Origin of the sequence: Enterobacter sp. ECC-219, assembly GCF_043966805.1 — a bacterium.
In the GTDB taxonomy this organism is placed as follows: domain Bacteria; phylum Pseudomonadota; class Gammaproteobacteria; order Enterobacterales; family Enterobacteriaceae; genus Enterobacter; species Enterobacter cloacae_N.
Genome location: NZ_CP143680.1, coordinates 4,175,158 through 4,232,218, shown reverse-complemented (window position 1 = coordinate 4,232,218; position 57,061 = coordinate 4,175,158). Strand labels below are relative to the sequence as shown.

Below are 57,061 nucleotides of genomic sequence, written 5' to 3'. Positions count from 1 at the left end.
CCGGTTCGTTCGGCAGACCTGCTATCTTTCACCATTAAGGCAATATCGCAACGTTTTATTAACATATTTAACGTCGAAGTTTTGACCAGACGGCAATGTGGCATAAGACCTGCAAGAGAAGCCTGCAACACAACACACAACACAATACATAATAAAATCACGGTACTTGAGGGTAAATGTATGAAGAAGACGGTTCTGGCTCTGTCTTTGCTGGTGGGGTTAAGTGCAGCAGCAGGTAGCTACGCAGCGCTTCCACAGACGGTTCGTATCGGTACAGACGCAACCTACGCGCCATTCTCTTCCAAGGATGCGAAGGGCGATTTCGTGGGGTTTGACATCGATCTGGGAAATGAAATGTGCAAACGTATGGAAGTGAAATGCACATGGGTGGGCAGCGACTTCGACGCGTTAATCCCGTCGCTGAAGGCAAAGAAAATCGACGCCATTATCTCGTCTCTCTCCATCACCGAAAAGCGTCAGCAGGAGATCGCGTTCTCTGACAAGCTCTACGCTGCGGATTCGCGTCTGATTGCCGCGAAAGGTTCCCCGATTCAACCGACCATCGACTCGCTGAAAGGCAAGCACGTTGGCGTACTCCAGGGCTCGACCCAGGAAGGTTACGCCAATGCCAACTGGCGCGAGAAGGGCGTCGACGTGGTGGCTTACCAGAACCAGGATCTGATCTACTCTGACCTGGCGGCGGGCCGTCTGGATGCCGCGTTCCAGGATGAAGTCGCCGCGAGCGAAGGGTTCCTGAAGCAGCCGGCAGGTAAAGACTACGCCTTTGCGGGCCCGTCTGTGAAAGACAAAAAATATTTTGGTGACGGCACCGGCATCGGCCTGCGCAAGGACGATAAAGAGCTGAAAGCCGCCTTTGACAAAGCGTTTGCCGAGCTGCGCAAAGACGGTACCTACGACAAACTGGCGAAGAAATACTTCGACTTCAACGTCTACGGTGACTAACGCATCACGGTGATGCACTGATGTGGTGCATTGCGGGTGCGGGTGATTCAATATGGTGCAGGCTGTGCACCATATTGGGTCGCTGTGTGCATACTTAAGCATTTATAATGCAAAAAATCCCGCCAGAAAGGCATTATTCTTTGCCTGACAGCGGGGATTAATGGCACATTAACCCCACCCCGTCGTCGTAAAAAAACCGTATGAAGACAGTTTGTTGAGGACAAATATGAAAAAACTCGTGTTGTCACTATCCCTCGTGCTGGCCTTTTCCAGCGCCACCGCGGCATTCGCAGCCATTCCGCAGAAAATCCGTATTGGTACCGATCCAACCTATGCGCCGTTTGAATCGAAGAATTCAAAGGGTGAACTGGTGGGTTTTGACATCGATCTGGCCAATGAGCTGTGCAAACGCATCAAAGCGCAGTGTACTTATGTAGAAAACCCGCTGGATGCGCTGATCCCTTCCCTCAAAGCCAAAAAAATCGACGTGATTATGTCCTCGCTTTCCATTACCGAGAAACGTCAGCAGGAGATTGCCTTCACCGACAAGCTCTATGCGGCCGATTCACGTCTGGTGGTGGCAAAGTCTTCTGACATTCAACCGACCCTCGAGTCGCTGAAGGGGAAACGCGTGGGCGTGCTGCAGGGCACCACGCAGGAAACCTACGGTAACGAACATTGGGCGCCGAAGGGGATTGAAATCGTCTCCTATCAGGGCCAGGAAAATATTTACGCAGACCTGACGGCAGGCCGTATTGATGCGGCATTCCAGGATGAAGTCGCGGCAAGCGAAGGCTTCCTGAAAACGCCGGTGGGTAAAGATTACAAGTTCGGCGGCCCGTCCATTAAGGATGTGAAGTTGTTTGGTGTAGGCACCGGAATGGGCCTGCGCAAAGAAGACAACGAGCTGCGTGAAGCGCTGAACAAAGCGTTTGCGGAAATGCGCGCTGACGGTACCTATGACAAGCTGGCGAAAAAGTACTTCGATTTCAATGTGTACGGCGGCTAATCGCTCCGTCAAATAACGTGCGGCCCCTCCCGCTGCGGGAGGGGATAAGACACGGTTTACCACTCACGATACGACAGGGCTCGCGGTATGCTGTACGGATTTTCTGGCGTTATTTTACAGGGCGCGCTTGTCACCCTTGAGCTGGCTATCAGCTCCGTGGTGCTGGCGGTGCTGATAGGTCTGGCGGGCGCAGGGGCGAAGCTTTCGGCTAACAAACCGCTGGCGCTCATTTTCGAAGGCTATACCACGCTCATTCGCGGCGTACCCGATCTGGTGCTGATGCTGCTTATCTTTTACGGTCTGCAGATTGCGCTGAACAGCGTGACGGATGCGATGGGGATGGGACAAATTGATATCGACCCGATGGTGGCCGGTATTATTACCCTCGGTTTTATCTACGGTGCCTACTTCACGGAAACCTTCCGTGGCGCTTACATGGCGGTCCCAAGAGGACACATTGAAGCGGCAACCGCATTTGGTTTTACCTCTTCACAAACGTTTCGCCGGATCATGTTCCCGGCCATGATGCGCTATGCGCTGCCGGGCATCGGCAACAACTGGCAGGTTATTCTCAAAGCGACGGCGCTGGTCTCGCTGCTCGGTCTGGAAGACGTTGTTAAAGCGACTCAGCTGGCGGGCAAGAGCACCTGGGAGCCGTTCTACTTTGCGGTGGTCTGCGGCGTGATCTATCTGGTCTTTACGACCGTCTCCAATGGTGTGCTGCTTCTGCTCGAACGTCGCTACTCCGTGGGTGTGAAGAGGGCTGACCTGTGATTGAGATTATTCAGGAATACTGGAAATCCCTGCTGTGGACGGATGGCTACCGCTTTACCGGCGTGGCGATTACGCTCTGGCTGCTGATTTCTTCCGTGGTGATGGGCGGCATTCTGGCGGTGTTTCTCGCCATCGGCCGCGTGTCGAACAACAAGTTTATCCAGTTCCCGATCTGGCTGTTTACCTATGTGTTTCGCGGCACGCCGCTGTACGTGCAGCTGCTGGTGTTCTATTCGGGGATGTATACGCTTGAGATCGTAAAAGGCACGGAAATGCTGAACGCGTTCTTCCGCAGTGGCCTGAACTGTACGGTGCTGGCGCTAACGCTCAACACCTGCGCCTATACCACCGAGATTTTCGCCGGGGCCATTCGTTCCGTGCCGCACGGTGAGATCGAGGCGGCGCGCGCGTACGGCTTCTCCTCCGTGAAGCTTTACCGCTGTATTATTCTGCCTTCGGCGCTGCGTATCGCGCTTCCGGCGTACAGCAACGAAGTGATTTTGATGCTGCACTCCACCGCGCTCGCTTTTACCGCGACGGTGCCGGATCTGCTCAAAATCGCGCGCGATATCAACTCCGCGACCTATCAGCCGTTTACCGCGTTTGGCATTGCGGCGGTGCTCTATTTAATTATCTCTTATGTTCTGATTAGCCTGTTCCGTAAGGCTGAAAAACGCTGGTTGCAGCATATAAAACCTTCTTCGACGCACTGAGAAAGATGATGGCTGAGAACAAATTAAACGTTATTGATTTGCACAAACGCTACGGCGAACATGAAGTGCTGAAAGGGGTGTCGCTGCAGGCGAATGCGGGCGATGTGATCAGTATCATCGGCTCATCCGGCTCGGGTAAAAGTACCTTCCTGCGCTGCATTAACTTCCTCGAAAAGCCGAGCGAAGGTTCGATTGTGGTGAGCGGGCAGACTATTAATCTGGTCCGTGACAAAGACGGCCAGCTGAAGGTGGCGGATAAGAATCAGCTGCGCCTGCTGCGCACGCGCCTGACGATGGTATTCCAGCACTTCAACCTCTGGAGCCACATGACGGTGCTGGAGAACGTGATGGAAGCGCCGGTTCAGGTCCTGGGCCTGAGCAAGCAGGAAGCCCGGGAACGCGCGGTGAAATACCTGGCGAAAGTGGGTATCGACGAGCGCCAGCAGATGAAGTACCCGGTACACCTCTCCGGCGGTCAGCAGCAGCGTGTCTCTATCGCCCGCGCGCTGGCGATGGAACCGGAGGTGCTGCTGTTCGACGAACCGACCTCCGCGCTGGACCCTGAACTCGTTGGCGAAGTGCTGCGCATCATGCAGAAGCTGGCCGAAGAGGGCAAAACTATGGTGGTGGTGACGCACGAGATGGGCTTCGCCCGTAACGTCTCGAACCACGTGATTTTCCTGCATCAGGGGAAAATTGAAGAGCAGGGCCACCCGGACGAAGTGCTGGCGAACCCGCAAAGCCCGCGGTTGCAGCAGTTCCTCAAAGGATCTCTGAAGTAAAGAAGGCATCAGCCCGCAGTGCAGCCCAACCGCCCGGTGGCGCTTCGCTTACCGGGCCTACGGGCCAGGTGTTCTCCCTCTCCCCGTGGGCTGAGGAATCCCCAGTAATTTATAAGCAGAAGCAATAAGGTTGTTTCAGAATGAGTTATAGCTTTCAGCGACGCCCTGGTCCGGCTGTAAATCGCCGAAGCGTTTCCGTAAGGCCGGGGCGAGGCGCACGGATGCGCCGAGAGGGCGTGGCCTGCAGGGATGCAGGCTCATGCCCGACCCGATAGCCTGAAGGAATAAGCTGAGGGCACCGCGAAGCGGCGATTTACCGCCGGGAGCCCGGGTCGCCAGGGCGGTGGCGATTGAGCCGCCCTGGCACGTTCACAGGTATTGTCGTTACAGAGTAGCAATGAACGTAAAGTGAACGGAATGACCACCGGAGCCGTATGTTCCCCCTCACCCCAGCCCTCTCCCCCAAGGGAGAGGGGGTCGTTCGTGCTGGCATTAATTTGTGGGGATTCCTCAACCCCGTGGGTGAGGGCCTCAGGCCGCACCACACTCCAGCCGATACACCCAGTCGTCATAACGCACGCCGTCAATCTCATACGCTTTTTCCAGCACCTGCGTGCGCACAAAACCGGCTTTCTCCAGCACCCGCAAGGACCCGCCGTTGTCCGCCAGCACGTACGCGTTAATCGCTCTCACGCCGGTCTGGTTAAACGCATAATCACACACCGCGCGCAGCGCCTCACTGGCGATACCTTTTCCCTGCGCCGCAGGCACAACCGTGTAGCCGATGTCCGCCTCTGCACGATTCTCCTGACTGATTTGCAGGCCGATATCCCCCAGCGGCGTATCTTCATTCAGAAAGCGGATCACGAAGACATGCTCCGCCATCAGGCGTGCGGCAAACACGCGTCGGGTCTCTTTTTCGGGAGCAATCGCGGCCATATAGCGCATGATGTCGCGGTTTTCGCGCAGCGAGCGGAAAAACGCCCAGTCTGAGGGTTCGAAAGGGGTGAGGTGAAGCCGGGGAGTGGTGATGGTTGCCATTGTTACGCCATTTCATCGGAACATGGCGTATCACTGTAACATATTCACCGCACCACATCCCCCAGCGCCTCTTCTAAATCATACCAGCGAAACGCAAACCCGGCCGCCTCCAGCCTTTTCGGCAGCGCTCGCTGGCCGCCCAACACCAGCACGGACGCTTCGCCCATCATCAGGCGAATCGCCGTCGCAGGTACGCGTAAAATCGCTGGGCGGTGCAGGGCATGCCCCAGCGCATGGGCAAACTGTTCATTGCGTACCGGATACGGCGCAACCATATTAAACGGCCCGCGCAGATCGTTATCCAGCAGCCAGATAATGCCGTTCACCATATCGTCGATATGGATCCAGGCCAGGTACTGACGGCCGTTGCCGATCGGCCCGCCGAGCCCCAGCCTAAAGGGCGGAAGCATTTTACCCAGAATGCCGCCTTTCGGCGCAAGCACCACGCCGGTACGCAGCAGGCAGACGCGGGTCTTATCGCTCTGCGCCGCGCAGGCGATGCGCTCCCACTGGGCGCAGAGTTTATGGGTAAACTCGTTGTGGGGCGGCTCCTCTTCGGTTACCACCACTTCGCCAAGATCGCCGTAATAGCCCGTCGCAGAACCTGAAATCAGCACCGACGGCGGCGTGTGGCTGTTGCGAATCAGCTCAACCAGCTTTTCGGTAATATTCCAGCGGCTGCTGCACAACCGCTGTTTCTGCTCTTCGGTCCAGCGCTTATCAGCGATGGGTTCGCCTGCAAGATTGATGACGGCGTCAAAACCGTCCAGATTCTGCCGATCGGCCAGCCCTTTCCAGATATCGACCCCTGCTCCCAGCACCTGACGCGCTTTTTCCGGGCTGCGCGTCACCACGGTGACATCATGATGCAGCGCCTGCAGGCGGGCAATGAGATGGCGACCAATCAGGCCTGTACCGCCGGTCAGCAAAATCTTCATACAACCTCCAGGTTTACCCCTGGCGTCGCCAGCTTAACGTCATGGAGACGGAGTCGGCATAGCGCAGGGCGTGAAGTTTATCGATCTCTACTTCAGCATAAGTGACCCAGTCATGGTCGCGTGCGATATCGAGCACATCCTGAGTTAATTTCTCCAGCAGCGAGAAGCGGTTGTTTTCCACGTACTGAATGATGTTTTTGGTTATCGTGCGATAGTTCAGCGCGTCATTGATGTCTTCGCTGGCCCGCGCTTTGTCTGCCGGGTAGTGGATAACCACATTAATAACAATATCCTGACGGTTGGCAATCTCTTCCTCTTTGATACCAATGAACGTGCGCAAGCGTAAATTTTTTATCCGAATAATAGCGTCTGGCTGTGACATTGCAGGTCATCTCCGTGTCAGTATTTCCGCCCATAATACATGAGAGCCTCGCAGGCACCCAGCTTCCTACAAGGTTAAATTTGCTGGATTTTTTGCATTGCGCGTTCGGTGGCCGGGCGGGTCCGGATACGCTCAAACCAGTTATTCACCGCCGGGTAAGACGCTAAGTCAATTCGGTGTTTATCATGCGTATTTACCCACGGCCAGCAGGCAATATCGGCAATGCTGTAATGGTCGCCCCCGAGCCACGGCGTTTTCTCCAGCCGCTGGTTCAGAACGCCGTAAAGACGCTGGGTTTCAACCTGATATCGCTCGATGGCGTAAGGAATGGTCTGTGGCGCGAAGGCGGTGAAGTGGTGGTTCTGCCCCAGCATCGGCCCAAAGCCGCTTGACTGCCAGAAAAGCCACTGCAGAGTGTGGTGACGCTCGCGCAATTCACCGCTCAGCAGCTTGCCGGTTTTCTCCGCCAGATAAAGCAAAATTTCGCCGGATTCAAACAGGCTCAGCGGCCTGCCTCCGTCCGCTGGCTGGCTATCAATAATGGCCGGAATTTTATTGTTCGGCGAGATAGCCAAAAACACAGGGTTGAACTGTTCGCCTTTGCTGATATCCACGCGAATGATTCTGTAATCCAGTTCGGCTTCTTCGAGAAAGAGGGTGATCTTATGGCCGTTTGGAGTAGGGGCGTAATAAAGGTCAATCATTCTCAACTCCTGTCAGTCGAATAGTGGTGCCATGACAAATGAGTATAGGTGGTGGTTGTAAATCGTGAGTTTTCATCAAGTGACAGAGACGCAAAGAGATTATATGTTGAGTAAAAACCGATCAGCCGATGAGGATGTTATGAACCAGCCCGTAATTACGTTGTGGTCCGATGCAAATTTCTTTTCTCCCTACGTCATGAGCGTATACGTTTCGCTGGCCGAAAAGGGACTCTCCTTTACGCTGAAGACCGTCGATCTCGACGGTGGTGAACATCTCAAACCCCAGTGGCAGGGTTACGACCTGACGCGACGCGTGCCGGTGCTGGAGATCGATGGCTTTGCGCTGAGCGAATCGTCGGCGATCGATGAATATCTGGAAGATCGTTTTGCGCCGCCTGAGTGGGAGCGCATCTATCCTTACGATCTGCAAAAGCGCGCCCGCGCGCGGCAGATCCAGGCGTGGCTGCGTAGCGACCTGGTGCCGATTCGCGTCGAGCGCTCCACGGATGTCGTGTTTGCCGGTGTGAAAAAGCCAGCGCTCAGCGCAGAAGGCGTCGACAGCGCGCAAAAGCTGATTGAAACCGCCACCTCGCTGCTCGCTCACGGTAATCCGAACCTGTTCGGTGAATGGTGCATTGCCGATACCGATCTGGCGCTGATGCTGAACCGTTTGATTCTCAACGGCGATGAGGTGCCTCAACTGCTGGTGGATTATGCGGCGTTCCAGTGGCAGCGCGCTTCCGTACAGCGCTATGTGGCACTCTCCGCTAAGCGCGCGGGCTGATAAGCCCTGACGCTTCAGGTATGATAAGGGCAGTTTTTTTACCTGGGAGTGACGGATGAAACTGATGTTTGCGTCGGATATCCATGGATCGCTACCCGCGACCGAGCGAGTGCTTTCTCTGTTTTCGCAAAGCGGGGCGCAATGGCTGGTGATTCTGGGGGATGTGTTAAATCATGGGCCACGCAATGCGCTGCCGGAAGGCTATGCCCCTGCGCAGGTGGCGGAGAAGCTCAACTCCTTTGCCTCGCGCATTATCGCCGTGCGCGGCAACTGCGACAGCGAAGTGGACCAGATGCTGCTCCATTTTCCTCTTACCGCGCCGTGGCAACAGGTGCTGCAGGAAAACTGCCGGCTGTTCCTGACGCATGGGCATCTTTTTAGCCCGGACAATCTCCCTGCGCTCGCGGCTGGCGATGTCCTGGTTTACGGTCATACTCATATTCCGGTTGCTGAAAAACGCGGTGAGATCTATCACTTTAACCCGGGGTCGGTCAGCATCCCGAAAGGCGGATATCCTGCGAGCTATGGCATGCTGGATGGAAATACCCTGAGCGTTATCGCACTTAATGATCAGCAAGTTATTGCGCAGGTAGCGATTAATCCGTAAGTTACACCACAACTGCAAACGCGCCGAAAGAGCGCTTAGACGAGAAGGTTTCCCGATGGTGGAGCAGAATCATTTGGCAAGTACTGAATGGGTTGACATTGTCAGCGAAGAAAATGAAGTGATCGCGCAGGCGAGCCGCGAACAAATGCGTGCAGAGCGCCTGCGTCACCGTGCAACGTACATCGTTGTGCATGACGGCATGGGCAAAATTCTGGTCCAGCGCCGCACGGACACTAAAGATTTTCTTCCGGGTATGCTGGATGCCACCGCGGGTGGCGTCGTGCAGGCCGATGAAGTGCTGCTGGATTCCGCGCGTCGTGAAGCGGAAGAAGAGTTAGGCATCGCCGGGGTGCCGTTTGCCGAGCACGGCCAGTTCTATTTCGAAGACGAGCATTGCCGCGTCTGGGGCGGACTGTTTAGCTGTGTGTCCCACGGGCCTTTCGCCCTGCAGGAAGAGGAAGTAAGCGAAGTCTGCTGGATGACGCCGGAAGAGATTACTGCCCGCTGCGACGAGTTCACGCCAGATTCATTAAAGGCGCTGGCGCTGTGGATGACCCGCAACGCCAAAAACGAATCCGCTAAGCCGGAAAACAAAGCGGAAAAAGAGGAAGAGGCTGAGTAAGCCTTAACAGCTTTCCCGCAGGCACAGGCTGGACGCGATGGGTTTTTGGTCGCGCCAGTCTCCGTCATTCAGACGTTCCAGTAGCGCTTTTCCTGCCTCAATCCCAATCTTACGATGCGGTACCGCCATCGTCGTCAGCGGCGGCTGGCAAACGCGGCTCACGTCGCTATCACCAAAGCCCACGACTGCCAGATCGTCCGGCACTTTAATGCGTCGACGCTGACACTCATACAGCGCGCCACAGGCCAGCTCGTCTGATACGCACACCAGCGCATCCAGTTCCGGCCACGCCAGCAGGAACTCTGGCAGCTGTGCCGCGCCGGTCGAGAAGCTCGGCGGCATCGCCGCGTTAATCACCCGGTTCGGCGACAGATGATGGCGCAGCATCGCTTTGTACCAGCCCTGCAAATGCTGCTGGAAAATCCACTGCTCCTGGTTGGCGCACAGCAGGCCAATATTTTGGTAGCCGCGCCTGATCACCATTTCCGTCAGCTCAAACATGGCCGCCACGTTATCGATCCCGATATTCATATCGATCGGATCGGCGCGCATAGCACCCATCTCCATCACCGGAATCGACGCATTTTTCAGCCAGTGGCGAACGGTGTCGGTGTGCTCGACGCTGAGTAAAATCGCGGCGGCGATATTCGACGCCAGCAGCGTTTCGAGCAGTTTTTCTTCCTGTTCAAGACGATGCTGGGACTCAGCCAGCATGATCTGGTATCCGGCCGGCTGCAGCACCTGCTGTAGCCCGGCAAACATCTCTGAACAACCGGCTTCGGAAAGGTTGGGAACAACCATCGCAATCGTCCATGACGACGCCGATGCCAGTGCGCTGGCGGCGAGATTGGGCATATAGCCCAGCTCCTGCACCGCAGCTTCAATTTTTTCACGCAGTTTATCGGAAACCTGTTCAGGCGTGCGGAGTGCACGGGAGACGGTCATCGTGCCGACTCCGGCAAGCTGTGCGACATCAGCGAGCGTGACTTTTCCGGTACTGCGCCGTTTTCGGGTTAAAGACATACACCTTCCTGCTGACCAGACGCGTTCTTTTTCCTTCATTTCAGGTGACAGGCAGTATACGCCTTAAATCCCTTTTTTTGCTGTGATTTCACACGATAATGACAATTTGATAGCGCTATCACACTTCTGCATGTTAGTTATTGGTAGCGCTATCTTTGTGATCGCGATCGCAGTCAATGATTGATGGGTTGAATAAAGTTTGCCCATCTTTAGCGTTTAGCGGGAGGGAAAAATGCTCAAAAAGTGGATATATGATACAACCATTACGCTGCAGGATAGCGTTGAAAGCTGGCCGCAGGCGCTGGAGATATGCGCGAAACCGCTGCTGGATCTGCAGGTGATTGCACCGGAATACGTGACGGCAATCATTCAGCAGCACCATACGTTAGGACCCTATTATGTGCTGGCACCAGGGCTGGCCATGCCGCATGCGCGGCCGGAGGAGGGCGCCAAAGGACTGGGCTTGTCATTACTAAAACTAAAACAGGGCGTCTCTTTTGGTGCCGGAGAGTTTGACCCTGTCGATCTGATTATTATGCTCGCGGCACCGGATAAACATAGCCATATTGAAATGATATCCGCACTCGCAGAACTATTTTCCAGCGACGAGGATATGGAGAAATTACATCAGGCGAATACCCTGGAGGATATTAAAACCATTATTGACCGCTTCTGATTTAATTCTTTAATCCGATTCTTCCCAACATTACGCGCCAGCGTGATGGGGCGTGCTCTACTCAAAATAAGGGGACAACAATGAAAATCATGGCTATTTGCGGTTCTGGCCTGGGCAGCAGTTTTATGGTCGAAATGAACATTAAAAAGGTGCTCAAAAAGCTGGACATTGACGCCGAGGTTGAACACTCCGATCTCTCCTCCGCCACGCCGGGCGCGGCGGACCTGTTCGTGATGGCGAAAGACATTGCGGCAAGCGCCAGCGTGCCGGAAAGCCAGCTGGTAGTGATCAACAACATCATTGATATCAACGAACTCGAAGCGCAGCTGCGCGCCTGGTTCGACAGACAATAACCCTGATAAGGCGAGGTGGATATGTTTATCCTTGAAACGCTGAATTTCGTTGTCGATATTTTAAAAGTCCCTTCGGTGCTGGTGGGGTTAATTGCGTTAATTGGTCTTGTTGCGCAGAAAAAATCTTTTTCAGATGTCGTAAAAGGCACAATTAAAACGATTCTCGGCTTTATTGTGCTGGGCGGCGGCGCCACGGTGCTGGTGGGGTCGCTAAATCCCTTAGGCGGCATGTTTGAGCACGCCTTTAATATCCAGGGCATTATTCCTAACAATGAAGCGATAGTGTCGATAGCCCTGGAAAAATACGGTGCCTCGACCGCGCTGATCATGGCCTTCGGCATGGTGGCGAATATTGTCGTCGCGCGCTTTACCCGCCTGAAGTACATATTCCTGACCGGACACCACACGTTTTATATGGCGTGCATGATTGGCGTGATCCTCACCGTGGCGGGCTTTGAGGGCGTGGGGCTGGTGTTTACCGGCTCACTGATCCTCGGCCTGATTATGGCGTTCTTCCCGGCCATTGCGCAGCGCTATATGAAGCGTATTACCGGCAATGATGAGATTGCATTTGGCCATTTCGGTACGCTGGGCTACGTGCTGTCCGGCTGGATTGGCAGCAAAGTCGGCAAAGGCTCCCGCTCCACCGAAGAGATGAACCTGCCGAAGAACCTGAGCTTCCTGCGCGACTCTTCGATCTCCATCTCCCTGACCATGATGATTATCTATCTGATCATGGCGGTGAGCGCCGGACGCGAGTATGTCGAGTCGACCTTCAGCGGCGGTCAGAACTACCTGGTATACGCCATCATCATGGCGATCACCTTCGCGGCGGGCGTGTTCATCATCCTGCAGGGTGTGCGCCTGATTCTGGCAGAAATCGTCCCGGCCTTTACCGGCTTCTCGGAAAAACTGGTCCCGAACGCGCGTCCCGCGCTGGACTGCCCGGTGGTCTATCCCTATGCGCCAAACGCGGTGCTGATTGGCTTCCTGTTCAGCTTCCTGGGGGGGATTGTGGGGTTAATCATCTGCGGCCAGTTCAACTGGGTGCTGATCCTGCCGGGCGTGGTGCCGCACTTCTTCACCGGCGCGACGGCGGGCGTGTTCGGTAACGCCACGGGCGGACGCCGCGGGGCAATGATAGGCGCCTTCGCCAACGGCCTGCTGATCACCTTCCTGCCGGTTCTGCTGCTGCCGGTACTGGGCGCGATTGGCTTTGCTAACACCACTTTCTCGGATGCCGATTTCGGCGCGGTCGGCATTGTGCTGGGTAACCTGGCGCGCTTCCTGTCGCCGCTCGCCATCACCGGGCTGGTTGTGGCGCTGTTCGCACTGCTGGTGGCGTACAACGTCTTCGCGAAAAACAAACCTGCTGGCGGTAACGCGCAGGAAAACACCGGAGCCAAATCATGAATGAGAACGAGATAACTGAACTGGCGCGCCAGATCCGCCTTGAGACGCTGAAATCGCTGACGCAGCTGGGCTTTGGGCACTACGGCGGCAGCATGTCGGTGGTCGAAACCCTGGCCGTGCTGTACGGCGCGGTGATGAAGATCGACCCGGCGGATCCGGACTGGCCGGAGCGCGACTATTTTGTGCTGTCGAAGGGCCATGCGGGCCCGGCGCTCTACAGCACCCTGGCGATTAAGGGCTACTTCCCGATGGAGGAGCTGAGCACCCTGAACCAGAACGGCACGCGTCTGCCAAGCCATCCGGACCGCCTGAAAACGCGCGGCGTGGACGCCACCACCGGCTCGCTCGGGCAGGGGATCTCCATCGCTGGCGGCATGGCGCTGTCGCACAAGCTCGCGGGGCGGCCGAATCGGGTCTTCTGCATCGTCGGTGACGGCGAGCTGAACGAGGGTCAGTGCTGGGAAGCCTTCCAGTTTATCGCCCACCATCGCCTCAACAACCTGACGGTGTTCGTCGACTGGAACAAACAGCAGCTCGACGGCGAGCTGGACGAGATCATCAGCGCGTTCGACCTGGAAGGGAAATTCCGCGCCTTTGGCTTTGACGTAGTAACGGTGAAGGGGGATGACGTTCCGGCGCTGCTGGAGGTGACCTCAAGGGTACCGGAGGCCGATGCGCGTCCGCGGGTGGTGATCCTCGACAGCATCAAAGGGCAGGGGGTGCCGTACCTGGAACAGCTCAGCAACTCGCACCACCTGCGGTTGACCGCGGAGAGCAAAGCGGCCCTCAACGAGACGATTCGCCAACTGGAGGCTTCACATGATTAAGGTTGCACCGGCAGGACAGAAAGACGCCGTTGAGATGCGTAAGGTCTACGCGGGCTTCGTAGCAAAGCAGATTGAGGCCGGCAGCGAGATTGTCGCCCTGGAAGCGGATCTGATGAGCTCGATGGCGATGGACGGCGTAGCGCGCGATTATCCGCAGCACGTGATTAACTGCGGCATTATGGAGGCCAACGTTATTGGCACCGCGGCGGGGCTGTCGCTCACCGGGCGTAAGCCGTTCGTTCATACCTTCACCGCGTTTGCCAGCCGCCGCTGCTTCGACCAGCTGTTTATGTCCCTGGACTACCAGCGTAACAACGTGAAGGTGATTGCTTCAGACGCGGGCGTGACGGCCTGCCACAACGGCGGGACGCACATGTCGTTCGAAGATATGGGCATCGTGCGCGGTCTGGCGCATTCGGTGGTGCTGGAGGTCACAGACGCGGTGATGTTCGAGGACGTGCTGCGTCAGCTTATCGACCTCGAAGGCTTTTACTGGGTGCGTACCATCCGCAAGCAGGCGCCGAGCGTCTATGCGCCGGGCTCGACCTTTACCATTGGCAAAGGCAACGTGCTGCGCGAAGGCAGCGATATCACGCTGATTGCCAACGGCATCATGGTGGCGGAGGCGCTGGAGGCGGCGCGCCAGCTAGAGCAGGAGGGGGTCAGCGCGGCGGTCATCGACATGTTTACCCTGAAGCCTATCGACCGAATGTTGGTGAAAAACTACGCCGAGAAAACCGGGCGCATCGTCACCTGCGAAAACCACAGCATTCACAACGGCCTGGGGTCGGCGGTGGCGGAGGTGCTGGTGGAAACCTGCCCGGTGCCGATGCGTCGGGTGGGCGTTAAGGAGCGCTACGGTCAGGTGGGGACGCAGGATTTCCTGCAGAAGGAATATGGTCTTACTGCGCATGACATTGTGTCGGCGGCGCGGGAGTTGCTGTAAATAAAAAAGGCGACCGGTTAAGTGGTCGCCTTTTTTGCCGGATGGCGCTTCGCTTATCCGGCCTACAAAACCATAGGCCCGGTAAGCGCTAGCGCCACCGGGCTTTTTAACATTACTGCTGCTGCGAAGACTGGATCGCCGTCAGCGCGATGGTGTAGACGATATCGTCAACCAGCGCACCGCGGGACAGGTCGTTCACAGGCTTGCGCATACCCTGCAGCATTGGCCCGATGGAGATCAGGTCTGCTGAACGCTGTACCGCTTTGTAGGTGGTGTTACCGGTGTTCAGATCCGGGAAGATGAACACGGTCGCGCGACCTGCAACCGGCGAGTTCGGCGCTTTGGATTTCGCAACGTCAGCCATTACTGCGGCGTCGTACTGCAGCGGGCCGTCGATCATCAGATCAGGACGTTTTTCCTGCGCAATGCGGGTCGCTTCACGCACTTTCTCTACGTCGCTACCTGCACCAGAGGTGCCGGTGGAGTAGGAGAGCATCGCTACGCGTGGTTCAATACCGAAGGCAGTCGCGGAGTCCGCAGACTGGATAGCGATCTCAGCCAGCTGTTCTGCGGTAGGATCCGGGTTGATCGCGCAGTCGCCGTAAACGTAAACCTGTTCAGGCAGCAGCATGAAGAACACGGAGGAGACCAGAGAGCTGCCCGGTGCCGTTTTGATCAGCTGCAGCGGTGGGCGGATAGTATTCGCGGTGGTGTGAACCGCACCGGAAACCAGACCGTCAACTTCGTCCTGCTCCAGCATCAGCGTGCCCAGCACCACGTTGTCTTCCAGCTGCTCGCGCGCAACGGCTTCGGTCATGCCTTTGCTCTTACGCAGCTCAACCAGACGGGCAACGTAGCTTTCGCGAACCACTTCAGGGTCAACGATTTCGATGCCAGTGCCCAGCTCAACGCCCTGAGACGCCGCTACGCGGTTGATCTCATCCGGGTTGCCCAGCAGCACGCAGGTCGCGATGCCGCGCTCTGCACAGATGGCAGCCGCTTTAACGGTACGTGGTTCGTCGCCTTCTGGCAGCACAACGCGTTTGCCCGCTTTACGCGCCAGCTCGGTCAGCTGGTAACGGAAGGCCGGTGGAGACAGGCGACGGCTGCGCTCAGAGGTGGCAGTCAGGGATTCGATCCAGTCTGCGTTGATGTAGCCAGCAACGTATTCCTGAACTTTCTCGATACGCTCGTGGTCATCAACCGGCACTTCAAGGTTGAAGCTCTGCAGGCTCAGGGAGGTCTGCCAGGTGTTGGTGTTCACCATGAAGACCGGCAGGCCAGTGGCGAAAGCGCGTTCGCAAAGCTTGCTCACGCGTGGGTCCATCTCGTAGGCACCGGTCAGCAGGATGGCGCCAATTTCCACGCCGTTCATCGCCGCCAGGCACGCTGCAACCAGCACGTCAGGACGGTCAGCGGAGGTCACCAGCAGGGAGCCTGCGCGGAAGTGTTCCAGCATGTGCGGAATGCTGCGCGCACAGAAGGTCACGGACTTCACGCGGCGAGTGTTGATATCGCCTTCGTTAACGATGGTAGCGTTCAGGTGACGCGCCATATCGATTGCACGGGTGGCAATCAGATCGAAGCTCCATGGCACCGCGCCCAGAACCGGAAGCGGGCTGGATTCCTGCAGCTTAGCCGGGTCAACTTTGATGACTTTCGCTTTGGAAGAGTCGTCGAAGATTTCAGACAGGTCAGGGCGAGTACGGCCCTGCTCATCCACTGGCGCGTTCAGTTTGTTGACGATCACGCCGGTGATGTTGGTGTTTTTCGCACCGCCGAAGCTGCTGCGCGTCAGTTCGATACGCTCGTTCAGCTGTTCCGGGGTGTCAGTGCCCTGAGACATTACGAAAACGATCTCTGCGTTCAGGGTTTTCGCGATTTCAAAGTTCAGAGACTGAGCAAACTGGTGTTTGCGGGTTGGAACCAGACCTTCTACCAGCACCACTTCTGCGTCTTGCGCGTTAGCGTGGTAGTTAGCGATGATCTCTTCCATCAGCACGTCTTTCTGGTTGCTGGAGAGCAGAGATTCAACGTGGCTCATCTTCAGCGGTTCAGCCGCTGGCAGATTGGAGTTTTTGCGAACGATGGTGGTCGTCTGGTCTGGCGCATCGCCACCGGCACGCGGCTGGGCGATTGGCTTAAAGACGCTCAGACGAACGCCTTTGCGTTCCATAGCACGGATCACGCCAAGGCTGACGCTGGTCAGGCCGACGCTGGTTCCGGTAGGGATCAGCATAATAGTACGGGACACGGTTTATCCTCTTTCGTTACCGCCGATATTGGGCGGGTTACAAAACAGCACCGCCAGCATTGCTGGCGGTGTGGAATCAGGCAGTCAGGCGATGCGCGTCTTGCGCGATGACCAGCTCTTCGTTAGTTGGAATAACGATTGCCGGACGGGTGCCTTCTTTGTTGATGAAACCAGACTTGCCGAAGCGAGCAGCCAGGTTACGCTCGTGATCAACGTCGAAGCCCAGAACGCCCAGTTTGCCCAGGGACAGTTCACGAACCATTGCCGCGTTCTCACCGATACCGCCGGTGAAGATCACCGCGTCCAGACGACCGTCCATCAGTGCAGTGTAAGAGCCGATGTACTTCGCCAGACGGTGGCAGTAAACGTCCATTGCACGTTTAGCGTCAGCTTTCTCAGCGTAGTTGTCTTCAACATAGCGGCAGTCGCTGGTGACTTCGGTCAGACCCAGCAGGCCAGACTCTTTGGTCAGCATTTTGTTGATGTCGTCAACGCTCATGCCCAGGGTGTCGTGCAGGTGGAAGATGATCGCCGGGTCGATGTCACCGGAACGGGTACCCATCACCAGACCTTCCAGCGGGGTCAGACCCATGGAGGTATCAACACATTTACCGTTGCGGATAGCAGAAACAGAACCACCGTTGCCCAGGTGGCAGGTGATGATGTTCACTTCTTCAACAGGTTTGTTCAGGATTTTTGCGGCTTCCTGAGTCACATAGAAGTGGCTGGTGCCGTGCGCGCCGTAGCGACGTACGCCGTGCTCTTTGTACAGGCTGTACGGCAGGGCATAGAGGTAAGACTCTTCCGGCATGGTCTGATGGAACGCGGTATCAAACACGGCCACGTTTTTGTCTTTCAGATTCGGGAAGGACTTCAGCGCTTCAGCGATACCAATCAGGTGCGCCGGGTTGTGCAGCGGAGCAAAAGAGGCGGAGTCTTTGATACCCTGGATAACAGAGTCGTCGATCACGACGGAGCTGGTGTATTTTTCGCCGCCGTGGACGATACGGTGACCAATCGCAGTCAGCTGAGCAGACAGTTCTGGTTTTTGTGCCAGAATAGTGTTAACGATAAAGTTCAGCGCTTCACTGTGAGCGGCGCCTGCACCTAAAGCCGCTTCTTGTTTGCTGCCGTCCATCTTCCACTTGATACGTGCTTCAGGCAGATGGAAACATTCGGCCAAACCAGAGAGGTACTCGTCACCGTTGAGCGCATCGATGATGGCGAATTTCAGTGAGGAGCTACCGCAGTTCAGAACCAGTACTAACTTACTCGACATGGAAGTACCTATTATTGATACGTGGCTAAAAAAACGTCAGTGAGTCTAACAGCGTAACGCATGATGACTCAGACATTTATGATTAACATCATGGCAAACGAACATTCTGGCATGATGAAAGAAATAACTATGATTTTATGCCATTTTGCACAATTTTCAGCCAATGGCATAATATGCGATAATTTGACGAGTTAATGCTTCTCGTCTATGGCCCTATCAGGCTGGCACAGGATACCCGATACGGGGTAGCGATGACAAAATATTTTGAACGTTGTCATAGCCTGTTGTGGTTTTGCACAAAAATTTTAATTTTTATATGTGAAGTTGAGGTACAGCCATGTCGACACCCGAAATCCCGTCCGTGAACTTTTTCAGTCTGTTTCGTCGGGGACAGCATTACGCAAAGACGTGGCCAATGGAAAAGCGCCTTGCGCCAATGTTTATTGAGAATCGCACCATCCGCGCTACGCGCTATGCGATTCGCTTTATGCCTCCGGTTGCCATCTTTACCCTGTGCTGGCAAATCGCCCTCGGTGGACAGCTTGGCCCTGCCGTCGCGACGGCGCTCTTCGCGTTAAGCCTGCCGATGCAGGGGCTGTGGTGGTTAGGTAAACGCTCCATCACGCCGCTTCCGCCTTCTATTTTACACTGGTTTTATGAAGTGCGTGGAAAACTGGAGGAGGCCGGGCAGGCGCTGGCCCCGGTTGAAGGCAAGCCGGATTACCAGGCGCTGGCGGACACGTTAAAGCGTGCTTTTAAGCAGTTGGATAAAACATTCCTCGATGACTTGTGATTGATCATCGAAACGACTAACAAAAGAAGGCACAGTAACAAACCGTTACCGTGTCTTTTTTTTACAGTGCAATGCGCTACAGGAGTCGAAAGATGGAAATGACCCATGCTCAACGTCTGATTTTGTCTAACCAGTACAAGATGATGACTATGCTTGATCCCGATAACGCTGCGCGCTACAGCCGCCTGCAGACCATCGTCGAACGAGGGTTCGGTTTGCAAATGCGTGAACTGGACCGCGAATTTGGCGAGCTGAAAGAAGAAACCTGCCGCGTCGTGATCGACATTATGGAGATGTACCACGCCCTGCATGTGTCCTGGACGAATCTCAAAGACCAGCAGTCCATTGACGAACGCCGCGTCACCTTCTTAGGCTTTGATGCAGCGACGGAAGCGCGCTATCTGAGCTACGTGCGCTTTATGGTTAACACCGAAGGGCGTTACACCCACTTTGATGCGGGTACGCACGGTTTCAACGCCCAGACCCCTATGTGGGATAAATACCAGCGTATGCTGAGCGCGTGGCACGCCTGCCCGCGCCAGTACCATTTAAGCAGCAACGAAATTCAACAAATTATTAATGCCTGACGGAGGTGCGTGTGCAGTGTAAAGGTTTTCTGTTTGATTTGGACGGTACGCTGGTGGATTCGCTGCCGGTTGTGGAGCGCTCGTGGTGCCACTGGGCCGACCGGCACGGCATCGATCATCAGGACGTGCTGAATTTTATCCATGGCAAACAGGCCATTACCTCATTGCGGCACTTCTTAGCGGGGCGTTCTGAGGAGGAGATCCAGGCGGAGTTCAAATACCTGGAGCAGATTGAGGCCACCGATACCGAGGGCATTACCGCGTTGCCCGGGGCGCGCGAACTGCTTGAGCATCTGAATGAAGCGCAGATCCCGTGGGCGATTGTTACCTCCGGCTCTGTTCCGGTCGCTCATGCCCGCCATAAGGCGGCCGGCTTACCGAAGCCAGAGGTGTTCATTACGGCAGAGCGCGTCAAACGCGGCAAGCCGGAGCCGGATGCGTTTCTGCTTGGTGCAGAAATGCTGGGCTTCGCGCCTGCAGAATGCGTGGTGGTGGAAGATGCGGCCGCTGGCGTGCTGGCCGGGCTGAACGCCGGTAGCCACGTCATTGCCGTAAACGTTCCGGCGGGGTCCCCACGCCTGGACGAGGCGGACTTTGTGATTAATTCCCTGACGGCGCTGGCGGTGTCAAGAGCACCCGATGGAGTTGTAACCGTCTCGCTAAAAATGTAATCCCATGATATAGCCCCACGCTGCTGGGGCTTTTTTATGGCAGAATTTCTCATCTTCCACTGACAAGGATAGGTTGTGAACGGTGAACTGATCTGGGTTCTGAGCCTGCTTTTAATCGCCATTATTCTCTTCGCCACAGGCAAGGTGCGCATGGATGCCGTTGCCCTGTTTGTCATTGTCGCGTTTGTGCTGAGCGGCACGCTCACGCTACCGGAAGCCTTCTCCGGGTTCAGCGACCCCAACGTTATCCTGATTGCTGCTCTGTTTATCATCGGCGACGGCCTTGTGCGCACCGGTGTGGCGACCATCATGGGCGCGTGGCTGGTCAAGGTGGCCGGCAGCAGTGAAACCAAAATGCTGATCTATCTGATGCTGACGGTCGCCGGGCTGGGGGCATTTATGAGCTCAACGGGCGTGGTCGCCATTTTTATCCCGGTGGTGCTGAGCGTCTCCATGCGGATGCAGAGCTCGCCGTCGCGCCTGATGATGCCCCTGAGCTTTGCCGGTTTGATCAGCGGTATGATGACGCTGGTGGCGACGCCGCCGAACCTGGTCGTCAACAGCGAGCTGCTTCGGGAAGGATTTCAGGGCTTCAGCTTTTTCAGCGTCACCCCGCTTGGGCTGGTGATTCTGGCGATGGGCGTGATCTACATGCTGCTGACCCGTTTTGCCCTGAAAGGCGACAAACAGGATAAGAACAAAGAGGGGTGGAAGCGACGTACCTTCCGCGATCTGATCAGGGAGTACCGTCTCTCCGGGCGGGCGCGCCGTCTGGCCATTCGCCCCGGCTCGCCGATGGTTGGCCAGCGGCTCGACGACCTTAAGCTGCGCGAGCGTTATGGCGCGAACGTAATTGGCGTAGAGCGCTGGCGCCGTTTTCGCCGGGTGATCGTCAACGTTAACGGGGTGTCGGAATTTCGGGCGCGAGACGTTCTGCTGATCGATATGTCTACCGCGGAGGTGGATCTGCGTGAGTTTTGCAGCGAACAGCTGCTGGAGCCGATGGTGCTGCGCGGCGAGTATTTTTCCGATCAGGCGCTGGATGTGGGCATGGCCGAAGTGTCGCTGATACCGGAATCGGAACTGTTGGGTAAAACCGTGCGTGAAATGGGGTTCCGTACCCGCTATGGCCTGAACGTCGTGGGGCTGAAGCGCGATGGCGTGGCGATGGAGGGGGCCGTCGTCGATGAGCCGATCCTGCTGGGCGATATCTTTCTCGTCGTCGGCAACTGGAAGCTGATAAGCCAGCTCGGACAAAAAGGACGTGATTTTGTAGTGCTCAACATGCCGGTCGAAGAGAGCGATGCGTCACCGGCGCACAGCCAGGCACCGCATGCGATTTTCTGTCTGGTGCTGATGGTGGCGCTGATGCTGACCGATGAAATCCCTAATCCGGTCGCGGCCATTATCGCCTGCCTGCTGATGGGGAAATTCCGCTGTATTGACGCCGAAAGCGCGTATAAAGCCATTCACTGGCCGAGCATTATTCTTATCGTTGGGATGATGCCTTTTGCCCTCGCACTGCAAAAAACCGGCGGGGTGGATCTGATCGTAAAAGGCTTGATGGACGTGGGCGGCGGGTATGGTCCGTACATGATGATGGTTTGTCTGTTTGTCATGTGTGCCACGATAGGGTTGTTTATCTCCAACACCGCGACGGCGGTGCTGATGGCGCCCATTGCGCTGGCGATGGCGAAATCCATGGGCGTGTCGCCGTATCCGTTTGCGATGATGGTCGCGATGGCCGCGTCCGCGGCGTTTATGACGCCGGTTTCATCGCCGGTGAACACGCTGGTGCTGGGGCCGGGGAATTATAAGTTCAGCGATTTCGTGAAGCTGGGCGTGCCGTTCACCGTACTGGTGATGGTGGTGTGCGTGGTGTTAATTCCGGTTTTATTCCCGTTCTGAGAACATCGCCGGGTGGCGGCTGCGCCTTACCCGGCCTACATGACGCGTAGGCCCTGCAAGCGCAGCGCCGCTGGGCAAATAGTTAAAGCGGTGAATCCTGGCTAATCTCGTCCAGCGACAGATGGAAGCTTGGTACAAATACCTGCATGAAATAGTCCATCTCTTCGCTGCGGCGGGATTCCAGCGTTTTTTCCAGACGCGTTTTCGCCAGTAAAAACTCATTATTGCCCGCAGACAGCTCTTCCAGACACTTCAGATAGGCGCACAGCGCGTCGGCCTGCTTGACCAGCGACTTTTCCTCTTCCGTATACTGATGCTCGTCGATGAGCGGTTCAAAGATATCGCGCAGCTCTTCGGGCACCATCTCGATAAGCTTGTGCTGGGCAATCTTCTCGATAGCCTTATATTCCTGTGCAATCTGCGAGTTGAAATATTTCACTGGCGTAGGCAGGTCGCCGGTCAGCACCTCTGATGCGTCGTGGTACATCGCCAGCAGAGCGATGCGCTCGGCATTCACCTGCCCGTTAAATTTGCGGTTTTTAATGGCAGCCAGCGCATGAGCGACCATAGCAACCTGCAGGCTGTGCTCAGACACGTTCTCTGTACGTACGTTGCGCATTAGCGGCCAGCGGTTGATCAGTTTCAGGCGGGAGAGATGGGCAAAGAAATGGCTCTGACTCATAGGTTACCTTTTGTCTTCACTGCGACAGGACTTCATTGTGCGGGGAGGGGAGGGAAGATGCAAATCAGGCTACCGAAGTAGCCTGATTTTAAGATTACTGATGGTACCCAGAGAGGAATCGCCCGAAGCGGCTGATGGCCATTTCGAGATCGTCTTCGCGCGGCAAGGTTACGATACGCACGTGGTCCGGCCACGGCCAGTTAAACGCCGTCCCCTGTACCAGCAGCACTTTTTCCTGCAGCAGGAAATCGAGCACCATTTTCTGATCGTCATGAATATTGAAGCGCTTCGCGTCGATTTTAGGGAACATATACAGCGCCCCGTTCGGCTTCACGCAGGAGACGCCCGGAATATCGTTGATCAGTTCCCATGCGCGGTTGCGCTGTTCGTACAGGCGACCGCCAGGGACGATGAACTCGCTGATGCTCTGGTATCCGCCCAGCGCCGTCTGGATCGCGTGCTGCGCAGGCACGTTAGCGCAAAGACGCATCGACGCCAGCATCTCAAGCCCTTCAATATAGCCTTTAGCGTGTTTTTTCGGGCCGTTCAGCACCATCCAGCCCTGACGGAAACCGGCCACGCGGTAGGTTTTAGACAGGCCGTTGAAGGTGACGGTCAGCAGGTCCGGGGCCAGCGCGGCGATAGAGTGGTGTTGTGCCGCGTCATAGAGGATCTTGTCGTAGATTTCGTCAGCGAAGATGATCAGGTTGTGCTGGCGGGCGATCTCCACGATCTCCATCAGCAGCTCTTTTGAATAGACCGCGCCCGTAGGGTTGTTCGGGTTGATGATCACAATCCCACGCGTGCGGGGCGTGATTTTCGCGCGAATGTCATCCAGATCCGGGAACCAGTCAGAAGATTCGTCGCAAAGATAATGTACCGCTTTACCGCTGGAGAGTGATACGGCAGCCGTCCATAGCGGATAGTCCGGCGCGGGAACCAGCATTTCGTCGCCGCTGTTCAGCAGCGCCTGCATGGCCTGAACGATCAGTTCGGAGACGCCGTTGCCAATGTAAATATCTTCGACGGTAACGTCACGCATACCGCGCGCCTGGTAGTGCTGCATAATGGCTTTACGTGCCGAGTAAAGTCCCTTTGAATCGCAATAGCCTTGTGCCGTAGGCAGGTTGCGGATCACATCAACCAGAATCTCATCCGGCGCGTCAAAACCAAATGGCGCGGGGTTACCAATGTTGAGCTTCAGAACCTTATTGCCTTCTTCTTCAAGGCGTTTTGCCTCTTTCAGAACCGGGCCACGGATGTCATAACAGACGTTATCTAGCTTGCTGGATTTTTCGATAGGGGACATGAACCTTTAACCTTTTCGCTATTATTGCCACTCCCTGCCGTGGAAGTCAGCACGGAATAATGTACTCCCCCCTCGCTCCGTTTTGAAGGGTGTACAGGAGAAGATTTTGTGCACGATGCGAATTTCTGATGAATCTATTTGGCTGGTCGTTGACGATTTTACGGACTTAACGTATTGATCTGGTCGCTGGTTAAGGTTGTTTATGCTGTATAATTCTATTAATTATGTATATTGTTCTGATGTAAAATAAATGACGCGCAGGAAGGAGACAGAAGTCACGCTAAGTGACTTTTCGTAAAACCTGAGTGTTGGAAAAATCTTGCAGTAATAGCCTGAAGCGGCTAAAAGTTAATCATGTGAAATTAATGTTAAGTGTTATTAATGAATGGCTTTAATCAAAATTAAAATTTATTTATTATTAGCGAACAAAATGCAACTTTAGTTAATTTTAATAAAATTAGTTGAGAAGCTTAACAAACCTCCTTAATCCTGAATATTGCAATAAGACTTATAAATAAAGTGGATTTGGGTTAAGATGTCTTTAAGGAAAGCAGAAGAAAGATGCACAAGCTTTGTATATCTCAAACTGGCTTTCTGATTTAATTGATTGTTATTGTTGGAGTTATCTCTGGCTGGAATGTGTCAAACATCTCCTGCTACGTTGACAGCGCTGCGATAAAGATGGCAGAAAAAGTGTTACGCCTTTAATGTAATTTACATAAACCTGCGAACATCTAAATATCCTGAACGTTTAAGAGAATAAAAATAACGTCATGAAACGTGCTTTCTGACTGTTGATATAAAGCAGCACAATAACTATCTGTCAGGCAGTCTGCCGGGCCGGGATGCGAGGGAAAACCTTCAGAAGGAATTGCTTAACTGTTACACACAGCTTCAACCCGGGCAGCTCCGCACGAGCAACCTGAAAGTGAATAGATATGATAAATGCAAATCGTCCGATAATGAATCTCGACCTCGATCTGCTGAGAACGTTTGTTGCGGTCGCCGATCTCAACACTTTTGCAGCAGCTGCTGCCGCCGTCTGCCGAACTCAGTCCGCCGTTAGCCAGCAAATGCAGCGGCTGGAGCAACTGGTTGGGAAAGAGCTTTTTGCCCGTCACGGGCGTAATAAGCTCTTAACGGAACACGGTATTCAGCTACTGGGTTATGCCAGGAAAATTCTTCGCTTTAATGATGAAGCATGTATGTCATTAATGTTTAGCAACCTTCAGGGGGTGTTAACTTTAGGGGCATCTGATGAGTCAGCGGATACTATTTTGCCGTTTCTTCTCAATCGAATTAGCTCGGTTTATCCGAAGCTTGCGCTGGATGTTAGCGTAAAACGTAATGCCTTTATGGTTGAGATGTTAAATGAGAATAAGGTCGACCTGGTGGTCACGACGCATCGTCCCGGGCAGTTTGATTGTCTGACGTTGCGCACATCGCCAACGCACTGGTATTGCGCGGCTGAATATGTGCTGCAAAAAGGGGAGCCGGTACCGCTGGTTTTACTGGACGATCCGAGTCCCTTCCGCGATATGGTGCTAACGGCGTTAAATGAAGCGAACATTCCGTGGCGTCTGGCCTATGTGGCATCTACATTGCCCGCGGTGCGTGCCGCGGTGAAAGCCGGTCTTGGCGTCACGGCCCGTCCGGTGGAGATGATGAGCCCCGATCTGCGCGTTCTTGGTAAATCAGACGGGCTCCCTGCGCTGCCGGATACCGAGTACCTGCTTTGCCATAACGCGGCCAGTCACAACGAGTTGGCAAAGGTGGTGTTTGAGGCGATGCAAAACTACCACAACCCGTGGCAGTTCGAGCATGTTACCTCCGAAGGGGGGGATGATTCCCTGATCGTAGAAGGTGACTTTGAGTGATCAAAAGCTCAAAATTCTGGTAACAAATTGTAAGTGTAAAAAAAAGCCACTCGTGTCGTTTTCGCACGCAGTGGCTTTTTTTTGACAATATTATCCCCATTCGTCACCAGGTTTTCATAAAGAGATTATATATATCAAAGAGGTAAATGCTTTCGCTTAAATATTGTTCGTTTTGCGTTCTAACTTCGTCCATAACCCCTCGATGTTAAAAAAGCAGCAAATATGTTGCCGGTTTTTTGGTTGAATTAACAAAAGCGTGTCTCAGATCAAGAAAATACTCCTATTTGGGGGGAGGAATCGTTGGCAAATCCTGTCAAAATAGGAGGGTTATTTTTTTTACTTCCAAAACGGACACGATTCAACAACACACATTTGACGAAAAGTCCGGTAACCACCAGGGTTAAAGGGCACCAAATGTTAATGAGAATCGCTCGATGTAATTTAATGTGAAGAAACCTTTGTTAAAGTTGACAATAGGTTATAGAAAGGAGTAAAAAACCCCATCATTTTGCTGTCTACGTCTCATTTCAGACAGTTAGTGTAAGGTTATTTGTTCCTCCCCATGAATCGATGTGATGCCCATCTGCCAGCAAGAGCAGTGTCGTTGGTATCACTTTTGATGAGTAAGCAATGAGTATGTCAACATCCACAGAAGTCATCGCTCATCACTGGGCATTCGCAATCTTTCTTATTGTAGCCATTGGCCTGTGCTGCCTGATGTTAGTCGGCGGCTGGTTCCTGGGCGGTCGCGCCCGTGCAAGGCACAAAAACACACCTTTCGAATCAGGTATTGATTCAGTAGGTTCCGCTCGCTTACGCCTGTCTGCCAAGTTCTATCTGGTAGCGATGTTCTTCGTCATCTTCGACGTGGAAGCGCTCTACCTGTTCGCATGGTCGACCTCCATTCGCGAAAGTGGTTGGGTGGGCTTTGTCGAGGCCGCAATTTTCATTTTAGTGTTACTGGCCGGTCTGGTTTATCTGGTGCGTATTGGCGCGCTTGACTGGACGCCTGCGCGTTCACGTCGTGAACACATCAACCCGGAAAACAGTATCTCTAATCGTCAGCAGTAACAGCGAGGCAATAAGATGGATTATACGCTCACCCGCATAGATCCTAACGGTGAGAATGACCGTTACCCCCTGCAAAAACAGGAGATCGTAACCGACCCCCTGGAGCAAGAAGTCAATAAAAGCGTGTACATGGGCAAACTCGAACATGCCATGCACGATATGGTCAACTGGGGTCGTAAGAACTCTATCTGGCCATACAACTTTGGTCTTTCTTGCTGCTACGTTGAAATGGTGACGTCATTCACTGCGGTGCATGACGTTGCGCGTTTTGGGGCCGAGGTACTGCGTGCTTCCCCGCGTCAGGCTGACCTGATGGTGGTAGCCGGTACCTGCTTTACCAAGATGGCACCTGTTATTCAGCGTCTGTATGACCAGATGCTGGAGCCAAAATGGGTTATTTCCATGGGCGCATGTGCAAACTCTGGCGGTATGTACGACATTTATTCCGTCGTGCAGGGCGTTGATAAGTTCATTCCGGTGGATGTTTACATTCCGGGCTGTCCGCCGCGTCCAGAAGCCTATATGCAGGCGCTGATGCTGCTGCAGGAGTCTATCGGTAAAGAACGTCGCCCGCTTTCATGGGTTGTTGGCGATCAGGGTGTCTATCGCGCGAACATGCAGTCTGAGCGCGAGCGTAAACGTGGTGAACGTATTGCCGTCACCAACCTGCGTACGCCTGACGAAATTTAATTTGCGCCTGTAGGCCTGGAGAAAACCTTCGCATATCACTACTCAAATAGCGCGAAGCCAGGCTTAACAGTCACCACGGACCATTTGCAATGGTGAACAATATGACCGACTTAACCGCGCAAGAAGCCGCCTGGCAGACCCGGGATCATCTTGATGACCCCGTCATTGGCGAACTGCGCAACCGTTTTGGGCCGGATGCCTTTACCGTTCAGGCGACCCGCACCGGGGTACCCGTTGTTTGGGTGAAGCGTGAGCAATTGCTGGAAGTTGTCGATTTCCTCAAGAAATTGCCAAAACCTTACGTCATGCTGTTTGACTTACACGGCATGGACGAACGTCTGCGTACGCACCGCCAGGGTCTCCCTGCTGCGGATTTTTCCGTTTTCTACCACCTGATCTCAATAGACCGCAACACGGATATCATGCTCAAGGTGGCATTGTCTGAAAACGACATGCATCTGCCGACGATCACCAAACTTTTCCCGAACGCCAACTGGTACGAGCGTGAAACCTGGGAAATGTTCGGCATGACCTTCGACGGCCACCCGCATCTGACGCGCATCATGATGCCGCAGACCTGGACCGGCCACCCGCTGCGTAAAGACTACCCGGCACGTGCGACTGAATTCGATCCGTTTGAGCTGACCAAAGCCAAGCAGGATCTGGAGATGGAAGCGCTGACCTTCAAACCTGAAGACTGGGGCATGAAGCGCGGTACCGAAAACGAGGACTTCATGTTCCTCAACCTCGGTCCAAACCACCCGTCTGCGCACGGTGCATTCCGTATTATTCTTCAGCTTGATGGCGAAGAGATTGTCGACTGCGTGCCTGACATCGGCTACCACCACCGTGGTGCTGAGAAGATGGGCGAGCGTCAGTCCTGGCACAGCTACATTCCGTATACCGACCGTATCGAGTACCTCGGCGGCTGCGTCAACGAGATGCCATACGTGCTGGCCGTTGAGAAACTGGCAGGCATCACCGTACCGGATCGCGTTAACGTGATTCGCGTGATGTTGTCAGAACTGTTCCGCATCAACAGCCACCTGCTATACATCTCCACCTTCATTCAGGACGTCGGCGCGATGACTCCGGTCTTCTTTGCCTTTACCGATCGTCAGAAAATCTACGATCTGGTGGAAGCGATTACCGGTTTCCGTATGCACCCGGCCTGGTTCCGTATCGGCGGCGTGGCACACGATCTGCCGCGCGGCTGGGACCGCCTGCTGCGTGAATTCCTCGACTGGATGCCGAAGCGTCTGGCCTCCTACGAGAAAGCCGCGCTGCGCAACACCATCCTGAAAGGCCGTTCCCAGGGCGTTGCCGCCTACGGCGCGAAAGAAGCGCTGGAGTGGGGTACCACAGGTGCTGGCCTGCGCGCGACCGGTATTGATTTCGACGTGCGTAAAGCCCGTCCTTACTCTGGCTACGAGAACTTCGACTTTGAAGTCCCGGTGGGCGGCGGAGTGTCCGACTGCTACACCCGCGTGATGCTGAAAGTGGAAGAGTTGCGCCAGAGTCTGCGCATCCTTGAGCAGTGCCTCAACAACATGCCGGAAGGCCCGTTCAAGGCGGATCACCCGCTCACGACGCCGCCACCGAAAGAGCGCACGCTGCAGCATATCGAAACCCTGATCACCCACTTCCTGCAGGTTTCCTGGGGTCCGGTCATGCCGGCGCAAGAATCCTTCCAGATGATTGAAGCGACCAAGGGTATTAACAGTTACTACCTGACCAGTGACGGCAGCACCATGAGCTACCGTACCCGCGTGCGTACGCCGAGCTTTGCGCACCTGCAGCAGATTCCGTCCGCCATCCGCGGCAGTCTGGTCTCCGACCTGATTGTGTATCTGGGTAGTATCGATTTTGTTATGTCAGATGTGGACCGCTAATTATGCACGAGAATCAACAACCACAAACCGAGGCTTTTGAGCTGAGTGAAGCAGAGCGTGCCGCCATTGAGCACGAGATGCACCACTACGAAGACCCGCGTGCGGCGTCCATTGAAGCGCTGAAAATCGTACAGAAACAGCGTGGTTGGGTGCCGGATGGGGCGATCTATGAAATCGCGAAAGTGCTGGGTATTCCGGCCAGTGACGTAGAAGGCGTAGCCACGTTCTACAGCCAGATCTTCCGTCAGCCGGTAGGCCGCCATGTGATCCGCTACTGTGACAGCGTTGTCTGCCACATCACCGGCTATCAGGGCATTCAGGCTGCGATTGAAAAGAAGCTCAATATCAAGCCGGGCCAGACCACGTTCGATGGACGCTTTACTCTGCTGCCAACCTGCTGCCTGGGTAACTGCGACAAGGGGCCGACCATGATGATTGATGAGGACACTCACAGCCATCTGACGCCGGAAGCGATTCCTGACCTGCTGGAGCAGTACAAATGAAAACTGTAATTCGTACTGCTGAGACGCATCCGCTGACCTGGCGTCTGCGCGATGACAAACAGCCGGTATGGCTCGACGAATACCAGAGCAAAAACGGCTATGCCGGCGCGCGTAAAGCCCTTGGCGGCATGGCGCCGGACGACATCGTTAACGCGGTAAAAGATTCCGGCCTGAAAGGCCGCGGCGGCGCGGGTTTCTCCACCGGCCTGAAGTGGAGCCTGATGCCAAAAGACGAATCCATGAACATCCGTTACCTGCTGTGTAACGCCGATGAAATGGAGCCGGGCACCTATAAAGACCGCCTGCTGATGGAGCAGCTGCCGCACCTGCTGGTGGAAGGCATGCTGATCTCCGCGTTCGCGCTGAAAGCGTACCGTGGCTACATCTTCCTGCGCGGTGAGTACATCGAAGCGGCAGAAAACCTGCGTCGCGCGATTGCCGAAGCGACAGAAGCGGGTCTGCTGGGTAAAAACATCCTGGGTACCGGGTTTGACTTCGAACTGTTCGTGCACACCGGTGCCGGGCGTTATATCTGCGGTGAAGAAACCGCGCTGATTAACTCCCTCGAAGGCCGCCGCGCGAACCCGCGTTCCAAGCCACCGTTCCCGGCAAGCTCCGGCGTATGGGGTAAACCGACCTGCGTAAACAACGTTGAAACCCTGTGTAACGTTCCGGCGATCCTCGCCAACGGCGTGGAGTGGTATCAGGGCATCTCCTCAAGCAAAGATGCCGGTACCAAGCTGATGGGCTTCTCCGGCCGCGTGAAGAATCCTGGCGTCTGGGAACTGCCGTTCGGTACCACCGCACGTGAAATTCTTGAAGACTACGCGGGCGGCATGCGCGATGGCCTGAAATTTAAAGCCTGGCAGCCGGGTGGGGCAGGGACAGACTTCCTGACCGAAGCCCACCTTGACCTGCCGATGGAATTCGAAAGCATTGGTAAAGCAGGCAGCCGTCTGGGTACGGCGCTGGCGATGGCCGTCGACCACGAGATCGGCATGGTCTCGCTGGTGCGTAACCTGGAAGAGTTCTTTGCCCGCGAGTCCTGCGGCTGGTGTACACCGTGCCGTGACGGACTGCCGTGGAGCGTGAAGATCCTGCGCGCCATTGAGCGTGGCGAAGGCCAGCCGGGCGATATCGAGACGCTTGAGCAACTGTGTCGATTCTTAGGGCCAGGTAAAACCTTCTGCGCCCACGCACCGGGTGCCGTCGAGCCGCTGCAGAGCGCGATTAAATATTTCCGCGACGAATTCGAAGCAGGCATCAAGCAGCCGTTCAGCAATACCCATTCAATCAATGGTATTCAGCCGAACCTGCTGAAAGCGCGCTGGTAAAAACAGAATTTTGATTAACGCTCGGTTTCGGCCGAGCCAACTGGAAGCATGCTAATGGCTACGATTCATGTAGACGGCAAAGAATACGAAGTCAACGGGGCGGACAACCTGCTGGAAGCTTGTCTGTCTCTTGGCCTCGATATTCCGTACTTTTGCTGGCATCCGGCGCTGGGCAGCGTCGGTGCTTGCCGCCAGTGTGCGGTGAAGCAATATCAAAACGCGGAAGACACGCGTGGTCGCCTGGTGATGTCCTGTATGACGCCAGCCACCGAAGGCACCTTTATTTCGATTGATGACGAAGAAGCCAAACAGTTCCGCGAAAGCGTGGTGGAGTGGTTGATGACCAACCACCCGCACGACTGTCCGGTTTGTGAAGAGGGCGGTAACTGCCACCTTCAGGATATGACCGTGATGACCGGTCACAGCTTCCGTCGCTATCGCTTTACTAAGCGTACCCACCGTAACCAGGACCTTGGGCCGTTCATCTCTCACGAAATGAACCGCTGCATCGCCTGCTACCGCTGCGTGCGTTACTACAAAGACTATGCAGACGGTCAGGATCTGGGCGTGTATGGCGCACATGACAACGTCTACTTCGGTCGTCCAGAAGACGGCGTACTGGAAAGCGAATTCTCCGGTAACCTGGTAGAAATCTGCCCGACCGGCGTCTTCACGGATAAAACCCACTCCGAGCGTTACAACCGTAAATGGGACATGCAGTTTGCGCCAAGCATCTGCCAGCAGTGTTCCCTCGGCTGTAACACCAGCCCGGGTGAGCGTTACGGCGAGCTGCGTCGTATCGAAAACCGCTACAACGGTACCGTTAACCACTATTTCCTGTGCGACCGCGGTCGTTTCGGCTATGGCTATGTGAACCTGAAAGACCGTCCGCGTCAGCCGGTTCAGCGCCGTGGCGACGATTTCATCACCCTGAACGCCGAGCAGGCGATGCAGGGCGCGGCAGATATTCTGCGCCAGTCGAAGAAAGTGATCGGTATCGGCTCCCCGCGCGCCAGCATCGAAAGCAACTTCGCGCTGCGCGAGCTGGTTGGGGCAGAAAACTTCTATACCGGTATCGCCCAGGGCGAGCAGGAACGTCTGCAGCTGGTACTGAAAGTGCTGCGTGAAGGTGGTATCCATACCCCTGCGCTGCGCGAAATTGAATCCTATGATGCGGTTCTGGTGCTGGGTGAAGACCTGACGCAGACCGGCGCACGCGCGGCTCTGGCGGTTCGTCAGGCGGTGAAGGGCAAAGCGCGTGAAATGGCAGCGGCGCAGAAAGTGGCCGACTGGCAGATTGCGGCAATCCTCAACATTGGCCAGCGCGCGAAGCATCCTCTGTTTGTGACCAACGTCGACAGCACCCGTCTGGACGATATCGCCGCGTGGACCTACTGCGCGCCGGTTGAAGATCAGGCGCGTCTTGGCTTTGCTATTGCCCACGCGCTGGACAGCAACTCCCCAGCCGTTGAGCTGGATCGCGACCTGCAAAACAAGGTCGACGTGATTGTTCAGGCCCTGGCGGGTGCGAAGAAACCGCTGATTATTTCCGGTACCAACGCCGGCAGCGCGGAGATCGTTCAGGCGGCAGCAAACGTTGCCAAAGCTCTGAAAGGCCGCGGTGCGGACGTTGGCGTGACCATGATTGCCCGTGCGGTGAACAGCATCGGTCTGGGTATGATTGGCGGCGGTTCGCTGGAAGAAGCATTAAGCGAACTGGAGTCCGGTTCCGCTGACGCCGTTGTGGTGCTGGAAAACGACCTGCATCGTCATGCGTCTGCCGCTCGCGTTGACGCAGCGCTCTCCAAAGCGCCGCTGGTGATGGTGATTGACCATCAGCGCACCGCGATCATGGACAAAGCACACCTGGTGCTCTCTGCGGCAAGCTTCGCAGAAAGCGACGGTACGGTTATTAACAACGAAGGCCGCGCCCAGCGTTTCTTCCAGGTTTACGACCCGGCGTACTACGACAGCAACACCGTGATGCTGGAAAGCTGGCGCTGGCTGCACTCCCTGCACAGCACCGTGCAGAGCCGTGAAGTGGACTGGACGCAGCTCGACCACGTTATCGACGCGGTAGTCGAAAAACTGCCTCAGCTGGCAGGCATTAAAGATGCCGCGCCTGAAGCAAGCTTCCGCATTCGCGGCCAGAAACTGGCGCGTGAACCGCACCGCTACAGCGGTCGTACCGCGATGCGCGCCAACATCAGCGTGCACGAACCGCGCCAGCCGCAGGATAAAGACACCATGTTCGCCTTCTCCATGGAAGGGAACAACCAGCCGTCTGCGCCGCGTTCGCAAATCCCGTTCGCATGGGCTCCGGGCTGGAACTCCCCGCAGGCGTGGAACAAGTTCCAGGCTGAAGTGGGCGGCTCCCTGCGCCACGGCGATCCGGGCGTGCGTCTGATTGAAGCCTCCGAAACCGGTCTGGATTTCTTCACGACCGTACCGGCGAGCTTCCAGGCTCAGGATGGTCAGTGGCGTATTGCGCCGTACTACCATCTGTTCGGTAGCGACGAGCTGTCCCAGCGTTCACCGGTCTTCCAGACCCGTATGCCGCAGCCTTACATCAAGCTCAACCCGGCGGATGCCGCGAAGCTTGGCGTTAACGCGGGCGCGAAGATCGCCTTTAGCTATGAAGGCCAGACAATCAGCCTGCCGCTGATTATCTCTGAAGGTCTGACAGCAGGGCAGGTGGGTCTGCCGATGGGTATGCCTGGCATCGCCCCGGTTCTGGCGGGCGCGCGTCTTGATAATCTGCAGGAGGCAAAAGCATGAGTTGGTTAACGCCGGATCTTATCGACATCCTGCTGAGCATTCTGAAAGCGATCGTTATCCTGCTGGTGGTGGTCACCTGCGGCGCGTTCATGAGCTTTGGTGAACGTCGTCTGCTCGGTCTGTTCCAGAACCGTTACGGACCGAACCGCGTGGGCTGGGGTGGTTCACTTCAGCTGGTCGCGGACATGATCAAGATGTTCTTTAAAGAGGACTGGATCCCACGCTTCTCGGACCGCGTGATCTTTACTCTGGCACCGATGATCGCCTTCACCTCGCTGCTGCTGGCGTTTGCTATCGTTCCGGTCAGTCCGACCTGGGTGGTCGCTGACCTGAACATCGGCATTCTGTTCTTCCTGATGATGGCAGGCCTCGCGGTTTACGCGGTGCTGTTCGCAGGCTGGTCCAGTAACAACAAATACTCGCTGCTGGGTGCGATGCGTGCTTCCGCGCAGACGCTGAGCTACGAAGTGTTCCTGGGGCTCTCCCTGATGGGCGTGGTGGCGCAGGCCGGTTCATTCAACATGACCGACATCGTCAATAACCAGGCCGACATCTGGAACGTTATCCCGCAGTTCTTTGGGTTTATTACCTTTGCTATCGCGGGCGTGGCCGTGTGTCACCGTCACCCGTTTGACCAGCCAGAAGCCGAACAGGAACTGGCCGACGGTTACCACATTGAATATTCCGGTATGAAATTCGGTCTGTTCTTCGTGGGCGAGTACATCGGTATCGTCACCATTTCCGCGTTGATGGTAACGCTGTTCTTTGGTGGCTGGCATGGCCCGTTCTTACCGCCGTTCATCTGGTTCGCGCTGAAAACCGCGTTCTTCATGATGATGTTCATTTTGATTCGCGCAGCGTTACCGCGTCCGCGTTATGACCAGGTAATGTCCTTCGGCTGGAAAGTGTGCCTGCCGCTGACGCTCGTCAACTTGTTGGTAACGGCAGCTGTCATTCTCTGGCAGCAGCCATAAGGGGCTATAGACCATGACCTTAAAAGAATTACTGGTAGGCTTCGGTACCCAGGTACGCAGTATCTGGATGATCGGCCTGCACGCGTTTGCCAAACGCGAAACCCGGATGTACCCGGAAGAGCCGGTATATCTGCCGCCGCGCTACCGTGGCCGTATCGTGCTGACGCGCGACCCGGACGGTTCCGAGCGCTGCGTTGCCTGTAACCTGTGTGCGGTAGCGTGTCCGGTCGGCTGTATCTCTCTGCAGAAAGCAGAGACGGTAGACGGCCGCTGGTACCCTGAGTTCTTCCGCATCAACTTCTCACGCTGCATCTTCTGCGGTCTGTGTGAAGAAGCGTGCCCAACCACGGCGATTCAGCTGACTCCGGACTTTGAGCTGGGTGAGTACAAGCGTCAGGACCTGGTGTACGAGAAAGAGGATCTGCTGATTTCCGGTCCGGGCAAATACCCGGAATATAACTTCTACCGGATGGCGGGTATGGCAATCGACGGCAAAGATAAGGGCGAAGCAGAGAACGAAGCTAAGCCTATCGACGTCAAGAGCCTGTTACCGTAAGGAGAGGGCAATGGAATTCGCTTTTTATATCTGTGGCCTTATCGCCATCCTGGCCACGCTGCGAGTGATTACGCACACCAATCCGGTGCATGCGCTGCTGTACTTAATCATCTCGCTGCTGGCCATTTCCGGGGTGTTCTTCGCGCTGGGCGCGCACTTTGCCGGTGCGCTGGAAATCATCGTCTACGCCGGGGCCATCATGGTGCTGTTCGTATTCGTGGTGATGATGCTGAACCTGGGCGGCTCTGAAATTGAGCAGGAACGTCAGTGGTTAAAACCGCAGGTGTGGATTGGCCCGGCAATTTTGTCGGCCATCATGCTGGTGGTGATCGTTTACGCCATCCTGGGTGTTAACGATCAGGGCATCGACGGCACGCCGATTGGTGCGAAAGAGGTGGGTATCACGCTCTTTGGCCCATACGTTCTGGCGGTGGAACTGGCCTCTATGCTGTTGCTGGCAGGCCTGGTTGTGGCTTTCCACGTTGGCCGTGAAGAGCGTGCTGGCGAGGTGCTGAGCAACCGCACTGACGACCGCGCGAAAAGAAAAACGGAGGAGCGCGCATGATCCCCTTAACACATGGACTGATCCTCGCTGCGATTTTATTCGTTCTGGGTCTGACCGGTCTGGTTATCCGCCGCAATCTGCTGTTTATGCTGATCGGTCTGGAAATCATGATTAACGCCTCCGCGCTGGCCTTCGTGGTCGCCGGAAGCTACTGGGGCCAGACCGATGGTCAGGTGATGTACATTCTCGCTATCAGCCTCGCGGCTGCCGAAGCGAGTATTGGCCTGGCGCTGTTGCTGCAGCTCCATCGTCGCCGCCAGAATCTGAACATCGATTCAGTAAGTGAGTTGCGTGGATGAACATGCTTGCCTTAACCATTATTTTTCCGCTGATTGGCTTCGTGCTGCTGGCGTTTTCTCGCGGCCGCTGGTCTGAGAATCTGTCTGCAACCGTCGGCATGGGCTCTGTTGGCCTGGCCGCGCTGGTCACAGCGTATGCGGGTATCGACTTCTTTAACAACGGGCGTCAGCCTTTCAGCGTGCCGCTGTGGACGTGGATGTCGGTCGGTGATTTCAACATCGGTTTCAACCTGGTGCTGGACGGCCTCTCGCTGACCATGCTCTCCGTGGTCACCGGCGTCGGCTTCCTGATCCACATGTTTGCCTCCTGGTACATGCGCGGTGAAGAGGGATACTCCCGCTTCTTCGCCTACACCAACCTGTTTATCGCCAGCATGGTCGTTCTGGTGCTGGCCGATAACCTGCTGCTGATGTATCTGGGCTGGGAAGGCGTGGGTCTGTGTTCTTACCTGCTGATCGGTTTCTACTATACCGATCCGAAGAATGGCGCAGCGGCCATGAAAGCGTTCGTCGTGACCCGCGTGGGTGACGTCTTCCTCGCGTTCGCGTTGTTCATTCTCTACAACGAACTGGGCACGCTGAACTTCCGCGAAATGGTGGAACTGGCGCCGGCGCACTTCGAAGCAGGCAACAACATGCTGTGGTGGGCAACGCTGATGCTGCTGGGTGGTGCCGTGGGTAAATCCGCACAGCTGCCGTTGCAGACCTGGCTGGCCGACGCGATGGCGGGTCCAACCCCTGTCTCCGCGCTGATCCACGCCGCGACCATGGTAACCGCTGGTGTTTATCTGATTGCGCGTACCCATGGCCTGTTCCTGATGACCCCGGAAATTCTGCATCTGGTGGGTATTGTCGGTGCAGTTACGCTGGTGCTGGCGGGCTTTGCTGCGCTGGTGCAGACCGACATCAAGCGTGTTCTCGCATACTCCACCATGAGCCAGATTGGTTACATGTTCCTGGCGCTGGGCGTTCAGGCGTGGGACGCGGCCATTTTCCACCTGATGACGCACGCGTTCTTTAAAGCGCTGCTGTTCCTCTCGTCCGGTTCCGTCATCCTGGCCTGCCATCACGAACAGAACATCTTCAAGATGGGCGGACTGCGTAAGTCCATCCCGCTGGTGTATGTTTGCTTCCTGGTGGGCGGCGCGGCGCTGGCGGCACTGCCGCTGATCACCGCGGGCTTCTTCAGTAAGGACGAAATCCTTGCGGGCGCCATGGCGAATGGTCATATCAATCTTATGGTTGCGGGTCTGGTCGGTGCGTTTATGACCTCCCTGTATACCTTCCGTATGATTTTCATCGTATTCCACGGTAAAGAACAAATTCACGCTCACGCAGGTAAGGGGATCACCCACCACCTGCCGCTGATTGTGCTGCTGGTACTCTCCACCTTCGTTGGCGCGATGATTGTGCCTCCGCTGCAGGGCGTACTGCCAGACACTACCGAGCTTGAGCACGGTCGCGTTCTGACGCTTGAAATCACCTCCGGTGTGGTCGCTATCGCGGGTATTCTGATTGCAGCATGGCTGTGGCTGGGTAAACGCACGCTGGTCACTGCCGTTGCCAACAGCGCGCCGGGCCGTCTGCTGGGCACCTGGTGGTACAACGCGTGGGGCTTCGACTGGCTGTACGACATGATCTTCGTTAAGCCGTTCCTGGGCATTGCGTGGCTGCTGAAGCGCGACCCACTGAACAGCCTGATGAATATCCCGGCGATCCTCTCCCGCTTTGCAGGTAAAGGCCTGCTGTACAGCGAGAACGGTTACCTGCGCTGGTATGTGGCGTCCATGAGCATCGGTGCGGTTGTCGTGCTGGCGCTGCTGATGGTGTTGCGTTGATCGTTAAGTGAATTTTATTCGAATTCGTTGAAAATCAGGCCCCTGCTGGGGGCCTTAAAAAGGAATGTAAATCGCCATGTTACTACCCTGGCTAATATTAATTCCCTTCATCGGCGGCTTCCTGTGCTGGCAGACTGAACGCTTTGGCGTGAAGATGCCGCGCTGGATCGCGCTGATCACCATGGGATTGACGCTCGCGCTTGGCCTGCAACTGTGGTTGCAGGGCGGTTACTCACTGACCCAGTCTGCGGGCATTCCGCAGTGGCAGTCTGAGTTTATCCTGCCGTGGATCCCGCGTTTCGGTATCACCATCCACCTGGCGATTGACGGTCTGTCGCTGCTGATGGTAGTGCTGACCGGTCTGCTCGGCGTTCTGGCGGTACTCTGCTCCTGGCGAGAAATCGAAAAATACCAGGGCTTCTTCCACCTGAACCTGATGTGGATCCTGGGCGGCGTGATCGGCGTGTTCCTTGCCATCGACATGTTCCTGTTCTTCTTCTTCTGGGAGATGATGCTGGTGCCGATGTACTTCCTGATCGCGCTGTGGGGCCACAAGGCGTCCGACGGTAAAACGCGTATCACGGCGGCAACCAAATTCTTCATCTATACCCAGGCGAGTGGTCTGGTGATGCTGATTGCGATTCTGGCGCTGGTGTTTGTTCACCACAACGCGACCGGCACCTGGACCTTCAACTACGAAGATCTGCTGAAGACGCCAATGTCCCACGGCGTTGAATACCTGCTGATGCTGGGCTTCTTCATCGCCTTCGCGGTGAAAATGCCGGTGGTTCCGCTGCACGGCTGGCTGCCAGACGCGCACTCTCAGGCACCAACGGCGGGTTCCGTTGACCTGGCGGGCATCTTGCTGAAAACGGCGGCCTACGGTCTGCTGCGCTTCGCACTGCCGCTGTTCCCGAATGCTTCCGCAGAGTTCGCGCCAATCGCCATGTGGCTGGGCGTAATCGGTATCTTCTACGGCGCGTGGATGGCTTTCACGCAGTACGACATCAAGCGTCTGATTGCCTACACCTCCGTTTCCCACATGGGCTTCGTGCTGATTGCTATCTACACCGGCAGCCAGCTGGCGTACCAGGGCGCGGTGATCCAGATGATTGCGCACGGTCTGTCCGCAGCCGGCCTCTTCATCCTGTGCGGCCAGTTGTACGAACGTCTGCATACCCGCGACATGCGCATGATGGGCGGCCTGTGGAGCAAAATTAAGTGGCTGCCAGCGCTGTCCATGTTCTTCGCGGTGGCTACCCTGGGGATGCCAGGTACCGGTAACTTCGTCGGCGAATTTATGATTCTGTTCGGCAGCTTCAAAGTGGTACCGGTGATTACCGTGATCTCCACCTTTGGTCTGGTTTTCGCTTCCGTGTACTCGCTGGCGATGCTGCACCGCGCTTACTTCGGTAAAGCGAAGAGCGAAATTGCTGCTCAAGAACTGCCGGGGATGTCGCTGCGCGAGCTGTTCATCATCCTGCTGCTGGTCGTACTGCTGGTGCTGCTGGGCTTCTTCCCGCAGCCGATTCTGGATACCTCGCACAGCGCGATGGGTAACATCCAGCAGTGGTTTGTTAATTCTGCTTCTACTACAAGGCCGTAATTCGCCATGACAATAACTCCACAACAACTGATCGCGCTGCTACCGCTGCTGATCGTCGGATTGACGGTGGTGGTTGTGATGCTCTCCATTGCGTGGCGACGCAATCACTTCCTGAATGCCACGCTGTCGGTCATCGGACTGAACGCCGCGTTAGTCTCTCTCTGGTTTGTTGGCCAGGGCGGGGCGATGGACGTCACCCCGCTGATGCGCGTTGACGGCTATGCCATGCTTTACACCGGTCTGGTGCTGCTGGCGAGCCTGGCGACCTGTACCTTTGCGTACCCGTGGCTTGAAGGCTACAACGACAACAAAGAAGAGTTTTACCTGCTGGTTCTGATTGCCGCGCTGGGCGGCATTCTGCTGGCGAATGCCAACCACCTGGCCGCGCTGTTCCTCGGTATTGAGCTGATCTCTCTGCCGCTGTTCGGCCTGATTGGTTACGCCTTCCGCCAGAAGCGTTCTCTGGAAGCGAGCATCAAGTACACCATTCTGTCTGCTGCTGCGTCCTCGTTCCTGCTGTTTGGCATTGCGCTGCTGTACGCACAATCCGGTAACCTCTCCTTCATGGCGCTCGGCAAGAGCCTCGGTGACGGCATGCTGCATGAGCCGCTGCTGCTGGCGGGTCTGGGCATGATGATCGTTGGCCTCGGCTTCAAGCTCTCTCTGGTTCCGTTCCACCTGTGGACGCCAGACGTCTACCAGGGCGCTCCGGCGCCTGTGTCGACCTTCCTGGCGACGGCGAGCAAAATCGCTATCTTCGGTGTGGTCATGCGTCTGTTCCTGTACGCGCCGGTCGGTGACAGCGAAGCGGTTCGCGTGGTGCTGGGCATTATCGCGTTCGTCTCCATCATCTTCGGTAACCTGATGGCGCTGAGCCAGACCAACATCAAGCGTCTGCTGGGCTACTCGTCCATCTCTCATCTGGGCTACCTGCTGGTGGCGCTGATTGCGCTGCAGAGCGGTGAGATGTCAATGGAAGCCGTGGGCGTGTATCTGGCAGGTTACCTGTTCAGCAGCCTCGGCGCCTTCGGCGTGGTGAGCCTGATGTCCAGCCCGTACCGTGGCCCGGATGCCGATTCACTGTTCTCCTACCGTGGTCTGTTCTGGCACCGTCCGATCCTGTCCGCGGTGATGACAGTGATGATGCTCTCTCTGGCGGGTATCCCAATGACGCTGGGCTTTATCGGTAAGTTCTACGTGCTGGCCGTCGGTGTGCAGGCGCACCTGTGGTGGCTGACTGCGGGCGTGGTGATTGGCTCCGCGATTGGCCTCTACTACTACCTGCGCGTGGCGGTGAGCCTGTATCTGAGTGCGCCTCAGCAGCTCAACCGTGATGCGCCATCCAACTGGCAATACAGCGCCGGGGGTATCGTGGTACTCATCTCCGCGCTGCTGGTGCTGATCTTCGGTATCTATCCGCAGCCGCTGATTGATATCGTGCAGCGAGCGATGCCATTAATGTAAAAACAAAAAACCCGCCTCGGCGGGTTTTTTATGGTTTGCGCCCTCTCCCTGTGGGAGAGGGATGGGGTGAGCAGCTGTGTTTAAAGTCAACGGCTGACGGCTAAGCTGCCACCCATTTTTTATTGTCCCGCACCATTGCATTCAGGATTGTCACCAGCTTCCTGACGCAGGCCGTCATTGCCACTTTAAACGCTTTTCCCTTTCCTCTCAGTCTCTCAAAAAACGCCTGTATGGTCGGGTTATAACGCACCGCTGACATCGCAGCCATATACAACGCTGCCCGCACTGCACTCCGTCCTCCCCAGATACAGCGTTTTCCTTTCATTTTTCCGCTGTCATGCGCATACGGACACACCCCGACCAGGGCACTGATTTTACGTCTGCTAAGCTGCCCCAGCTCAGGCAGCATCGACAGCAGAACCGCCAGTGTTGTCCGCCCGATACCTTTCACTTCCTCCAGAAGCTTTACCTTCTCCTGCCATAGCGGCATCACTTTTATCTGCCGGTCTATGTCGTCATCCGTGTCCTTTATCTCCGCGTTCAGCCAGTCGATATGCCGTTTGATACCCGTCCGGATGAGTTCGTCGGTGCAGGAGCCGTAGCGGTTCTGCTCCATGGTTCTGTTGTCCACCAGCTGACGACGACGGGATACCATCATGGCCAGACGCTGCGTCTGCTCGTCTGGTGCGGGGCGTACATCCGGCGTCATCCTGCGACCAAACTCGCAGATAATACGGGCATCATTCGGGTCGGTCTTGAAGAGTGTTCCCAGCGCCCGGGCGAAATGTCTGACCTGAGCGGGGTTCACCACGGCGACGGGAAGGCCGGCAAGCTCAAGCGTGGCAGCCAGAAGGTTATGGTAACGGCCGGTGGCCTCCATCACGATGCGAACAACGGTGCGGGATGCGAGTGCATCGAGGAGTTGCTGGTGCCCGTGTGGGGTGTTCTCCAGATGGAGAAACAGTCCGTCAGGACTGATGAAGACGTCAAAAGTGTCTTTGGCAATATCGATGCCGACGGTGGTATGTTCAGTCATGTTCATGTCTCCCGGCCTTGTAATATACGGGCTGGCACAGGCCGCCCGGGCAGCTGTTCGGGTTAACAGGAAAACTGATGCCACGCCATGAGCTCACCCGCGGGCTTGAAAACCCAGAGGGCTAACGGGCTGTGGCATCAGGTGAAACTCAGTGACAGTTTACCCGTCTGTAGACGGGTAACTGAAGTGACTTTAAACATACAAGGGCACCAGCCCGCACAGGACTTAAGCCAGCTGTTTCCTGCTAATCAACGGCCCGTCAATCTTCTTCATCGAGCGGTCCAGCACCTCTTCAATCACCGACGACAGCTCGTTCAGCTCAAACTTCGCCACATACCCGTCCGCCTTCACCTTGCGAATATGATCTTCGTTAGCGTTGCCGGAAAGGGACGAGTGGATCACCACCGGAATATCTTTCAGGACCGGGTCGGTTTTGATTTTGCGCGTCAGCGTAAATCCGTCCATCTCCGGCATTTCGAGGTCGGTCAGCACCAGGGCGATCTTGTCTGTGATCGGCACACCCTCAGCCTGCGCCTGAGCGGCCAGCACGCCAATTTTCTCCCACGCGTCTTTGCCGGTGATGTGCAACTGCGCCGGGATCTCCATCGCCTGCAGTCCTTTCTCCAGCATCGAACGCGCTACTTTGGAATCTTCCGCCACAATGGCGACCGAACCCGGCTTGATGTTGAATTTGGTAGTCTTCAGATTGGTCGCGTGCAGATCGTGATTGGCCGGGGTGATGTCATACAGGATCTGCTCAACGTCCAGCACCATCGCCAGATCGTTGGTATCCGTTTTCTCATCGAGGCAGGCAATGCTGGTGATATAGCGGCCGCTGACGGCGGTTTCTGCCGCGTGCACCTGCTTCCAGTCCAGACGCATGATGTTCTCAACCGATTCCACGGCAAAGGCCTGCACGCTGCGGGCGTATTCGGTGATCAGCAGGATGTTCAGCCCGGTGGTGGGCTTACAGCCCGCCACGGCGGCCAGGTCGATCACCGGGATCACCTGATCGCGTATATTCACCATCCCCATCAGCGGTGATTTCATCCCGGCGGGTTTTGTGAATTCCGGCATCGGCACAATTTCACGCAGCTTAAAAACGTTAATGCCAAACAGCTCGGATTTATTTTCGTTCAGAGAGGTGCCAAGACGGAACAGCAACAGTTCAAAACGGTTCGACAGGGTGAGATTCGCCCTGTCATCAATATCTTTCTGGAAATTATCCATTCTACCCTCGAGAGAAATGCTGACCTTTTAATCGTTATCGGCATTCTGAGAGAAAAATGAAGGGCTAAACGCTGACCTTAGCGAAATCTTCGGCCAGCTCGCACGCCGGGAACACCGCCAGGCACTCTGCCAGCAGGCTTGCGCACCCCCGCGCGTCGTAGCGGGAGCTAACGTGAGTGACGATCAGTCTCCCTGCACCCGCATCACGGGCAAGCTGCGCCGCCTGACGCGTTGAGCTGTGGCCGCGGCCGTTGGCTTTCTCTTCCATTGCCGTCTCCAGCGTGGCTTCGTGCACCATCACGTCCACGCCCTGGGCAAGCGTGAGCGCCGTCGGGCAGGGGGCCGTATCGCCAAAAATCGCCAGTTTTTTGCCTGGTTGCGGTGCGGAGAGATAATCCTGGCCGTTGATGACGCGTCCGTCCTCCAGCGTGACGGTCTCGCCCTGTTTGAGTCGCTGGAACAGCGGCCCGGGTTTTACGCCGTCGGCCATCAGCGCGGCGGCATCAAGCGCGCCGGGTTTGTCATGCGCTTCAACACGGTAGCCATAGCATTCCACAGGATGATTGAGCGGTTGAGCACTAACCCGATAATCTCCGTCATCGAATACCAGGCCTTCCGTAATCTCAACCACCTCCAGCGGATAATCGGTCCACGACCCGCTCAGGCGCAGCGTGGTTTCAACAAATTCACGAATACCCGCAGGCCCGTAAATCGTCAGCGGGTTGGCGTTACCGGCCATAGAGCGGCTGCACAGCAGGCCGGGAAGGCCAAACAGATGGTCGCCATGAAGATGAGTAATAAAAATTTTGTCCAGCTTGCCGGGGTGATACGAGGTATGTAACAGCTGATGCTGCGTCCCCTCACCGCAGTCAAACAGCCACAGCCCGCCGCGGGTGGGATGCTTAAGATCCAGCAGAATTGCCGTCACGTTTCGTGAGCGGGTTGGCACGCCAGCGGACGTACCCAGAAAAATCAGTTCCATAACGCAATCAGCCCTTTGCTGAACGGGGAGGGGTTTAGTATAACGTGATGAACCCCAGGAAGGAGAAAGAGATGATCCAGTGGCAAGATTTACATCATAGTGAGCTCACCGTTCATTCGCTCTACGCGCTGCTTAAACTGCGCTGCGAAGTGTTTGTGGTTGAACAGACCTGCCCGTATCAGGACATCGACGGCGATGACCTCGTTGGCGAAAACCGCCATATCCTTGGCTGGAAGGATGACGAGCTGGTGGCGTATGCGAGGATTCTGAAAAGCGAGGACGATGTCGAGCCCGTCACGATAGGTCGGGTTATCGTCAGCGGTAACGCGCGCGGTGAAAAGCTGGGCTATCGGCTGATGGAAAAAACGCTGGAGGCGTGCCAAAAACAGTGGCCGGACAAGGCGTTATACCTGGGCGCGCAGGCGCACCTGCAATCCTTCTACGGTCATTTCGGTTTTATGCCGGTCACCGACATCTACGACGAAGACGGTATTCCGCACATCGGCATGGCGCGCGAAGCGAAACAGGCGTAATGGCGCGTCGTTGTCTATAGTTAGCGGACTGGTGTACTAACATGGAGAAAAATATGTCATTTCAATCCTGGGATACCCGTATCGACGACGACCTGACCTTACTGAGCGAAACGCTGGAAGAGGTGTTACGTTCCTCAGGCGACCCTGCCGATCAGAAATATATCGAGCTGAAAGCCCGTGCAGAGCAGGCGCTCCACGACGTTAAAAACCGCGTCAGCCATGCGTCTGATACGTATTACTACCGCGCCAAAAAAGCGGTTTATCGTGCCGATGACTACGTCCATGAAAAACCGTGGCAGGGCATTGGGGTGGGGGCAGCCGTAGGGCTGGTGCTGGGGCTGCTGCTGGCCCGTCGTTAAGGCGCTTAACCACTCCCTATACGTGGGTACTGATATTTCTTATGGTACCCCGTATAATATGAGGTTTTAACAGGGAGAGGTTCGCGTGAATTCGATTTTCCTCGCGCTGGAGCACCTGCGTACCCAGCTTGCGCAAGCGTTACCTGCAACATCCGGTCTGCGTCAATTCGACGTCTCTTTCCCGTTAAACGATGCCTTCGATCCCCTCGCCTGGCTGGGCGAGCAGCAGTGCTATCCGCAGTTTTACTGGCAACAGCGTAACGGCGATGAAGAGCTGGCCGCGCTGGGAGCGGTCACCCAATTCTCCTCTCTGGCGTTAGCCTCGCAGTTTTTGCGCGCGCAACACGCGCCTGAAGATACCCGTATCTGCGGCCTGAACGCGTTTAACCCGGAGCAGGGCAGCCTCTTTTTACCGCGTCTGCTGTGGCGTCGTACCGCTGGCCACGCCACGTTGCGCCTGCAGCTGTGGAGCGACAGCTCGCTTGAGGACGACGCCCGCACCGCGCGGGCGTTCTTACAGCAACTGCTTCCTGCCCGGGCTATCCGCCCGCTCTCCGTGCAGGTTGAGCGCGAAACCCATCATCCGGAAAAACCGCAATGGCTTAGCCTTATCGGCAAAGCGACAGAGACGATTGCACGCGGTGATTTCGAAAAGGTGGTTCTCGCCCGTGCAACCGATTTGCAGTGTAAACAGCGCGTTAACCCCGTCGCGCTGATGGCCGCCAGCCGCGCCTTGAATTTAAACTGCTATCATTTTTGCATGATATTCGACGCCAGCAATGCGTTTCTCGGCTCCACGCCAGAGCGTCTCTGGCGGCGGCGCGGCAAGCTGCTGCGCACCGAAGCGCTGGCGGGTACCGTTGCCAGCCATACTGACGATAAGCAGGCGCAGCGTCTCGGCGAGTGGCTGCTGAATGACGATAAAAACCAGCGCGAAAATATGCTGGTGGTGGAAGATATCTGCCAGCGTCTTCAGCACCATACGCAGACGCTGGAGGTATTGCCGGCTCAGGTCGTCCGCTTGCGTAAAGTTCAGCACTTACGCCGCTGTATCTGGACCGAGCTTAAGCAGGCCGACGATGAGCTGTGCCTGCACGTGCTCCAGCCGACGGCGGCGGTAGCCGGGCTACCGCGACAACCTGCGCGTGAGTTTATACAGCACGTAGAACCCTTCAACCGCGAGTGGTACGCCGGTTCAGCCGGGTATTTATCCCCCGAGCAAAGCGAGTTCTGCGTGGCGCTGCGCTCGGCGCGCGTCCGGGAAGACGCCCTGCGGCTCTACGCCGGGGCGGGCATTGTCAGCGGGTCTGACCCGGAGCAGGAGTGGCAGGAGATTGAAAACAAAGCCGCCGGATTGCGCTCTCTGCTCCTAAGGGATTAATACAGATTCGCGCAATCCCGATTCATATCAAAATTCCAATTTTTTCTATTATTTATACTGTGTCGCATTCTTGATACCGGACAATCTCATGTCAGTAAGTTCTTTTAACCGACGCTGGGCGGCGGTGATCCTTGAAGCCCTGACGCGCCATGGCGTCAGGCACGTGTGTATTGCACCGGGTTCTCGTTCAACGCCGCTGACGCTGGCAGCCGCTGAAAACCGGGCGTTGATTCACCACACCCATTTTGACGAACGCGGCCTTGGCCATCTCGCGCTCGGGCTGGCGAAGGTTAGCAAAGAACCCGTGGCGGTGATCGTCACCTCCGGTACCGCCGTGGCGAACCTCTATCCGGCACTGATTGAAGCCGGGTTAACCGGTGAAAAGCTGATCCTGCTGACGGCCGACCGCCCGCCTGAGCTAATCGACTGTGGCGCCAATCAGGCCATACGCCAGCCGGGACTGTTTTCTTCGCATCCCTCACAGACGGTTTCGTTACCGCGTCCTACCCAGGATATTCCGGCAAGCTGGCTGGTCTCAACCGTCGATCACGCCATGGCAACATTGCGCAGCGGGGCGCTGCATATCAATTGCCCGTTTGCCGAACCGCTTTACGGGGAGCTGGACGATACCGGTATTGACTGGCAGCAGTCACTCGGCGACTGGTGGCAGAGTGAAAAGCCGTGGCTGCGCGAGCAGACGCATCTTGAGAGCGCGAAGCAGCGCGACTGGTTCTTCTGGCGGCAGAAGCGCGGCGTGGTTATCGCCGGGCGCATGAGCGCCGCCGAAGGCAGGCGGGTCGCCGAATGGGCGCAAACCCTTGGCTGGCCGCTGATTGGCGACGTGCTTTCCCAGACCGGTCAGCCGCTGCCGTGCGCCGATCTCTGGCTGGGTAACGCGAAAGCGGTTACTGAGCTTTCACAGGCGCAGATTGTGGTCCAGATCGGCGCAAGCCTTACCGGCAAACGTCTGCTGCAGTGGCAGGCGACCTGCACGCCTGAAGAGTACTGGGTGGTGGACGCGCTGGAAGGGCGGCTCGACCCGGCGCACCATCGCGGCCGTCGTCTGGTGAGCGAAATTGACAGCTGGCTGGAACTGCACCCGGCGGAAAAACGTCAGCCCTGGGCGGTGGCGATCCCGGAGCTGTCGCGTCAGGCGTGGGAAATCACCAAAGCGCGCTGTGAGGCATTCAGCGAAGCCGGGCTGGCGCACCGTATTCGCCAGTACCTGCCTGAACAGGGCCAGTTGTTTGTCGGCAACAGCCTCGTCGTGCGGCTGATTGACGCCTTTTCGAAGCTGCCGGCGGGCTATCCGGTTTACAGCAACCGTGGCGCCAGCGGCATCGACGGGCTGATCTCGACGGCGGCAGGCGTGCAGCGCGCCAGCGCGAAATCGACGCTGGCGATCGTGGGCGATCTTTCCGCGCTCTACGATCTCAACGCGCTGGCGCTGCTGCGTCAGGCATCTGCACCGTTTGTGCTGATTGTAGTCAATAATAACGGCGGGCAGATCTTCTCCCTGTTACCGACGCCCCAGAGCGAGCGCGAGCGCTTCTATCTGATGCCGCAGAACGTGCAGTTTGAACACGCCGCGGCGATGTTTAGCCTGAAATACCATCGTCCGGAAAGCTGGGAACAGCTGGATGCGGCGTTAAGCACCGCCTGGAAGCAGCCGGGCGCGACGCTGATTGAGCTGGTGGTGAACGAGGCCGACGGCGCGCAGACCCTGCAAAGCCTGCTGGCGCAGGTGAGCCAGCTGTGATCCTCTCGGGCGTGCAGCAGGCCGGAAAGCCAGGCTATCCCTGGCTGGTCTTTTTGCACGGTTTTTCCGGCGACTGCCGCGAGTGGCAGGATGTCGGGAAGACGCTCAGCGAGTATCCCCGGTTCTATCTTGACCTGCCGGGCCACGGTGAGTCAGGGGAGATAACCGTGACGGGGTTCGACGAGATGAGTCATTTGCTCACCCGAACCCTTCTTAGTTACAACATACTAAACTTCTGGCTGGTGGGGTACTCCCTCGGCGGCCGCATTGCGATGTTTCATGCCTGCCAGCAGCCAAAGGGGCTGCTTGGGGTGATTGTTGAAGGTGGGCATCCGGGCCTGCAGGATGAGAACGAGCGCACTGCGCGGCGGTTATCCGACCATCGCTGGGCAACGCGTTTTCGCACCGAACCGCTGGAAACGGTTTTTACCGACTGGTATCAACAGCCCGTGTTTGCCTCCCTCACGGACGACCAGCGCAAGGCGCTTGTTACCCTGCGCAGCCAGAACAACGGCTCGACGCTGGCGAAGATGCTCGACGCAACATCGCTGGCCGTGCAGCCTGATTTGCGTGCCGCGATTAGCGTATGCAATTTCCCTTTTGACTATCTCTATGGTGAACGGGATGAGAAGTTCGCGGCCCTGGCCGCTGAGCTGGACGCCGTTCGCCATGCGATTCCCAACGCCGGACACAACGCCCACCGGGAAAACCCCGACGCGGTTGCCGCGAGTCTGGCTCAGATACTGCGTCTTCGAATAAAGGACACTCTATGATCTATCCTGATGAACATATGCTTTATGCGCCGGTTGAATGGCAGGACTGCTCCGAAGGCTACACCGACATTCGTTACCACAAATCCACCGACGGCATTGCCAAAATCACCATCAACCGTCCGCAGGTGCGTAACGCCTTCCGTCCGCTGACCGTCAAAGAGATGATTCAGGCCCTGGCGGATGCGCGCTACGACGACAGCATCGGCGTGATTGTGCTGACCGGCGAAGGTGAGAAAGCCTTCTGCTCCGGTGGCGATCAGAAAGTGCGTGGCGACTACGGCGGATATCAGGACGATGCGGGTACGCACCACCTGAACGTGCTCGATTTCCAGCGCCAGATCCGCACCTGTCCGAAACCGGTGGTGGCGATGGTAGCGGGTTACTCCATCGGCGGCGGCCACGTGCTGCACATGATGTGTGACCTGACTATCGCCGCGGAAAACGCCATCTTCGGCCAGACCGGCCCGAAAGTGGGCTCTTTCGACGGCGGCTGGGGCGCGTCCTATATGGCGCGCATCGTCGGGCAGAAAAAAGCTCGCGAAATCTGGTTCCTGTGCCGTCAGTACAACGCTCAGGAAGCGCTGGATATGGGCCTGGTCAATACCGTGGTGCCGATTGCCGATCTCGAAAAAGAGACCGTGCGCTGGTGCCGCGAAATGCTGCAAAACAGCCCGATGGCGCTGCGCTGCCTGAAGGCCGCGCTCAACGCCGACTGTGACGGTCAGGCGGGCCTGCAGGAGCTGGCGGGCAACGCCACCATGCTGTTCTACATGACCGAAGAGGGTCAGGAAGGACGCAACGCGTTTAACGAAAAACGCCAGCCGGACTTCAGCAAATACAAACGGAACCCGTAATGCGTCGCGCGCAGGTTTATCGCTGGCAGATACCGATGGACGCGGGCGTGGTGCTGCGTGAACGGCGGTTAAAAACCCGTGACGGCTTCTTCGTCCATCTGCAGCAGGACGAGCGGGAAGGCTGGGGCGAGATTTCGCCTCTGCCGGGCTTTAGCCTGGAGTCGATGGATGACGCGCAGGCTGCGCTGTTGACGTGGGCAAAAGCTTGGTGTGATGGCACAAACCTGGCGTTGCCGGACGCGCCTTCCGCAGCGTTTGGTATCAGCTGTGCGTTGGCGGAGCTGGACGGCAGCCTGCCGAAAGAGGCTAATTACCGCTCGGCACCGCTCTGCACGGGAGATCCGGACGAGCTGTTCGCGCAGCTCTCCGCCATGCCGGGCGAGAAAGTGGCGAAAATTAAAGTCGGTCTCTACGAAGAGGTGCGCGACGGAATGGTCGCTAACCTGCTGCTGGAAGCAATCCCCGATCTGCACCTGCGTCTGGATGCCAACCGCGCCTGGACGCCGCTTAAGGCGCAGCAGTTCGCGAAGTACGTCAACCCGGCGTACCGCAGCCGCATTGCCTTCCTCGAAGAACCGTGCAAAACCCGCGATGATTCGCGCGCCTTTGCCCGCGACACGGGGATTGCTATCGCCTGGGATGAAAGCCTGCGCGAGGACGATTTTGAATTTGTCGCCGAGGCCGGCGTCAGCGCGGTGGTGATTAAGCCAACGTTGACCGGCAGCCTGACGAAGGTGCGCGAGCAGGTCGCGGCGGCGCACGCGCTGGGGCTGACGGCGGTGATCAGCTCGTCGATTGAGTCCAGCCTTGGGCTGAGTCAGTTGGCGCGCATTGCCGCCTGGCTAACGCCGGACACGGTTCCTGGCCTCGACACGCTTAATCTGATGCAGGCGCAGCTTATCCGCACGTGGCCGGACAGCGCGCTGCCGTGCCTCGACGCAGAGGCGCTGGAGCCGTTGCTATGAGCTTTACCGACTGGCCCTGGCGGCACTGGTGCGCGCGTTTTGCCGATAAACCGGCCCTGAGGCTGAATGACGAAGCGCTCTCCTGGCGCCAGTTGTGCGCGCGCGTCGACCGCCTTGCGGCAGGCTTTCATCAGCAGGGGGTGGCGGAGGGCGACGGCGTACTGCTGCTGGCCTATAACCACCCGCAAACGCTGCTGGCATGGCTGGCGCTGCTGCAGTGCGGGGCACGTATTCTTCCCGTTAATCCGCAGCTGCCGCGTCCGCTGCTTGACGTGCTGATCCCGCAGATGACGCTGCGCTTTGCGCTGGTGCTGGACGGCCGCTACGACGGTCTTTATGCCCTGAGCATGCGCGAGCCAGCGGATACGTACTGCGCTGCGTGGCAACCGACGCGGCTGGCCTCCATGACGCTGACTTCCGGATCCACCGGGCTGCCGAAGGCGGCGGTGCATACCTGCGACGCCCATCTTGCCAGCGCTCGCGGCGTGCTGTCGTTGATACCTTACGGAGATAACGACGACTGGCTGCTTTCGCTGCCGCTGTTTCACGTTTCCGGCCAGGGGATTTTATGGCGCTGGCTTCAGGCCGGTGCGCGCTTAACCGTGCGCGAGAAGCAGCCGCTGGAGCAGGCGCTGCGCGGCTGCACCCACGCCTCGCTGGTGCCGACCCAGCTCTGGCGTCTGCTTAATAGCGAAAGCCACATCGCATTGAAAGCGGTTTTGCTTGGCGGGGCGGCCATTCCCGTGACGCTGACGAAAAAGGCCCGGGAGCAGGGGATTCGGACGTACTGCGGCTACGGCCTGACCGAGTTTGCCTCTACCGTTTGCGCAAAAGAGGCTGACGGCGATCCGGATGTGGGCTGTGTGCTGCCGGGCAGAGAGGTGCAGGTCGTTAACGGTGAAGTCTGGATCAAAGCGCAAAGCATGGCTTCCGGCTACTGGCGGGACGGCGCGCTAATTCCGCTGACCAACGCGCAGGGCTGGTTCGCCACCCGCGATCGCGGGGAATGGCATGGCGACCGTCTGACGATTTTAGGCCGAATGGACAACCTCTTTTTCAGCGGAGGAGAGGGGATCCAGCCGGAATCGCTGGAGCGCGTTATCGCCGCGCACCCGCAGATTAACCAGGTGTTTATCGTCCCGCTGGATGACGCCGAGTTTGGACAGCGCCCGGTAGCGGTGGTGGAGTGCGAGCCGGGAACGGATATCACCCGTCTCCCGACCTGGGTACAGGGCAGGCTGGCACGCTTTGAGCAGCCTGTTCACTGGCTGGTGCTGCCGGCTGAGCTAAAAAATGGCGGGATTAAGATCTCCCGCCAGGCGTTAAAACAGTGGGTGAATGCCCAGCTGTCCGTGTAGTTAGCCGATATCCGGCTCCGGTTTGCGCTGGCGACGACGCAGCAGGCGCAACACCGGCGGCACCACAATCACCATTACTGCCAGCGCTAACAGAACCTTCGCGACGCTGCTGTCCCACAGTATCGACACATTGCCATTGCTGATGGACAGGGCGCGGCGCAGGTTCTGCTCCAGCATCTCACCCAGCACAAAGCCCAAAATCAGCGGTGACATCGGGAAGTGCATTTTTCGCAAGATGTAGCCGAACACGCCCAGGACCACCATCAGCACCAGGTCAAACGTGGTGCTGTGTACCGCGTACACCCCCACCGCAGAGACGGCGGCAATGGCGGGCACAAGGAACCACAGGGGAATGGTTAGCATGCGGGTGAACAGCCCAATCAGCGGGATATTCATTACCAGCAGCATCACGTTAGCGATCAGCAGCGCGGCAATCAGCCCCCAGACAATATCGGGCTGCTCGGTAAACATCGCCGGGCCGGGCGTGATGTTGTAGAGCGTCAGCGCGCCCATCATCACCGCCGTGGTGCCGGAACCCGGCACGCCCAGGGTCAGCATCGGGATAAACGAGCCGCAGGCCGAGGCGTTATTAGCCGCCTCAGGCGCGGCGACGCCGCGAATATCCCCTTTACCAAAGCTGTCGCTGTTGCCGCTGAGCTTCTTCTCGGTCATGTAGGTGATGGCACTGGCGATAGTGGCCCCGGCGCCCGGCAGGATGCCGACGAAGAAGCCAATCACCGACGAGCGCAGCGTGGCGCCGATGCACTGCGCGCCCTCTTTAGCGCTAAAGAGCATCCGGCCGGTTTTGCGCACCAGCGTCTGCCCGCTGCTGGTATGCTCCAGCATCAGTAAGATCTCAGACACAGAGAACAGGCCGATCACGACCACGATGAACTGCACGCCGTCGGACAGGTGAACGCTGTCGAAGGTAAAGCGATAAACCCCGGTGTTAGCATCCACGCCGACGGTGGCTAACCCTAAGCCAATCAGCGCGGACAAAAACGACTTCAGCGGATTTTGCGCCATCATGCTGCCGAGGCAGGCAATGGCGAACACCATGAGGGCAAAATATTCTGCCGGACCAAACGCCAGCGACCACTGGGCCAGCGCAGGCGCAAACAGAATGATGCCGCCAATGGCAATCATTGAGCCAAAGAATGAACTGACCGCAGAGATGGAGAGCGCCACGCCGCCGCGTCCCTGCCGCGCCATCGGGTAGCCGTCCAGCGCGGTCATGATCGCCGCCGCATCCCCCGGCACGTTAAGCAGGATTGACGAAATGCGTCCGCCATATTCACAGCCGATATAGACCGTTGCCAGCAGGATCAGCGCCGACTCCGCAGGCAGATGCAGGGCAAACGCCAGCGGGAGTAAAATCGCCACGCCGTTGATCGGCCCAAGGCCCGGCAGCAGGCCGACAATCGTCCCCACGAAACAGCCTATCAGGGCGATCACCAGGTTTTCCGGGGTCATCGCCACGGCGAACCCCTGCGAGAGGTAAATCCAGGTATCCATAGCGTGCTCCGTTAATTAAGCCAGGCGCCGAGCGGTAAGGTCACGTCCAGCAGGCGGTCAAAGGCGTACCACAGTAAAATCCCCATCACCACGCCAGAGATCCCCGCAGCGGGGAGAGTGGCGTTAAACAGCATGCCGATGACCATCGTCAGGATAGCGGTTGCCACCGGGAAGCCGAGCCACTCAAAGCCCCAGGCATACATCAGCAGCACGATCACCATCACCAGCAGACGCTGCAGAATGCGACGCGGCGGCCACTCGACGGTATCCGGGTGGCGAAGCAGCAGCGCCACCGAGCAGAGCAGCATCAGGCCGACGATGCCCATCGGGAAGGGGCGGGGCCCCACGGGTTCATAGCTGTACTCGCTGTGGATCTGCCAGGCGACAAACATCCCGCCAACGCAGAGCAGCAGCCATATTCCGGCAAAAATACGATCGCTCATAGCGCCTCCGCTTATTTTGCCAGGCCAAAGGCTTTCGCCTGCTCGCGGTAGTCATTCACCTGTTTTTTCACGTACTCATCAAGCGGCTTACCGGTCAGGTTAAACTCAAACAGCCCGCGCAGATCGCGCTGTTTCTTAAACTCTTCGGTCTGCTGAAGTTTGTTGAACGCGTCGACCCACCACTGGTACTCGGCATCGGTCACTTTTGGCCCGACGAAGAACCCGCGGATGATTGGCCAGACCAGGTTATAACCCTGCTCTTTGGCGGTCGGGACGTTCGCCAGCTGCCCCGGCAGTCGGTTTTCTGAGAAGACCGCCAGCACGCGGATTTTATCCCCGCTCAGGTACGGCACCATCTCGCTGAGATCGCCGGAAACGGCCTGAACGTGGTTGCCCATCAGCGCCGTGACCGGCTCGCCGCCGCCTTCAAAGGCCACGTAGCGCATCTTGTGCGGGTCAACCTTTGCCTGCTGGGCGAGAAGGGCCGCTTTCATCCAGTCCTGGCTCCCGATAGACGCCCCTGCGCCAATCACCACGCTGTTCGGATCTTTTTCCATGGCGGTCAGCAGATCTTTCAGGGATTTCCACGGGGAATCGGCGCGCACGGCAATCATTCCGTAGTCGGTGCCGACGGTCGCCAGCCAGCGCACGTCGTCCACGCCGTAGCGGCCAAACTTGCCCTGCGACAGGTTCAGCAGCGAGCCGCCGGAGAAGGCCACCACCGTTCCCGCTTCTGCGGGTCGTTGTGCGACGATGGCGTTATAGGCCACCGCGCCCACGCCGCCGGGCATGTAGGTGACGCGCATCGGTTTCTCGATGGCCTTCGTCTCCAGCAGGCTAACCTGAATCAGTTTGCAGGTGAGATCGAAGCCGCCGCCCGGCTTGGCCGGGGCGATACATTCGGTACGGGACGGAGCGTCCTGGGCCTGAACGACAGAGGTACTCAACAGCAATACGCTTGCAGCAAGGGTAGAAAGTAATTGTTTTTTCATCGTTTATCCTCACGCCGGGGTACGGGTATGGGTCTTTTTTCTGATTATGTGAACCACCTTGTAGCGGTTCCGTTGCGTGATTGTTAAAACAATAACCTTTCATTTCCCTTTCAATGCGGCACCAACTTTACAGGATGTGACATGCGTCTCTTACTGGCAGAAGATAATCGTGAGCTGGCTCACTGGCTGGAGAAAGCGCTGGTGCAGGAAGGCTTTGCCGTGGACTGCGTCTCCGACGGGCGCGCCGCCGACCATCTGCTGCAGGGTGAAAATTACGCGGTTGCTATTCTGGACATCGGCATGCCCGGTTTTGACGGTCTCGAAGTGGTCCATCGCCTCAGAAAACGGGGGCAGACGCTGCCGGTGCTGTTTCTTACCGCCCGAAGCAACGTGGCGGATCGGGTGAAGGGACTGAACGCCGGGGCAGACGACTATCTGCCAAAACCGTTTGAGCTGGAGGAGCTTGACGCACGTCTGCGCGCCCTGTTGCGCCGAAGCGAGGGGCGGACGCAGGAGCGCCAGCGCCTTGGGGAACTGGAGTATGACGACGAGGGCTTTTTCCTGCTGCGCGATGAACCGCTTTCCCTGACGCCGCGCGAGCTCTCCCTGCTGAAAGTGCTGATGCACCGCCGGACCCGTCCGGTTTCACGACAGCAGCTTTTCGACCAGGTGTTCAGCCTTAACGACGACGTCAGCCCTGAAAGCATCGATCTTTATATTCACCGCCTGCGTAAAAAACTGGCCGGCAGCGGCGTGCGGATCACCACCCTGCGGGGGCTTGGGTACGTGCTGGAGTGCGGCGATGAGGTGGGTTAAGCCGCAGTCGCTCTACCTGCAGCTGCTGCTTTTCCTTGGCCTGCCGCTGCTGCTGCTGTGGGGATTGTCGGCCTTTAACAGCTACGTCAGCGCGCTGCAGGCGGCCACGCAGGCTTACGACCGCACGCTGTTATCTTCTGCCCGCACCATCTCAGAGCGGCTGGAGGTGCACAACGGCAGGCTGGCGGTGGACGTGCCCTGGGTGGTGCTCGACAGCTTTGAGCTCAACATGAACGACCGGCTCTACTATAAGGTGGTCGACCCCGACGGCCGGGTGATCTCCGGCTATGACGATCTGCCGAAGATGCCGCCTGCGACGTCGCGCACCACCCTCTACCCGGCGCTGGCGTGGTTTTACCACACTGAATATCGCGGCCAGGCGATTCGGGTGGCGCGTCTGCTGCAGCCCGTAAATGAAGATAATATTTTTGGCATGGCGGAGATTTACGTCGCGGAGACGCTCCAGTCCCGCCGCTATCTTGCCAGCCAGCTGCTCTTTTCATCCTGGGTCTCGCAGGGGCTGCTGGTGCTGCTGACGCTGGTGCTGACCGCGTGGCTGCTGCGCCGCGTGCTGCGCC

Annotated in this window: 56 protein-coding genes (1 of these 56 cut by a window edge); 41 read left to right on the top strand and 15 right to left on the bottom strand. The window is 56.9% G+C overall.

Annotated elements, in window-relative coordinates:
• Window positions 1-180 precede the first annotated feature (180 nt).
• The 5 genes from argT to hisP all read left to right on the top strand — a co-directional run bounded on the left by argT (window position 181) and on the right by hisP (window position 4,241).
• Complete coding sequence (argT, locus tag V1603_RS20160; protein WP_061097524.1) at window positions 181-963, top strand: lysine/arginine/ornithine ABC transporter substrate-binding protein ArgT; 783 nt, start codon at window positions 181-183, stop codon at window positions 961-963.
• Window positions 964-1,189: 226 nt separating this feature from the next.
• A complete protein-coding gene (gene hisJ / locus V1603_RS20155; RefSeq protein ID WP_008502592.1) occupies window positions 1,190-1,972 on the top strand; it encodes a histidine ABC transporter substrate-binding protein HisJ in 783 nt (260 codons plus the stop codon).
• Between the two features lie 87 nt (window positions 1,973-2,059).
• Window positions 2,060-2,746: a histidine ABC transporter permease HisQ gene (locus V1603_RS20150; protein WP_048961437.1), complete on the top strand. Its 687-nt coding sequence runs from the start codon at window positions 2,060-2,062 to the stop codon at window positions 2,744-2,746.
• Window positions 2,743-3,459, top strand: a complete 717-nt coding sequence (locus V1603_RS20145) for an ABC transporter permease (RefSeq protein ID WP_028013953.1) — start codon at window positions 2,743-2,745, stop codon at window positions 3,457-3,459. Before V1603_RS20150 ends, V1603_RS20145 begins: the two co-directional genes overlap by 4 nt.
• Window positions 3,460-3,467: 8 nt before the next feature.
• Window positions 3,468-4,241 carry a histidine ABC transporter ATP-binding protein HisP gene (gene hisP, locus V1603_RS20140; RefSeq protein WP_116338533.1) on the top strand — a complete coding sequence of 258 codons (774 nt, stop codon included), beginning with the start codon at window positions 3,468-3,470 and terminating at the stop codon, window positions 4,239-4,241.
• Between the two features lie 531 nt (window positions 4,242-4,772).
• On the opposite strand, the gene V1603_RS20135 is transcribed toward hisP, so the two are convergent.
• The 4 genes from V1603_RS20135 to yfcG all read right to left on the bottom strand — a co-directional run bounded on the left by V1603_RS20135 (window position 4,773) and on the right by yfcG (window position 7,306).
• Window positions 4,773-5,282, bottom strand: coding sequence for a GNAT family N-acetyltransferase (locus tag V1603_RS20135; RefSeq protein ID WP_395313166.1), 510 nt, complete (start codon window positions 5,280-5,282; stop codon window positions 4,773-4,775).
• 44 nt (window positions 5,283-5,326) lie between these two features.
• Complete coding sequence (locus V1603_RS20130; RefSeq protein WP_116338538.1) at window positions 5,327-6,220, bottom strand: TIGR01777 family oxidoreductase; 894 nt, start codon at window positions 6,218-6,220, stop codon at window positions 5,327-5,329.
• A 13-nt stretch (window positions 6,221-6,233) separates the two neighbouring features.
• Window positions 6,234-6,602 (bottom strand): dihydroneopterin triphosphate 2'-epimerase, encoded by a 369-nt coding sequence (gene folX / locus V1603_RS20125; protein WP_116338540.1) that lies wholly within the window; start codon window positions 6,600-6,602, stop codon window positions 6,234-6,236.
• Window positions 6,603-6,676: 74 nt separating this feature from the next.
• Window positions 6,677-7,306 (bottom strand): GSH-dependent disulfide bond oxidoreductase, encoded by a 630-nt coding sequence (gene yfcG / locus V1603_RS20120; RefSeq protein WP_116338542.1) that lies wholly within the window; start codon window positions 7,304-7,306, stop codon window positions 6,677-6,679.
• Window positions 7,307-7,445: 139 nt separating this feature from the next.
• Between yfcG and yfcF the strand changes: the two genes are divergently transcribed.
• Genes yfcF through yfcD form a run of 3 tightly spaced genes read left to right on the top strand, consistent with a single transcriptional unit; the run spans window position 7,446 to window position 9,319 of the window.
• On the top strand, window positions 7,446-8,090 hold the full coding sequence (gene yfcF / locus V1603_RS20115; protein WP_395313165.1) for a glutathione transferase: 645 nt from the start codon (window positions 7,446-7,448) through the stop codon (window positions 8,088-8,090).
• A 55-nt stretch (window positions 8,091-8,145) separates the two neighbouring features.
• Window positions 8,146-8,697 (top strand): phosphodiesterase, encoded by a 552-nt coding sequence (gene yfcE / locus V1603_RS20110; protein WP_116338546.1) that lies wholly within the window; start codon window positions 8,146-8,148, stop codon window positions 8,695-8,697.
• Window positions 8,698-8,752: 55 nt separating this feature from the next.
• On the top strand, window positions 8,753-9,319 hold the full coding sequence (gene yfcD / locus V1603_RS20105; RefSeq protein WP_006811396.1) for an NUDIX hydrolase YfcD: 567 nt from the start codon (window positions 8,753-8,755) through the stop codon (window positions 9,317-9,319).
• Window positions 9,320-9,322: 3 nt separating this feature from the next.
• Here yfcD and V1603_RS20100 read toward each other — a convergent pair whose 3' ends face one another.
• Window positions 9,323-10,342 carry a LacI family DNA-binding transcriptional regulator gene (locus tag V1603_RS20100; protein ID WP_116338548.1) on the bottom strand — a complete coding sequence of 340 codons (1,020 nt, stop codon included), beginning with the start codon at window positions 10,340-10,342 and terminating at the stop codon, window positions 9,323-9,325.
• Window positions 10,343-10,574: 232 nt separating this feature from the next.
• Here V1603_RS20100 and V1603_RS20095 point away from each other — a divergent pair, with 232 nt between their 5' ends.
• From V1603_RS20095 to V1603_RS20075, 5 genes are all read left to right on the top strand, one after another.
• The gene (locus V1603_RS20095) at window positions 10,575-11,018 is read left to right on the top strand and encodes a PTS sugar transporter subunit IIA (protein WP_047367993.1); all 444 of its coding nucleotides are present in this window, start codon (window positions 10,575-10,577) and stop codon (window positions 11,016-11,018) included.
• Window positions 11,019-11,098: 80 nt separating this feature from the next.
• Window positions 11,099-11,371: a PTS sugar transporter subunit IIB gene (locus V1603_RS20090; protein ID WP_116338550.1), complete on the top strand. Its 273-nt coding sequence runs from the start codon at window positions 11,099-11,101 to the stop codon at window positions 11,369-11,371.
• A gap of 21 nt (window positions 11,372-11,392) precedes the next feature.
• The gene (locus V1603_RS20085; protein ID WP_116338552.1) at window positions 11,393-12,784 is read left to right on the top strand and encodes a PTS ascorbate transporter subunit IIC; all 1,392 of its coding nucleotides are present in this window, start codon (window positions 11,393-11,395) and stop codon (window positions 12,782-12,784) included.
• Complete coding sequence (locus V1603_RS20080; RefSeq protein WP_316379331.1) at window positions 12,781-13,611, top strand: transketolase; 831 nt, start codon at window positions 12,781-12,783, stop codon at window positions 13,609-13,611. The genes V1603_RS20085 and V1603_RS20080 overlap by 4 nt, the downstream gene beginning before the upstream one ends.
• The gene (locus V1603_RS20075) at window positions 13,604-14,557 is read left to right on the top strand and encodes a transketolase family protein (protein WP_395313164.1); all 954 of its coding nucleotides are present in this window, start codon (window positions 13,604-13,606) and stop codon (window positions 14,555-14,557) included. Before V1603_RS20080 ends, V1603_RS20075 begins: the two co-directional genes overlap by 8 nt.
• A gap of 112 nt (window positions 14,558-14,669) precedes the next feature.
• Here V1603_RS20075 and pta read toward each other — a convergent pair whose 3' ends face one another.
• Window positions 14,670-16,811, bottom strand: a complete 2,142-nt coding sequence (pta, locus tag V1603_RS20070) for a phosphate acetyltransferase (RefSeq protein ID WP_116338558.1) — start codon at window positions 16,809-16,811, stop codon at window positions 14,670-14,672.
• A gap of 76 nt (window positions 16,812-16,887) precedes the next feature.
• Window positions 16,888-18,090 (bottom strand): acetate kinase, encoded by a 1,203-nt coding sequence (gene ackA, locus V1603_RS20065; protein ID WP_116338560.1) that lies wholly within the window; start codon window positions 18,088-18,090, stop codon window positions 16,888-16,890.
• A gap of 337 nt (window positions 18,091-18,427) precedes the next feature.
• Between ackA and yfbV the strand changes: the two genes are divergently transcribed.
• The 4 genes from yfbV to V1603_RS20045 all read left to right on the top strand — a co-directional run bounded on the left by yfbV (window position 18,428) and on the right by V1603_RS20045 (window position 22,049).
• Window positions 18,428-18,883 (top strand): terminus macrodomain insulation protein YfbV, encoded by a 456-nt coding sequence (gene yfbV, locus V1603_RS20060; protein WP_061097539.1) that lies wholly within the window; start codon window positions 18,428-18,430, stop codon window positions 18,881-18,883.
• 92 nt (window positions 18,884-18,975) lie between these two features.
• Window positions 18,976-19,470 carry a YfbU family protein gene (locus tag V1603_RS20055; RefSeq protein WP_163330273.1) on the top strand — a complete coding sequence of 165 codons (495 nt, stop codon included), beginning with the start codon at window positions 18,976-18,978 and terminating at the stop codon, window positions 19,468-19,470.
• An 11-nt stretch (window positions 19,471-19,481) separates the two neighbouring features.
• Window positions 19,482-20,141, top strand: a complete 660-nt coding sequence (locus tag V1603_RS20050) for a sugar phosphatase (protein ID WP_395313163.1) — start codon at window positions 19,482-19,484, stop codon at window positions 20,139-20,141.
• 75 nt (window positions 20,142-20,216) lie between these two features.
• Window positions 20,217-22,049 carry an SLC13 family permease gene (locus tag V1603_RS20045; RefSeq protein ID WP_116338566.1) on the top strand — a complete coding sequence of 611 codons (1,833 nt, stop codon included), beginning with the start codon at window positions 20,217-20,219 and terminating at the stop codon, window positions 22,047-22,049.
• Window positions 22,050-22,131: 82 nt separating this feature from the next.
• On the opposite strand, the gene yfbR is transcribed toward V1603_RS20045, so the two are convergent.
• Together yfbR and alaA are read right to left on the bottom strand one after the other, a co-directional pair.
• Window positions 22,132-22,731 (bottom strand): 5'-deoxynucleotidase, encoded by a 600-nt coding sequence (gene yfbR, locus V1603_RS20040; RefSeq protein ID WP_116338568.1) that lies wholly within the window; start codon window positions 22,729-22,731, stop codon window positions 22,132-22,134.
• Window positions 22,732-22,825: 94 nt separating this feature from the next.
• Entirely contained in the window at window positions 22,826-24,040 is a 1,215-nt protein-coding gene (gene alaA / locus V1603_RS20035; protein ID WP_111962578.1) for an alanine transaminase AlaA, read from the bottom strand.
• 938 nt (window positions 24,041-24,978) lie between these two features.
• Between alaA and lrhA the strand changes: the two genes are divergently transcribed.
• From lrhA to nuoN, 14 genes are all read left to right on the top strand, one after another.
• Entirely contained in the window at window positions 24,979-25,917 is a 939-nt protein-coding gene (gene lrhA, locus V1603_RS20030) for a transcriptional regulator LrhA (protein WP_116338570.1), read from the top strand.
• Between the two features lie 630 nt (window positions 25,918-26,547).
• The gene (gene nuoA / locus V1603_RS20025; RefSeq protein WP_014171000.1) at window positions 26,548-26,988 is read left to right on the top strand and encodes an NADH-quinone oxidoreductase subunit NuoA; all 441 of its coding nucleotides are present in this window, start codon (window positions 26,548-26,550) and stop codon (window positions 26,986-26,988) included.
• Between the two features lie 15 nt (window positions 26,989-27,003).
• Window positions 27,004-27,678, top strand: coding sequence for an NADH-quinone oxidoreductase subunit NuoB (gene nuoB, locus V1603_RS20020; protein WP_003861482.1), 675 nt, complete (start codon window positions 27,004-27,006; stop codon window positions 27,676-27,678).
• An 89-nt stretch (window positions 27,679-27,767) separates the two neighbouring features.
• Window positions 27,768-29,570, top strand: a complete 1,803-nt coding sequence (nuoC, locus tag V1603_RS20015; RefSeq protein ID WP_028013933.1) for an NADH-quinone oxidoreductase subunit C/D — start codon at window positions 27,768-27,770, stop codon at window positions 29,568-29,570.
• A gap of 2 nt (window positions 29,571-29,572) precedes the next feature.
• Window positions 29,573-30,073 (top strand): NADH-quinone oxidoreductase subunit NuoE, encoded by a 501-nt coding sequence (nuoE, locus tag V1603_RS20010; protein WP_006176513.1) that lies wholly within the window; start codon window positions 29,573-29,575, stop codon window positions 30,071-30,073.
• Complete coding sequence (nuoF, locus tag V1603_RS20005) at window positions 30,070-31,407, top strand: NADH-quinone oxidoreductase subunit NuoF (protein ID WP_006811381.1); 1,338 nt, start codon at window positions 30,070-30,072, stop codon at window positions 31,405-31,407. The genes nuoE and nuoF overlap by 4 nt, the downstream gene beginning before the upstream one ends.
• A 54-nt stretch (window positions 31,408-31,461) precedes the next feature.
• Window positions 31,462-34,185, top strand: coding sequence for an NADH-quinone oxidoreductase subunit NuoG (nuoG, locus tag V1603_RS20000; protein WP_395313162.1), 2,724 nt, complete (start codon window positions 31,462-31,464; stop codon window positions 34,183-34,185).
• Window positions 34,182-35,159 (top strand): NADH-quinone oxidoreductase subunit NuoH, encoded by a 978-nt coding sequence (nuoH, locus tag V1603_RS19995; RefSeq protein ID WP_008500211.1) that lies wholly within the window; start codon window positions 34,182-34,184, stop codon window positions 35,157-35,159. The genes nuoG and nuoH overlap by 4 nt, the downstream gene beginning before the upstream one ends.
• A 13-nt stretch (window positions 35,160-35,172) precedes the next feature.
• A complete protein-coding gene (nuoI, locus tag V1603_RS19990; RefSeq protein ID WP_003861491.1) occupies window positions 35,173-35,715 on the top strand; it encodes an NADH-quinone oxidoreductase subunit NuoI in 543 nt (180 codons plus the stop codon).
• A 10-nt stretch (window positions 35,716-35,725) separates the two neighbouring features.
• Complete coding sequence (gene nuoJ, locus V1603_RS19985; protein WP_008500212.1) at window positions 35,726-36,280, top strand: NADH-quinone oxidoreductase subunit J; 555 nt, start codon at window positions 35,726-35,728, stop codon at window positions 36,278-36,280.
• Window positions 36,277-36,579: an NADH-quinone oxidoreductase subunit NuoK gene (gene nuoK / locus V1603_RS19980; protein ID WP_003861496.1), complete on the top strand. Its 303-nt coding sequence runs from the start codon at window positions 36,277-36,279 to the stop codon at window positions 36,577-36,579. Before nuoJ ends, nuoK begins: the two co-directional genes overlap by 4 nt.
• Window positions 36,576-38,417 carry an NADH-quinone oxidoreductase subunit L gene (gene nuoL, locus V1603_RS19975; protein WP_061097545.1) on the top strand — a complete coding sequence of 614 codons (1,842 nt, stop codon included), beginning with the start codon at window positions 36,576-36,578 and terminating at the stop codon, window positions 38,415-38,417. Before nuoK ends, nuoL begins: the two co-directional genes overlap by 4 nt.
• 76 nt (window positions 38,418-38,493) lie before the next feature.
• Window positions 38,494-40,023 carry an NADH-quinone oxidoreductase subunit M gene (gene nuoM / locus V1603_RS19970; protein WP_023312532.1) on the top strand — a complete coding sequence of 510 codons (1,530 nt, stop codon included), beginning with the start codon at window positions 38,494-38,496 and terminating at the stop codon, window positions 40,021-40,023.
• A 6-nt stretch (window positions 40,024-40,029) separates the two neighbouring features.
• A complete protein-coding gene (nuoN, locus tag V1603_RS19965) occupies window positions 40,030-41,487 on the top strand; it encodes an NADH-quinone oxidoreductase subunit NuoN (protein ID WP_061097547.1) in 1,458 nt (485 codons plus the stop codon).
• Between the two features lie 100 nt (window positions 41,488-41,587).
• Here nuoN and V1603_RS19960 read toward each other — a convergent pair whose 3' ends face one another.
• The 3 genes from V1603_RS19960 to rnz form a co-directional block, all read right to left on the bottom strand.
• Window positions 41,588-42,523, bottom strand: a complete 936-nt coding sequence (locus tag V1603_RS19960) for an IS110 family transposase (RefSeq protein WP_395313161.1) — start codon at window positions 42,521-42,523, stop codon at window positions 41,588-41,590.
• Between the two features lie 225 nt (window positions 42,524-42,748).
• Window positions 42,749-43,753: a chemotaxis protein gene (locus tag V1603_RS19955; protein WP_116338576.1), complete on the bottom strand. Its 1,005-nt coding sequence runs from the start codon at window positions 43,751-43,753 to the stop codon at window positions 42,749-42,751.
• A 64-nt stretch (window positions 43,754-43,817) separates the two neighbouring features.
• Window positions 43,818-44,735 (bottom strand): ribonuclease Z, encoded by a 918-nt coding sequence (rnz, locus tag V1603_RS19950; protein WP_395313160.1) that lies wholly within the window; start codon window positions 44,733-44,735, stop codon window positions 43,818-43,820.
• A 71-nt stretch (window positions 44,736-44,806) separates the two neighbouring features.
• Here rnz and V1603_RS19945 point away from each other — a divergent pair, with 71 nt between their 5' ends.
• From V1603_RS19945 to menE, 8 genes are all read left to right on the top strand, one after another.
• Window positions 44,807-45,268, top strand: coding sequence for a GNAT family N-acetyltransferase (locus V1603_RS19945; protein WP_302219004.1), 462 nt, complete (start codon window positions 44,807-44,809; stop codon window positions 45,266-45,268).
• Between the two features lie 53 nt (window positions 45,269-45,321).
• On the top strand, window positions 45,322-45,627 hold the full coding sequence (gene elaB, locus V1603_RS19940; protein WP_028013924.1) for a stress response protein ElaB: 306 nt from the start codon (window positions 45,322-45,324) through the stop codon (window positions 45,625-45,627).
• A gap of 85 nt (window positions 45,628-45,712) precedes the next feature.
• Entirely contained in the window at window positions 45,713-47,008 is a 1,296-nt protein-coding gene (gene menF, locus V1603_RS19935) for an isochorismate synthase MenF (RefSeq protein WP_166711864.1), read from the top strand.
• An 88-nt stretch (window positions 47,009-47,096) separates the two neighbouring features.
• Entirely contained in the window at window positions 47,097-48,767 is a 1,671-nt protein-coding gene (menD, locus tag V1603_RS19930; RefSeq protein WP_163330269.1) for a 2-succinyl-5-enolpyruvyl-6-hydroxy-3-cyclohexene-1-carboxylic-acid synthase, read from the top strand.
• Window positions 48,764-49,540, top strand: a complete 777-nt coding sequence (gene menH, locus V1603_RS19925) for a 2-succinyl-6-hydroxy-2,4-cyclohexadiene-1-carboxylate synthase (protein ID WP_395313159.1) — start codon at window positions 48,764-48,766, stop codon at window positions 49,538-49,540. Before menD ends, menH begins: the two co-directional genes overlap by 4 nt.
• Window positions 49,537-50,394: a 1,4-dihydroxy-2-naphthoyl-CoA synthase gene (gene menB / locus V1603_RS19920; protein WP_061097555.1), complete on the top strand. Its 858-nt coding sequence runs from the start codon at window positions 49,537-49,539 to the stop codon at window positions 50,392-50,394. The genes menH and menB overlap by 4 nt, the downstream gene beginning before the upstream one ends.
• On the top strand, window positions 50,394-51,359 hold the full coding sequence (gene menC, locus V1603_RS19915; RefSeq protein WP_395313158.1) for an o-succinylbenzoate synthase: 966 nt from the start codon (window positions 50,394-50,396) through the stop codon (window positions 51,357-51,359). The genes menB and menC overlap by 1 nt, the downstream gene beginning before the upstream one ends.
• Window positions 51,356-52,717, top strand: a complete 1,362-nt coding sequence (menE, locus tag V1603_RS19910; protein ID WP_395313157.1) for an o-succinylbenzoate--CoA ligase — start codon at window positions 51,356-51,358, stop codon at window positions 52,715-52,717. Before menC ends, menE begins: the two co-directional genes overlap by 4 nt.
• Here the strand turns inward: menE and V1603_RS19905 are convergent, their stop codons facing one another.
• Genes V1603_RS19905 through V1603_RS19895 form a run of 3 tightly spaced genes read right to left on the bottom strand, consistent with a single transcriptional unit; the run spans window position 52,718 to window position 55,667 of the window.
• The gene (locus V1603_RS19905; RefSeq protein ID WP_116338595.1) at window positions 52,718-54,232 is read right to left on the bottom strand and encodes a tripartite tricarboxylate transporter permease; all 1,515 of its coding nucleotides are present in this window, start codon (window positions 54,230-54,232) and stop codon (window positions 52,718-52,720) included. It lies immediately after the preceding gene.
• Window positions 54,233-54,243: 11 nt separating this feature from the next.
• Window positions 54,244-54,675 (bottom strand): tripartite tricarboxylate transporter TctB family protein, encoded by a 432-nt coding sequence (locus V1603_RS19900; protein ID WP_014884622.1) that lies wholly within the window; start codon window positions 54,673-54,675, stop codon window positions 54,244-54,246.
• A gap of 11 nt (window positions 54,676-54,686) precedes the next feature.
• A complete protein-coding gene (locus V1603_RS19895; protein ID WP_047363034.1) occupies window positions 54,687-55,667 on the bottom strand; it encodes a tripartite tricarboxylate transporter substrate binding protein in 981 nt (326 codons plus the stop codon).
• A 141-nt stretch (window positions 55,668-55,808) separates the two neighbouring features.
• Between V1603_RS19895 and tctD the strand changes: the two genes are divergently transcribed.
• Together tctD and V1603_RS19885 are read left to right on the top strand one after the other, a co-directional pair.
• A complete protein-coding gene (tctD, locus tag V1603_RS19890; RefSeq protein WP_116338597.1) occupies window positions 55,809-56,483 on the top strand; it encodes a transcriptional regulator TctD in 675 nt (224 codons plus the stop codon).
• Window positions 56,470-57,061, top strand: the beginning of a protein-coding gene (locus V1603_RS19885) for a sensor histidine kinase (RefSeq protein ID WP_395313156.1). 818 nt of this gene lie beyond the right edge of the window; the window shows 592 of its 1,410 coding nt (coding positions 1-592); the start codon lies at window positions 56,470-56,472; its stop codon lies beyond the right edge, outside the window. Before tctD ends, V1603_RS19885 begins: the two co-directional genes overlap by 14 nt.

Coding starts and splice junctions, on each gene's coding strand:
- argT (WP_061097524.1), top strand. CDS start 181: ATGAAGAAGACGGTTCTGGCTCTGTCTTTGCTGGTGGGGTTAAGTGCA.
- hisJ (WP_008502592.1), top strand. CDS start 1,190: ATGAAAAAACTCGTGTTGTCACTATCCCTCGTGCTGGCCTTTTCCAGC.
- V1603_RS20150 (WP_048961437.1), top strand. CDS start 2,060: ATGCTGTACGGATTTTCTGGCGTTATTTTACAGGGCGCGCTTGTCACC.
- hisP (WP_116338533.1), top strand. CDS start 3,468: ATGGCTGAGAACAAATTAAACGTTATTGATTTGCACAAACGCTACGGC.
- V1603_RS20135 (WP_395313166.1), bottom strand. CDS start 5,282: ATGGCAACCATCACCACTCCCCGGCTTCACCTCACCCCTTTCGAACCC.
- V1603_RS20130 (WP_116338538.1), bottom strand. CDS start 6,220: ATGAAGATTTTGCTGACCGGCGGTACAGGCCTGATTGGTCGCCATCTC.
- folX (WP_116338540.1), bottom strand. CDS start 6,602: ATGTCACAGCCAGACGCTATTATTCGGATAAAAAATTTACGCTTGCGC.
- yfcG (WP_116338542.1), bottom strand. CDS start 7,306: ATGATTGACCTTTATTACGCCCCTACTCCAAACGGCCATAAGATCACC.
- yfcF (WP_395313165.1), top strand. CDS start 7,446: ATGAACCAGCCCGTAATTACGTTGTGGTCCGATGCAAATTTCTTTTCT.
- yfcE (WP_116338546.1), top strand. CDS start 8,146: ATGAAACTGATGTTTGCGTCGGATATCCATGGATCGCTACCCGCGACC.
- yfcD (WP_006811396.1), top strand. CDS start 8,753: ATGGTGGAGCAGAATCATTTGGCAAGTACTGAATGGGTTGACATTGTC.
- V1603_RS20100 (WP_116338548.1), bottom strand. CDS start 10,342: ATGTCTTTAACCCGAAAACGGCGCAGTACCGGAAAAGTCACGCTCGCT.
- V1603_RS20095 (WP_047367993.1), top strand. CDS start 10,575: ATGCTCAAAAAGTGGATATATGATACAACCATTACGCTGCAGGATAGC.
- V1603_RS20090 (WP_116338550.1), top strand. CDS start 11,099: ATGAAAATCATGGCTATTTGCGGTTCTGGCCTGGGCAGCAGTTTTATG.
- V1603_RS20085 (WP_116338552.1), top strand. CDS start 11,393: ATGTTTATCCTTGAAACGCTGAATTTCGTTGTCGATATTTTAAAAGTC.
- V1603_RS20080 (WP_316379331.1), top strand. CDS start 12,781: ATGAATGAGAACGAGATAACTGAACTGGCGCGCCAGATCCGCCTTGAG.
- V1603_RS20075 (WP_395313164.1), top strand. CDS start 13,604: ATGATTAAGGTTGCACCGGCAGGACAGAAAGACGCCGTTGAGATGCGT.
- ackA (WP_116338560.1), bottom strand. CDS start 18,090: ATGTCGAGTAAGTTAGTACTGGTTCTGAACTGCGGTAGCTCCTCACTG.
- yfbV (WP_061097539.1), top strand. CDS start 18,428: ATGTCGACACCCGAAATCCCGTCCGTGAACTTTTTCAGTCTGTTTCGT.
- V1603_RS20055 (WP_163330273.1), top strand. CDS start 18,976: ATGGAAATGACCCATGCTCAACGTCTGATTTTGTCTAACCAGTACAAG.
- yfbR (WP_116338568.1), bottom strand. CDS start 22,731: ATGAGTCAGAGCCATTTCTTTGCCCATCTCTCCCGCCTGAAACTGATC.
- alaA (WP_111962578.1), bottom strand. CDS start 24,040: ATGTCCCCTATCGAAAAATCCAGCAAGCTAGATAACGTCTGTTATGAC.
- lrhA (WP_116338570.1), top strand. CDS start 24,979: ATGATAAATGCAAATCGTCCGATAATGAATCTCGACCTCGATCTGCTG.
- nuoA (WP_014171000.1), top strand. CDS start 26,548: ATGAGTATGTCAACATCCACAGAAGTCATCGCTCATCACTGGGCATTC.
- nuoB (WP_003861482.1), top strand. CDS start 27,004: ATGGATTATACGCTCACCCGCATAGATCCTAACGGTGAGAATGACCGT.
- nuoC (WP_028013933.1), top strand. CDS start 27,768: ATGGTGAACAATATGACCGACTTAACCGCGCAAGAAGCCGCCTGGCAG.
- nuoE (WP_006176513.1), top strand. CDS start 29,573: ATGCACGAGAATCAACAACCACAAACCGAGGCTTTTGAGCTGAGTGAA.
- nuoF (WP_006811381.1), top strand. CDS start 30,070: ATGAAAACTGTAATTCGTACTGCTGAGACGCATCCGCTGACCTGGCGT.
- nuoG (WP_395313162.1), top strand. CDS start 31,462: ATGGCTACGATTCATGTAGACGGCAAAGAATACGAAGTCAACGGGGCG.
- nuoH (WP_008500211.1), top strand. CDS start 34,182: ATGAGTTGGTTAACGCCGGATCTTATCGACATCCTGCTGAGCATTCTG.
- nuoI (WP_003861491.1), top strand. CDS start 35,173: ATGACCTTAAAAGAATTACTGGTAGGCTTCGGTACCCAGGTACGCAGT.
- nuoJ (WP_008500212.1), top strand. CDS start 35,726: ATGGAATTCGCTTTTTATATCTGTGGCCTTATCGCCATCCTGGCCACG.
- nuoK (WP_003861496.1), top strand. CDS start 36,277: ATGATCCCCTTAACACATGGACTGATCCTCGCTGCGATTTTATTCGTT.
- nuoL (WP_061097545.1), top strand. CDS start 36,576: ATGAACATGCTTGCCTTAACCATTATTTTTCCGCTGATTGGCTTCGTG.
- nuoM (WP_023312532.1), top strand. CDS start 38,494: ATGTTACTACCCTGGCTAATATTAATTCCCTTCATCGGCGGCTTCCTG.
- nuoN (WP_061097547.1), top strand. CDS start 40,030: ATGACAATAACTCCACAACAACTGATCGCGCTGCTACCGCTGCTGATC.
- V1603_RS19960 (WP_395313161.1), bottom strand. CDS start 42,523: ATGACTGAACATACCACCGTCGGCATCGATATTGCCAAAGACACTTTT.
- V1603_RS19955 (WP_116338576.1), bottom strand. CDS start 43,753: ATGGATAATTTCCAGAAAGATATTGATGACAGGGCGAATCTCACCCTG.
- rnz (WP_395313160.1), bottom strand. CDS start 44,735: ATGGAACTGATTTTTCTGGGTACGTCCGCTGGCGTGCCAACCCGCTCA.
- V1603_RS19945 (WP_302219004.1), top strand. CDS start 44,807: ATGATCCAGTGGCAAGATTTACATCATAGTGAGCTCACCGTTCATTCG.
- elaB (WP_028013924.1), top strand. CDS start 45,322: ATGTCATTTCAATCCTGGGATACCCGTATCGACGACGACCTGACCTTA.
- menD (WP_163330269.1), top strand. CDS start 47,097: ATGTCAGTAAGTTCTTTTAACCGACGCTGGGCGGCGGTGATCCTTGAA.
- menB (WP_061097555.1), top strand. CDS start 49,537: ATGATCTATCCTGATGAACATATGCTTTATGCGCCGGTTGAATGGCAG.
- menC (WP_395313158.1), top strand. CDS start 50,394: ATGCGTCGCGCGCAGGTTTATCGCTGGCAGATACCGATGGACGCGGGC.
- menE (WP_395313157.1), top strand. CDS start 51,356: ATGAGCTTTACCGACTGGCCCTGGCGGCACTGGTGCGCGCGTTTTGCC.
- V1603_RS19905 (WP_116338595.1), bottom strand. CDS start 54,232: ATGGATACCTGGATTTACCTCTCGCAGGGGTTCGCCGTGGCGATGACC.
- V1603_RS19900 (WP_014884622.1), bottom strand. CDS start 54,675: ATGAGCGATCGTATTTTTGCCGGAATATGGCTGCTGCTCTGCGTTGGC.
- V1603_RS19895 (WP_047363034.1), bottom strand. CDS start 55,667: ATGAAAAAACAATTACTTTCTACCCTTGCTGCAAGCGTATTGCTGTTG.
- tctD (WP_116338597.1), top strand. CDS start 55,809: ATGCGTCTCTTACTGGCAGAAGATAATCGTGAGCTGGCTCACTGGCTG.